Source organism: Halomonas sp. HG01 (assembly GCF_000968715.2).
GTDB lineage: Bacteria > Pseudomonadota > Gammaproteobacteria > Pseudomonadales > Halomonadaceae > Halomonas > Halomonas halophila.
Window position 1 is genome coordinate 2,019,479 of sequence record NZ_CP022134.1, and the last position, 56,439, is coordinate 2,075,917.

Annotated in this window: 52 protein-coding genes, 2 pseudogenes and 1 riboswitch (2 of these 55 only partly in view); of the genes and pseudogenes, 35 read left to right on the forward strand and 19 right to left on the reverse strand. The window is 66.6% G+C overall.

The features are described from left to right. On the forward strand, positions 1-1,640 hold the 3' portion of the coding sequence (locus tag UN84_RS09590; RefSeq protein ID WP_046078000.1) for a xanthine dehydrogenase family protein molybdopterin-binding subunit. It extends 625 nt beyond the left edge of the window; the window shows 1,640 of its 2,265 coding nt (coding positions 626-2,265); the start codon falls outside the window, past its left edge; the stop codon is at positions 1,638-1,640. 2 nt (positions 1,641-1,642) lie between these two features. After that, positions 1,643-2,614 carry an XdhC family protein gene (locus UN84_RS09595; protein WP_046077999.1) on the forward strand — a complete coding sequence of 324 codons (972 nt, stop codon included), beginning with the start codon at positions 1,643-1,645 and terminating at the stop codon, positions 2,612-2,614. 98 nt (positions 2,615-2,712) lie between these two features. Here the strand turns inward: UN84_RS09595 and UN84_RS09600 are convergent, their stop codons facing one another. From UN84_RS09600 to UN84_RS09610, 3 genes are all read right to left on the reverse strand, one after another. After that, positions 2,713-2,991 carry a hypothetical protein gene (locus UN84_RS09600; protein ID WP_046077998.1) on the reverse strand — a complete coding sequence of 93 codons (279 nt, stop codon included), beginning with the start codon at positions 2,989-2,991 and terminating at the stop codon, positions 2,713-2,715. 247 nt (positions 2,992-3,238) lie between these two features. After that, a complete protein-coding gene (locus UN84_RS09605; RefSeq protein ID WP_046077997.1) occupies positions 3,239-4,096 on the reverse strand; it encodes a class I SAM-dependent methyltransferase in 858 nt (285 codons plus the stop codon). A gap of 283 nt (positions 4,097-4,379) precedes the next feature. Then, the gene (locus UN84_RS09610) at positions 4,380-6,176 is read right to left on the reverse strand and encodes an NAD(P)/FAD-dependent oxidoreductase (protein WP_046077996.1); all 1,797 of its coding nucleotides are present in this window, start codon (positions 6,174-6,176) and stop codon (positions 4,380-4,382) included. Positions 6,177-6,561: 385 nt separating this feature from the next. Here UN84_RS09610 and UN84_RS09615 point away from each other — a divergent pair, with 385 nt between their 5' ends. From UN84_RS09615 to UN84_RS17415, 7 genes and pseudogenes are all read left to right on the forward strand, one after another. Then, a complete protein-coding gene (locus UN84_RS09615; protein WP_082090807.1) occupies positions 6,562-8,523 on the forward strand; it encodes a sigma-54-dependent Fis family transcriptional regulator in 1,962 nt (653 codons plus the stop codon). A 304-nt stretch (positions 8,524-8,827) separates the two neighbouring features. Next, the gene (locus UN84_RS09620) at positions 8,828-9,997 is read left to right on the forward strand and encodes an isovaleryl-CoA dehydrogenase (protein ID WP_046077994.1); all 1,170 of its coding nucleotides are present in this window, start codon (positions 8,828-8,830) and stop codon (positions 9,995-9,997) included. A gap of 102 nt (positions 9,998-10,099) precedes the next feature. Continuing rightward, positions 10,100-11,707 (forward strand): carboxyl transferase domain-containing protein, encoded by a 1,608-nt coding sequence (locus UN84_RS09625; RefSeq protein WP_046077993.1) that lies wholly within the window; start codon positions 10,100-10,102, stop codon positions 11,705-11,707. Between the two features lie 153 nt (positions 11,708-11,860). After that, on the forward strand, positions 11,861-12,685 hold the full coding sequence (locus tag UN84_RS09630; RefSeq protein ID WP_046077992.1) for an enoyl-CoA hydratase-related protein: 825 nt from the start codon (positions 11,861-11,863) through the stop codon (positions 12,683-12,685). Next, positions 12,682-14,745 (forward strand): acetyl-CoA carboxylase biotin carboxylase subunit, encoded by a 2,064-nt coding sequence (locus tag UN84_RS09635; RefSeq protein WP_046077991.1) that lies wholly within the window; start codon positions 12,682-12,684, stop codon positions 14,743-14,745. Before UN84_RS09630 ends, UN84_RS09635 begins: the two co-directional genes overlap by 4 nt. A gap of 3 nt (positions 14,746-14,748) precedes the next feature. Next, entirely contained in the window at positions 14,749-15,648 is a 900-nt protein-coding gene (locus UN84_RS09640) for a hydroxymethylglutaryl-CoA lyase (RefSeq protein WP_046077990.1), read from the forward strand. 25 nt (positions 15,649-15,673) lie between these two features. Beyond that, a pseudogene (locus UN84_RS17415) lies at positions 15,674-15,772 on the forward strand (hydroxymethylglutaryl-CoA lyase); the annotation flags it as partial. Between the two features lie 126 nt (positions 15,773-15,898). Here UN84_RS17415 and UN84_RS09650 read toward each other — a convergent pair. Next, a complete protein-coding gene (locus UN84_RS09650; protein WP_046077989.1) occupies positions 15,899-18,382 on the reverse strand; it encodes a YbcC family protein in 2,484 nt (827 codons plus the stop codon). Beyond that, the gene (locus tag UN84_RS09655; RefSeq protein ID WP_046077988.1) at positions 18,379-19,959 is read right to left on the reverse strand and encodes an NADH-quinone oxidoreductase subunit L; all 1,581 of its coding nucleotides are present in this window, start codon (positions 19,957-19,959) and stop codon (positions 18,379-18,381) included. Before UN84_RS09655 ends, UN84_RS09650 begins: the two co-directional genes overlap by 4 nt. Before the next feature lie 100 nt (positions 19,960-20,059). Between UN84_RS09655 and UN84_RS09660 the strand changes: the two genes are divergently transcribed. Further along, entirely contained in the window at positions 20,060-20,959 is a 900-nt protein-coding gene (locus tag UN84_RS09660; RefSeq protein WP_035595638.1) for a LysR family transcriptional regulator, read from the forward strand. A gap of 115 nt (positions 20,960-21,074) precedes the next feature. On the opposite strand, the gene UN84_RS09665 is transcribed toward UN84_RS09660, so the two are convergent. The 8 genes from UN84_RS09665 to UN84_RS09700 all read right to left on the reverse strand — a co-directional run bounded on the left by UN84_RS09665 (position 21,075) and on the right by UN84_RS09700 (position 28,711). Then, positions 21,075-23,285, reverse strand: a complete 2,211-nt coding sequence (locus UN84_RS09665; RefSeq protein WP_046077987.1) for an OsmC domain/YcaO domain-containing protein — start codon at positions 23,283-23,285, stop codon at positions 21,075-21,077. Positions 23,286-23,530: 245 nt separating this feature from the next. Then, entirely contained in the window at positions 23,531-24,466 is a 936-nt protein-coding gene (locus tag UN84_RS09670) for a hypothetical protein (RefSeq protein WP_152662824.1), read from the reverse strand. Positions 24,467-24,618: 152 nt separating this feature from the next. Continuing rightward, entirely contained in the window at positions 24,619-25,044 is a 426-nt protein-coding gene (locus tag UN84_RS09675; protein ID WP_152662823.1) for a hypothetical protein, read from the reverse strand. 45 nt (positions 25,045-25,089) lie between these two features. Beyond that, on the reverse strand, positions 25,090-25,893 hold the full coding sequence (locus tag UN84_RS09680) for a hypothetical protein (RefSeq protein WP_152662822.1): 804 nt from the start codon (positions 25,891-25,893) through the stop codon (positions 25,090-25,092). Positions 25,894-25,973: 80 nt separating this feature from the next. Beyond that, entirely contained in the window at positions 25,974-26,330 is a 357-nt protein-coding gene (locus UN84_RS09685) for a hypothetical protein (RefSeq protein WP_152662821.1), read from the reverse strand. Positions 26,331-26,420: 90 nt separating this feature from the next. Next, positions 26,421-27,274 (reverse strand): IS5 family transposase gene (locus tag UN84_RS09690; protein WP_152662820.1). Its coding sequence is split into 2 segments (ribosomal slippage): positions 26,421-26,920 and positions 26,920-27,274, totalling 855 coding nucleotides; the frame shifts between segments, so codons are not numbered across the junction. A 60-nt stretch (positions 27,275-27,334) separates the two neighbouring features. Beyond that, positions 27,335-27,958, reverse strand: coding sequence for a hypothetical protein (locus UN84_RS09695; RefSeq protein WP_152662819.1), 624 nt, complete (start codon positions 27,956-27,958; stop codon positions 27,335-27,337). A 54-nt stretch (positions 27,959-28,012) separates the two neighbouring features. Beyond that, positions 28,013-28,711: a hypothetical protein gene (locus UN84_RS09700; RefSeq protein WP_152662818.1), complete on the reverse strand. Its 699-nt coding sequence runs from the start codon at positions 28,709-28,711 to the stop codon at positions 28,013-28,015. Positions 28,712-28,824: 113 nt separating this feature from the next. On the opposite strand from UN84_RS09700, the pseudogene UN84_RS09705 reads away from it, so the two are divergent. Next, positions 28,825-29,136: pseudogene (locus UN84_RS09705) on the forward strand (IS481 family transposase); the annotation flags it as partial. Positions 29,137-29,928: 792 nt separating this feature from the next. On the opposite strand, the gene UN84_RS09710 reads toward UN84_RS09705, so the two are convergent. Next, on the reverse strand, positions 29,929-31,143 hold the full coding sequence (locus UN84_RS09710; protein WP_046077947.1) for an ABC transporter substrate-binding protein: 1,215 nt from the start codon (positions 31,141-31,143) through the stop codon (positions 29,929-29,931). A gap of 229 nt (positions 31,144-31,372) precedes the next feature. On the opposite strand from UN84_RS09710, the gene UN84_RS09715 reads away from it, so the two are divergent. The 3 genes from UN84_RS09715 to UN84_RS09725 all read left to right on the forward strand — a co-directional run bounded on the left by UN84_RS09715 (position 31,373) and on the right by UN84_RS09725 (position 34,762). Next, positions 31,373-32,119 (forward strand): dienelactone hydrolase family protein, encoded by a 747-nt coding sequence (locus tag UN84_RS09715; protein ID WP_046077873.1) that lies wholly within the window; start codon positions 31,373-31,375, stop codon positions 32,117-32,119. A gap of 107 nt (positions 32,120-32,226) precedes the next feature. Then, positions 32,227-33,483: a dicarboxylate/amino acid:cation symporter gene (locus UN84_RS09720; RefSeq protein ID WP_035595784.1), complete on the forward strand. Its 1,257-nt coding sequence runs from the start codon at positions 32,227-32,229 to the stop codon at positions 33,481-33,483. 226 nt (positions 33,484-33,709) lie between these two features. Then, positions 33,710-34,762, forward strand: coding sequence for a C45 family autoproteolytic acyltransferase/hydolase (locus tag UN84_RS09725; protein WP_046077874.1), 1,053 nt, complete (start codon positions 33,710-33,712; stop codon positions 34,760-34,762). A 20-nt stretch (positions 34,763-34,782) separates the two neighbouring features. Here the strand turns inward: UN84_RS09725 and UN84_RS09730 are convergent, their stop codons facing one another. Continuing rightward, entirely contained in the window at positions 34,783-35,040 is a 258-nt protein-coding gene (locus UN84_RS09730; protein WP_046077875.1) for a hypothetical protein, read from the reverse strand. A 193-nt stretch (positions 35,041-35,233) separates the two neighbouring features. Between UN84_RS09730 and UN84_RS09735 the strand changes: the two genes are divergently transcribed. Then, a complete protein-coding gene (locus tag UN84_RS09735) occupies positions 35,234-36,775 on the forward strand; it encodes an alkaline phosphatase D family protein (RefSeq protein WP_046077876.1) in 1,542 nt (513 codons plus the stop codon). 58 nt (positions 36,776-36,833) lie between these two features. On the opposite strand, the gene UN84_RS09740 is transcribed toward UN84_RS09735, so the two are convergent. Then, positions 36,834-37,436 carry a DUF4202 domain-containing protein gene (locus UN84_RS09740; protein WP_046077877.1) on the reverse strand — a complete coding sequence of 201 codons (603 nt, stop codon included), beginning with the start codon at positions 37,434-37,436 and terminating at the stop codon, positions 36,834-36,836. Between the two features lie 177 nt (positions 37,437-37,613). On the opposite strand from UN84_RS09740, the gene UN84_RS09745 reads away from it, so the two are divergent. Together UN84_RS09745 and UN84_RS09750 are read left to right on the forward strand one after the other, a co-directional pair. Further along, the gene (locus UN84_RS09745) at positions 37,614-38,540 is read left to right on the forward strand and encodes a glycerophosphodiester phosphodiesterase (protein WP_046077878.1); all 927 of its coding nucleotides are present in this window, start codon (positions 37,614-37,616) and stop codon (positions 38,538-38,540) included. Between the two features lie 442 nt (positions 38,541-38,982). Beyond that, positions 38,983-39,987, forward strand: coding sequence for an aldo/keto reductase (locus UN84_RS09750; RefSeq protein WP_046077879.1), 1,005 nt, complete (start codon positions 38,983-38,985; stop codon positions 39,985-39,987). A 100-nt stretch (positions 39,988-40,087) separates the two neighbouring features. On the opposite strand, the gene UN84_RS09755 is transcribed toward UN84_RS09750, so the two are convergent. Then, a complete protein-coding gene (locus UN84_RS09755) occupies positions 40,088-40,639 on the reverse strand; it encodes an outer membrane protein (protein ID WP_046077880.1) in 552 nt (183 codons plus the stop codon). 241 nt (positions 40,640-40,880) lie between these two features. On the opposite strand from UN84_RS09755, the gene UN84_RS09760 reads away from it, so the two are divergent. The 7 genes from UN84_RS09760 to UN84_RS09790 all read left to right on the forward strand — a co-directional run bounded on the left by UN84_RS09760 (position 40,881) and on the right by UN84_RS09790 (position 46,211). Next, positions 40,881-41,030 (forward strand): hypothetical protein, encoded by a 150-nt coding sequence (locus UN84_RS09760; RefSeq protein ID WP_173834991.1) that lies wholly within the window; start codon positions 40,881-40,883, stop codon positions 41,028-41,030. After that, positions 41,030-41,764 carry a metal ABC transporter ATP-binding protein gene (locus UN84_RS09765; RefSeq protein WP_046077881.1) on the forward strand — a complete coding sequence of 245 codons (735 nt, stop codon included), beginning with the start codon at positions 41,030-41,032 and terminating at the stop codon, positions 41,762-41,764. The genes UN84_RS09760 and UN84_RS09765 overlap by 1 nt, the downstream gene beginning before the upstream one ends. After that, a complete protein-coding gene (locus tag UN84_RS09770; RefSeq protein ID WP_046077882.1) occupies positions 41,748-42,641 on the forward strand; it encodes a metal ABC transporter permease in 894 nt (297 codons plus the stop codon). Before UN84_RS09765 ends, UN84_RS09770 begins: the two co-directional genes overlap by 17 nt. Before the next feature lie 40 nt (positions 42,642-42,681). Further along, the gene (locus UN84_RS09775) at positions 42,682-43,809 is read left to right on the forward strand and encodes a metal ABC transporter solute-binding protein, Zn/Mn family (protein ID WP_046077883.1); all 1,128 of its coding nucleotides are present in this window, start codon (positions 42,682-42,684) and stop codon (positions 43,807-43,809) included. Positions 43,810-43,917: 108 nt separating this feature from the next. Then, the gene (locus UN84_RS09780) at positions 43,918-44,820 is read left to right on the forward strand and encodes a LysR family transcriptional regulator (RefSeq protein ID WP_046077884.1); all 903 of its coding nucleotides are present in this window, start codon (positions 43,918-43,920) and stop codon (positions 44,818-44,820) included. A 131-nt stretch (positions 44,821-44,951) separates the two neighbouring features. After that, positions 44,952-45,377 (forward strand): DoxX family protein, encoded by a 426-nt coding sequence (locus tag UN84_RS09785; RefSeq protein WP_046077885.1) that lies wholly within the window; start codon positions 44,952-44,954, stop codon positions 45,375-45,377. A gap of 81 nt (positions 45,378-45,458) precedes the next feature. Further along, positions 45,459-46,211, forward strand: coding sequence for a DODA-type extradiol aromatic ring-opening family dioxygenase (locus tag UN84_RS09790; protein ID WP_046077886.1), 753 nt, complete (start codon positions 45,459-45,461; stop codon positions 46,209-46,211). A 75-nt stretch (positions 46,212-46,286) separates the two neighbouring features. Here the strand turns inward: UN84_RS09790 and UN84_RS09795 are convergent, their stop codons facing one another. After that, positions 46,287-47,243 carry an ABC transporter substrate-binding protein gene (locus UN84_RS09795; protein WP_046077887.1) on the reverse strand — a complete coding sequence of 319 codons (957 nt, stop codon included), beginning with the start codon at positions 47,241-47,243 and terminating at the stop codon, positions 46,287-46,289. 110 nt (positions 47,244-47,353) lie between these two features. Further along, a complete protein-coding gene (gloA, locus tag UN84_RS09800) occupies positions 47,354-47,887 on the reverse strand; it encodes a lactoylglutathione lyase (RefSeq protein ID WP_046077888.1) in 534 nt (177 codons plus the stop codon). A 268-nt stretch (positions 47,888-48,155) separates the two neighbouring features. Between gloA and UN84_RS09805 the strand changes: the two genes are divergently transcribed. The 11 genes from UN84_RS09805 to thiM form a co-directional block, all read left to right on the forward strand. Then, positions 48,156-48,500 (forward strand): DUF6482 family protein, encoded by a 345-nt coding sequence (locus UN84_RS09805; RefSeq protein ID WP_035595751.1) that lies wholly within the window; start codon positions 48,156-48,158, stop codon positions 48,498-48,500. Positions 48,501-48,572: 72 nt separating this feature from the next. After that, entirely contained in the window at positions 48,573-49,088 is a 516-nt protein-coding gene (locus UN84_RS09810) for a C40 family peptidase (protein WP_046077889.1), read from the forward strand. An 83-nt stretch (positions 49,089-49,171) separates the two neighbouring features. Beyond that, positions 49,172-49,807 carry a peroxiredoxin gene (locus UN84_RS09815; RefSeq protein ID WP_046077890.1) on the forward strand — a complete coding sequence of 212 codons (636 nt, stop codon included), beginning with the start codon at positions 49,172-49,174 and terminating at the stop codon, positions 49,805-49,807. Between the two features lie 127 nt (positions 49,808-49,934). After that, positions 49,935-50,570: a thermostable hemolysin gene (locus UN84_RS09820; RefSeq protein ID WP_052719245.1), complete on the forward strand. Its 636-nt coding sequence runs from the start codon at positions 49,935-49,937 to the stop codon at positions 50,568-50,570. Then, on the forward strand, positions 50,554-52,056 hold the full coding sequence (locus UN84_RS09825) for an AMP-binding protein (RefSeq protein ID WP_046077891.1): 1,503 nt from the start codon (positions 50,554-50,556) through the stop codon (positions 52,054-52,056). The genes UN84_RS09820 and UN84_RS09825 overlap by 17 nt, the downstream gene beginning before the upstream one ends. A gap of 4 nt (positions 52,057-52,060) precedes the next feature. Further along, a complete protein-coding gene (locus tag UN84_RS09830) occupies positions 52,061-52,753 on the forward strand; it encodes a TenA family transcriptional regulator (protein WP_046077892.1) in 693 nt (230 codons plus the stop codon). Next, on the forward strand, positions 52,740-53,558 hold the full coding sequence (locus UN84_RS09835; protein WP_046077893.1) for an SDR family oxidoreductase: 819 nt from the start codon (positions 52,740-52,742) through the stop codon (positions 53,556-53,558). The genes UN84_RS09830 and UN84_RS09835 overlap by 14 nt, the downstream gene beginning before the upstream one ends. 71 nt (positions 53,559-53,629) lie before the next feature. Next, positions 53,630-54,325, forward strand: coding sequence for a response regulator transcription factor (locus tag UN84_RS09840; RefSeq protein WP_035599536.1), 696 nt, complete (start codon positions 53,630-53,632; stop codon positions 54,323-54,325). After that, the gene (locus tag UN84_RS09845; protein WP_046077894.1) at positions 54,322-55,683 is read left to right on the forward strand and encodes an ATP-binding protein; all 1,362 of its coding nucleotides are present in this window, start codon (positions 54,322-54,324) and stop codon (positions 55,681-55,683) included. The genes UN84_RS09840 and UN84_RS09845 overlap by 4 nt, the downstream gene beginning before the upstream one ends. A gap of 110 nt (positions 55,684-55,793) precedes the next feature. Continuing rightward, the gene (locus UN84_RS09850) at positions 55,794-56,084 is read left to right on the forward strand and encodes a hypothetical protein (RefSeq protein WP_046077895.1); all 291 of its coding nucleotides are present in this window, start codon (positions 55,794-55,796) and stop codon (positions 56,082-56,084) included. A 48-nt stretch (positions 56,085-56,132) separates the two neighbouring features. Further along, positions 56,133-56,235, forward strand: a riboswitch (TPP riboswitch). 32 nt (positions 56,236-56,267) lie between these two features. Then, positions 56,268-56,439, forward strand: the start of a protein-coding gene (gene thiM, locus UN84_RS09855) for a hydroxyethylthiazole kinase (RefSeq protein ID WP_046077896.1). The gene runs 647 nt beyond the window's last position; 172 of the gene's 819 nt are visible here — the first part of the coding sequence; the start codon lies at positions 56,268-56,270; its stop codon lies off the right edge, out of view.

Here is a 56,439-nt window from a genome sequence, read left to right on the forward strand (position 1 = left end):
AGTTCACGCTGATCGGCAAGCAGCGGCTGATGCGCCAGGACAGCCCGGCCAAGACCGACGGCAGCGCCCGCTTCACCCAGGACGTCCAGCTCGACGGCATGCTGATCGCCGTGCCGGCGCATCCGCCGCGCTTCGGCAGCCGGCTGACCGGCGTCGACGACGCCGAGGCGCTCAAGGTGCCGGGCGTGGTGGCCAGCGTACGCTTCCCCTCCCCGACCCGCGACGGCGACCTGATCGCGGTGCTGGCCACCAACACCTGGGCCGCCATCAAGGGCCGCGACGCCCTGACCCTCGAATGGGACGACAGCCAGGCGTTCACCATGGGCAGCGAGGCGCTCGAGGCCGACTACCGCGAGCGTGCCAGCCAACCCGGCGACACGGTCACCGACCGAGGCGACGCCAGCGCGGCACTCAACGAGGCCGACCAGGTCATCGAGGCCGACTACGTGGTGCCCTACCTGGCCCACGCCGCCATGGAGCCGCTCAACTGCGTGGTCGATCTCAAGGACGATCACGTCAATATCCTCAACGGCGAGCAGTGGCAGACCCTCGATCAGCAACAGGTCGCCAAGCTGCTCGATCTGCCCCCGGAACAGGTACGCATCCAGCAGCTGTTCGCCGGCGGCAGCTTCGGCCGCCGCGCCAACCCGGTCAGCGACTACGTGCTGGAGGCGGTGGCGATCGCCCTGGCCGCCCGTGACCAGGGCCAGGCCGTGCCGATCAAGATGGTCTGGACCCGCGAGGACGACACCCGCGGCGGCCACTATCGCCCCTTCAACTATCACCGCGCCCGCCTCGCCCTGGACGCCGACGGCAACCTGACCGCCTGGCACCAGCGCCTGGTCGGCCAGTCGATCATGACCGGCACGCCGATGGAATCGATGATGGTCAAGGACGGCATCGACCCCACCTCGGTGGAGGGCGTCGCCGAACTGGCCTACGGCGTGCCCTCGCTCAACGTCGAGCTGCACACGCCGAGCGATATCGGCGTGCCGGTGCAGTGGTGGCGCTCCGTGGGCCACACTCACACCGGCTTCTCCACCGAGAGCCTGATCGACGAGGCCGCCGTGGCGGCCGGCCAGGACCCTTACCGGTACCGCCGCGAGCGGCTCCATGAGCGCCCGCGCTGGCAGGGCGTGCTCGACCTGGCGGCCGAGAAGGCCGGCTGGTCGACGCCGCTGGAAGGCGGCGCCGAGGGCGTGAAGCGTGGCCGCGGCATCGCCGTCCACGAGTCCTTCGCCAGCTACGTCGCCCAGGTCGCCGAGGTCTCGGTCGACGCCGACGGCCAGCTCAAGGTCGACCGGGTGGTGTGCGCGGTGGACTGCGGGCTGGCGATCAACCCGGACATGGTCCGCGCCCAGATGGAAGGCGGCATCGGCTTCGCCCTGGCGGCGGCGCTGCACAGCGAGCTGACCCTCGACGACGGCCAGGTGCAGCAGTCGAACTTCCATGACTTCCAGGTGCTGCGCCTGAACGAGATGCCCGAGATCGAGGTGCATATCGTGCCGTCCGCCGAGGCGCCGACCGGCGTCGGCGAGCCCGGCGTGCCGCCGCTGGCACCGGCCGTGACCAACGCCATCTTCGCCGCCACCGGCCAGCGCATTCGTCGGCTGCCGATCGCCAACCAGCTGAAGGGCTGACCATGCGCGCACTGGATGTGGACGTGGTCGAGGCCGCGCGGCGCTGGCACGCCGAGGGTCATGACCTGTGGTGGTGCACGGTGCTCTCGACCTTCGGCTCAGCACCGCGCGAACCGGGCGCCCTGCTGGTCGCCCGGGCCGACGGCCGCCATGTGGGCTCGCTGTCCGGCGGCTGCGTGGAGGAGGATTTCCTGGAACGGCTCGCGGCGGGCGACTTCCGCGCGCCGGCCCAGGTCATCGCCTACGGCAACGGCCCCGACGCGCTGCACGGCAGCCGGGTGAGCCTGCCCTGCGAGGGGAGGCTCGAGGTGCTGATCGAGCACTGGCCGGCCGGCGCCGCGTCGGTGGCGGTGGCCGACGAGCTCGAGGCCTACGGCGAGGCGCTGCAGGGCGGCCAGCTGCTGGAGCGCCGCGTGGCCCTCGACGGCGGCGAGAGCCACTGGCAGCTGGCGGCGGCCATGGGGCCGGGCGTGACGCGCGAGGCAGAAGCGGTAAGCATCCACGTCGGCCCCGCCGCGCGGCTGCTGGTCGCCGGCCTCTCGCCGGTCAGCCAGTTCTGCGTACAGTTCGGCCTGGCGCTGGGCTTCGAGGTGGTGGTGTGCGATCCGCGCCCCGAGGCCTGGGAAGGCATCGAGCTCGGCGATGCCCACGGCCACCGCGAGCTGCCGAGCGAGTTCCTGCGCCGCGAGGGGGCGCACCGCATGACGGCGGTGGTCGCCGTCACCCACGACCCGCGTCTGGACGACCTGACCATGCTCGAGGCCGTGCGCGGTGACGCCTTCTACATCGGCGTCATGGGCTCCCGGCGCACCTCGGAGAAGCGTGCCGAGCGTCTCAGGCGCAGCGGCGGCATCGACGAGGCGGCCCTCGAACGCATTCACATGCCGATCGGCCTGGATCTCGGCAGCAAGACGCCGGCCGAGATCGCCCTGGCGACGGTGAGCGACATCGTGCGGGTAATGCGCGGGAAGTGACGGGCATTAAGTCCAACGAGCGCTCATCAACGAACGAGGCCCCGCTTGGCGGGGCCTTGTTCGTTCCGGCAAGAAGCCAGCGTGGCGGCGAGCACCTATCAGCTGGTGGCTTCCCGGGCCAGCGACAGAGCGTCGCCGGAAACATCGATGTGAGTCTCGTCGCTGTGGCTCGGCAGGCTGGCGCGAGCCTCCTTCATGGCCCTGCTGTCGCCATTGGCCTGGTCGACATCGACCTGCACGTTCGAGGCCTGATGACTCGGCGCCGAGAGCGGCTGCTGGTTGAGTTGCAGGGCACGCTCGGAGGCGTTGTCGTGAGCCTGGGCGGCCAGCGGCAGTGCGGCGATCAGCAGGGCGGAAAGGGTCAGTTTGGTGTTCATGATGGGCCTCCTTCGGGCGCGGGATGAGGTGAAAGTTGGCGTGTCTCGATGACTTGTTAGAAAGCTTACAGTTCAATATTTACGAACAAAAGCGGCTTAAATCGAAATATATTTTCGATTTAATAGAATGAAATAACGAGTGGCAGGTGCCGGCCCAGCGGGTCACATGAACGCAGAGAGGCACGGGCGGTTAACCCGTGCCTCTCTGGGTGGTGAACGGCGACGCGCCACCGCGCCATCGGAAGGTTCAGCCGTGGGACTTGCGGGCGACGATCGTCCAGGAACTCGACCCCATCACGATCCTGCCGCCCTGCTCGAAGGGCGTCAGCGCCTTGCGCAGCGCCGCCTCGATGTCGGGACGCTGCCGCTCGGCCTCCTCGCCGGCCTCGCGGAACACCTCTCCCGCCGGACCCAGCGCCAGCTGGAAACGCACCGCCTCCTCCACCGAGTCGCCCACCTCGACCGGGCCGTCGTTGCGGCCGAAACCGATGTCGGTAAAGCCGGCGATCTCGAGCTGCTGGCGGACCGTGTCGGGATCGGCCATCGAGAAGGGCCCGGGGCCACAGCTGCGCGCGTTGTCACCGGGAGGCGGCAGGAAGTCGAGCACCACCTCCTTCGGCAGCCCCAACCAGGGATTGTCGGCGATATCGCGCCAGACGATGAATACCAACTCCCCGCCGGGCTTCAGGGCCTGGAAGACGTTGCGCATGGCGGGGACCGGATGCTCGAAGAACATCATGCCGAAGCGCGAGAAGCACAGGTCGAAGTGCGCGGCGAAGGCGTAGTGCTCGACGTCGGCGGCCTCGAAGCGCACGTTGCGAACACCGGCTTCCTCGGCGCGACGCCGTGCGTCCTCGAGAAAGGCGTCGACGCAGTCGATGCCCAGCACCTCGCCCTCGGGGCCGGTCATTCGCGCAAGCTGAATGGCGGTATCGCCCCAGCCGCAACCCACGTCGAGAATGCGCGAGCCGGGGGACAGCTCCAGCTCCTCGAGGGCCACCCGGCTGTGGTAGCTGAGGCCATTCATCAGGATGTGCTGGTAGCGGTTGAACTTGTCGGCCAGCGTATCGTTCCAGAAGGCGACGTAGTCGCTGGGCGAGGACATTCCGGCCGACGGCGGGGATGGGGAGGATGAGGAGGGAAAAGCGGAAGGAGTGCTCATGACGGTCTCCCTTGGCGTGCCGGGTGGCACGTCCGAAGAACAGGAACCGCATGCCGGCAGGAGACCGTCCCTATCGCCCCTGTCGGCATCGCGGGGCTCGTTCTCTTAGTTCTAGCAGGTGCGCGTTATATGAGCAGGCTCGGCGGTCGGCCCCGAGGCGAACGCCCGGTGACACACGCAAGCGCCCTCCCGGAATCGGGAGGACGCGGAGACCGTGCGCCGACGTTCAGCTCAGGTGGTGAACTTCCTGCAGGCCATAGACGGGCGTGGGGATGCCCTCCAGCCGGGCCTTGAGCTGCAGTGCCAGGTACTGGGAGTAGTGGCGGGACTGGTGCAGGTTGCCGCCGTGGAACCACAGCGCCTGCTGCTGGGTCGGCTTCCACATGTTGCGCAGTTCGCCCTCCCAGGGGCCCGGATCCTTGGGCGTGTCGGAGCCCATGCCCCAGCACTTGCCGACCTTGTCGGCGACGTCCTGGGAGATGATCCGCGCCGCCCAGCCGTTCATCGAGCCGTAGCCGGTGGCGTAGACGATCAGGTCCGCGGGCAGCTCCGAGCCGTCGGTCAGGGTCACCGAGTGCGGGTTGATGCGCTCGATGCTCACACCGCTGCGCAGCTTGATGTCGCCGTTGGCCACCAGATCACAGGCGCCCACGTCGATGTAGTAGCCGGAGCCGCGACGCAGATACTTCAGGAACAGGCCGGAGTCGTCGGCGCCGAAGTCGAGCAGGAAGCCGGCCGCCTCGAGCCGGCGATAGAAGTCGGCGTCACGCTCGCGGATGGCGTCGAAGGCCGGACGCTGGAAGTCCGGCAGCACCTTGTAGGGAATCGAGGCGAAGATCAGGTCGGCCTTGTGGTGATCGATGCCGTTCTGCAGCGCCTGTTCGGAGTACAGCGGCCCCAGCGCCTCCTCCATCAGCGAGTCGGACTTCACCACGTGGGTGGAGGAGCGCTGCAGCATGGTCACGTCGGCGTCGTGCTCCCACAGCGCCGCACAGATGTCATGGGCGGAGTTGTTGGAGCCCACCACCACGACCTTCTTGCCGCGATAGGCATCCGGCCCCGGGTGCTGGCTGGAATGCTGCTGCTCGCCCTCGAAGGTCTCGGCACCGGGGAACTGCGGCACGTTGGGCATGCCGGACATGCCGGTGGCCAGCACCAGCTGCTTCGGCCGCAGGGTCACCCGCTCGCCGTCGCGATTGACCTCGACCACCCACTCGCCGCTGGCCTCGTCGAAGCGCGCGCTCTCGCACTCGGTGGAACTCCAGTAGTTGAGCTCCATCACCTTGGTGTACATCTCCAGCCAGTCGCCGACCTTGTCCTTGGGCGCGAACACCGGCCAGTTGTCCGGGAAGGGAATATAGGGCATGTGGTCGTACCACACCGGGTCGTGCAGGCACAGCGACTTGTAGCGGTTGCGCCAGGAATCCCCCGCCCGCGGATTCTTCTCGATCACGATGGTCGGCACGTTCATCTGCCGCAGGCGCGCCGCCAGGCCGATACCGCCCTGGCCGCCGCCGATGATCACGCAGTAGGGCTGACGCTGGTAGCCGAGCTCGGCCTCCTCGCGCTGGCGGGCCTCCAGCCAGGTCTCGCGCTGCTTGTTGGCACCGTGTTCGGCACCCTTGGGACGCTTGAGGCCGCTGGTCTCGGGAAAGTCCTTGAGTTCGCGCATGGCGGTCAGCAGCGTCCAGCAGCGGCCGTCCTTCAGGCGCAGCAGGCCCTTGCCCCGCGCCTCGGCGGTCTCGAAGGTGAACCAGGCCTCGACGACGCCAGCGGCCTCGCTGGCCTCGCCGTCCAGCTGCCAGTTCGAGGGCGCGACGCGATCCAGCGTCGCGTCGAGCATCGACTGGATCTCGTCCGGGCCTTCCAGCGTCTTGAGGTTCCAGGTGAAGGCGATCAGGTCGCGCCAGTAGCATTCCTCGCTGAACAGCGAGAGAACCCGCGCGATATCGCGTTGCTTCAGGGCGGCATCGAAGTCATCGAGCCATTGCCGGGCGATCTGAGTGGGCGTGCGTGCGGTCATGGCGTATCTCCGCTTGTTATTGGTGATGTGTGATCGTTATCGGGTCACGCCCCCAGTCACTGGCAGCATTCGTGCCAGATCGTCGGGCATCGACAACAAACCACTGATAAAGAAGATAAAACCTCAACCATCACGCGCCGGATCGATAGGCCAGTGCACGGCGCAATGTCACAGCTGTACCCCGTACGCCGTGACAGCCCGCGTTACACCTGTCACCCCCGACCAAGGGCGAAGTCCGTGCCGATTGACGCCCGCGCGCAGCGGCATAGGCTGAACGGAGCGCATCGACACATCACAACAACATCACAAGAGCCGCCATCAGGCGGCCCGAGCGGAGGCAGCCTTGGCTCTGCAACCCGAGAAACGCCAGCACATCCGGACCCTGATGCGGCTGGGCGAAGGCCGCGACGCCTGCCCTGCCGAACACCGCGACGTCATCCGCCGCTCCTGGCAGCGCTGCCTGGGCGAGTATCGGCTCGATCCCTGCCACCCGCGGCCGGTGCGCGTGCTCACCCAGCAGGCGCTGCGCGATCACCAGGAATCGGTCGACGAACTGCTGCACGTGGCCCGCGCCGGGGTCGATCGCCTCTACGGCCAGGTCGCCCGGCTCGGCTACGCGCTGTTGCTCACCGACCAGCGCGGCATCACCGTGGCCTTTCGCGGCCAGTCCGAGCAGGACCGGGCCCTGCGCCGCGCCGGGCTCTACCTGGGCGCCGACTGGAACGAACGCCACGCCGGCACCTGCGCGGTGGGCACCTGCCTGCATGACGGCCAGGCCATCACCTGCCACCAGGGCGAGCACTTCGACGCCACCCACATCGACCTGACCTGCACGGCGGCGCCGATCACCGATCCCCAGGGGCGGGTGATGGCGGTGCTGGACATCTCCGCGCTGCAGTCGCCGCGCTCCCACGAGAGCCAGACCTTCGCCCTGTCGCTGGTCAACCTGCACGCGCGGATGATCGAGGACGCCTACTTCCTGCACCGCTACCGGGACAGCCTGATCCTGCGCTTCGACAGCGCCCGGGAATTCGTGCATCTCAACGGCCGCGGGCTGATCGCCATCGAGGAGGACGGCAGCCTGATCGCCGCCAATCACGAAGGCCGCGCCCTGATCGACGCCCACCTGCGCCGCTGGCCGCCCTGGTCGGCGGCCTGCCTGCCCGGCGCCACCCAGCTGTTCGACGCCGAGCTCGGCGACCTCTTGGGCATTCCGGCCGCGGGCGAGGACCAGATCCGCGCGTTTCGCGCCCGGGCCAACGACGCGACCTGCTTCGTTACCCTGCTCGAGCCGCGCGGCCGCCCGCGGAAGGCCACCACCACGGCGGCCCCGCGCGATGCCTCGGTGCCGGCGCTGGATCGACTCGCCGGCGATGACCCGGCGATGCACCGCCTGCTCAAGCTGGCCCGGCGGCTGCGGAACGAGACCGTGAGCGTGCTGATTCACGGCGAGACGGGCACCGGCAAGGAGGTGCTGGCCCGCGCCCTGCACGACAGCGGCCCACGGGCCCAGGCCCCCTTCGTGGCGGTGAACTGCGCGGCCATTCCCGAAGCGCTGATCGAGAGCGAGCTGTTCGGCTATCTGCCCGGCGCCTTCACCGGCGGGCGGCCCAAGGGCATGCGCGGGCTGATCCAGCAGGCCGACGGCGGCACCCTGTTCCTCGACGAGATCGGCGACATGCCGCTGACGCTGCAGACCCGCCTGCTGCGCGTGCTGGCCGAGCGCGAGGTGATGCCGCTGGGCGCCGAGACGCCGGTGAAGGTCGACATCCGCGTGGTCACCGCCACCCACCGCGACGTGACCGAGCTGATCCGAGCCGGCGACTTCCGCGAGGACCTCTACTACCGCCTCAACGGCGCCGAGCTGCACCTGCCCGCGCTGCGCGAACGCGCCGACCGGCACTACGTGATCCGCCGCGTCCACGACGAGCTCCAGGCCGAACGCGGCCAGTCGCATCACCTGCGCGCCGACGCCATGAGCGCGCTGCTGGCCCACGACTGGCCGGGCAATATCCGCCAGCTCAGAAACGCGCTGGCCTTCGCCATGGCCACCGCGGAAGGCGACGAGATCACCCTTCACGACCTGCCCGAGACCTGCCACGGCGCCGCCGGGCCCACCACCCTCACGGCACCGGCGTCGCTTGGCTCGGCACCCGGTTCGGCCTCTCCTTCAACGTCGGCCGGCGCCCCACCCTCGGCAGACGGCCAGGCGCTGCTCGAGCTGCTCAGGCGCTCGGCCTGGAACATCAGCCAGGTCGCCCGCCAGCTCGGCGTCTCACGCCCCACCGTCTACCGCCGCATGCGTCGCCACGGCCTGGTGGCGCCGAATCACCAGCCCGTCTCGTAAGGCACCAGGGCGACGGCGGCCGCCCTGCTTCTGCCGCCTCCTGCTTGCGCGCCCCTCTCACTCTTCACTCTCACGCTGATCTCTTCCTGATGCCGTCCGGCTTCTATGCTCAAGACACGGCTCTTCACGATCACGGCTCTTCACGATCACGGCTCTTCACTATCGCAATCCTGCACGATCACGACCTTGGTCTAGGCCTCAAAGACTGCACTTTACGTTAACGTCAACCAACCCTAGGCTGGACCACAACAGCCGAGCACTCGAACGCTCCCGGACCGACCAACAACGAACGGAGATCGCCGCCATGCACGCCCCCTACACGCCCCTCGACTTCGGCCTCGACGACGAGCTCAACATGCTGCGCGATCACGTCAACGCCTTCGCCCGCGACGAGATCGCCCCGCGCGCCGCCGAGATCGACGCGAACAACGCATTTCCCGCCGACCTGTGGCGGAAGTTCGGCGACATGGGCCTGCTCGGCATCACCGTGCCCGAGGAGGACGGCGGCGCCGGCATGGGCTATCTCGCCCACTGCATCGCCATGGAGGAGATTTCCCGCGCCAGCGCCTCGGTGGGGCTCTCCTTTGGCGCCCACTCCAACCTGTGCGTGAACCAGCTCAAGCTCAACGGCAATGCCGAGCAGAAGGCGAAGTACCTGCCGAAGCTGATCAGCGGCGAGCACGTGGGGGCGCTGGCCATGTCCGAGCCGGGCGCCGGCTCCGACGTGGTCTCCATGAAGCTGCGCGCCCGCCAGGAGGGCGACCGCTTCATCCTCGACGGCAACAAGATGTGGATCACCAACGGCCCCGACGCCGACGTGCTGGTGGTCTACGCCAAGACCGATCCCGACGCCGGCTCCAAGGGCATCACCGCCTTCATCATCGAGAAGGACATGCCCGGCTTCTCCACCGCCCAGAAGCTCGACAAGCTCGGCATGCGCGGCTCCAACACCTGCGAGCTGGTGTTCCAGGGCTGCGAGGTGCCGGCCGAGAACGTGCTCGGCGAGGTCAACAAGGGCGCGCGGGTGCTGATGAGCGGGCTCGACTTCGAGCGCACCGTGCTGGCCGCCGGCCCCATCGGCATCATGCAGGCCGCCATGGACGTGGTGGTGCCCTATATCCACGAGCGCAAGCAGTTCGACCAGGCCATCGGCGAGTTCCAGCTGGTGCAGGGCAAGGTGGCCGACATGCTCACCACCCTGAACGCCTGCCGCGCCTACCTCTACGCCGTGGCCGGCGCCTGCGACCGCGGCCACACCTCGCGCAAGGACGCCGCCGGCGTGATCCTCTACTGCGCCGAGAAGGCCACCCAGGTGGCGCTGGACGCCATCCAGCTGCTCGGCGGCAACGGCTACATCAACGAATACCCCACCGGGCGGCTGCTGCGCGACGCCAAGCTCTACGAGATCGGTGCCGGCACCAGCGAGATTCGCCGCATGTTGATCGGCCGCGAAGTCTTCAACGAGTCAAAATAAGCCAGAAGCGGGAAGCTTGAAGCTGGAAGGACTGCCACTTCTCTCTCGGGGTTTCTTCCAGCTTCCGGCTTCGAGCTTTCCGCTTTTATCCCGGAGGGATAAATGAGCGTTCTTACGACCCAGATCAATCCGCGCAGCGAGGGCTTCCAGGCCAACGACGCGGCGATGCGCGCCGAGGTCGGCAAGCTGCGCGAGCTGACCGCCGCCATCGCCCAGGGCGGCGGCGAGAAAGCGCGAAAGCGCCACGAGTCGCGCGGCAAGCTGTTCGTGCGCGATCGCATCGACCACCTGCTCGACGAGGGCTCGCCGTTCCTCGAGCTCTCGGCGCTGGCCGCTCACGAGGTCTACGACGACCCGGTCCCCGCCGCTGGCGTGGTCACCGGCATCGGCCGCGTCTCGGGCGTGGAGTGCGTGATCGTCGCCAACGACGCCACGGTCAAGGGCGGCACCTACTTCCCGCTGTCGGTGAAGAAGCACCTGCGCGCCCAGGAGGTCGCCCGCAAGCACCGCCTGCCGTGTCTCTACCTGGTGGACTCCGGCGGCGCCTTCCTGCCGCGCCAGGACGAGGTGTTCCCCGACCGCGACCACTTCGGCCGCATCTTCTACAACCAGGCCACGCTGTCCGCCGAGGGCATCCCGCAGATCGCCGTGGTGATGGGCTCCTGCACCGCCGGCGGCGCCTATGTGCCGGCCATGGCCGACGAGTCGATCATCGTCCGCGATCAGGGCACCATCTTCCTCGGCGGCCCGCCGCTGGTGAAGGCCGCCACCGGCGAGTCGATCAGCGCCGAGGACCTGGGCGGCGCCGACGTGCACGCCCGCATCAGCGGCGTGGCGGACCACTATGCCGAGAACGACGCCCACGCCCTGCAGCTGGCCCGGCGCTGCGTGGCCCGGCTCAACTGGCAGAAGCGCGGTCAATTGGCCATGCAGGCCTCGAAGCCGCCGCGCCTCAACCCCGAGGAGCTCTACGGCATCGTCGGCACCGACCTGAAGAAGCCCTTCGACGCCCGCGAGGTGATCGCGCGGCTGGTCGACGACTCGGCCTTCGACGAGTTCAAGCGCGACTACGGAGACACCCTGGTCACCGGCTTCGCGCACCTGCACGGCCATCCGGTGGGCATCGTCGCCAACAACGGCGTGCTGTTCTCGGAGAGCGCGCTCAAGGGCGCGCACTTCATCGAGCTCTGCGCCCAGCGCAAGATCCCGCTGATCTTCCTGCAGAACATCACCGGTTTCATGGTCGGCTCGAAGTACGAGCACGAGGGCATCGCCAAGCACGGCGCCAAGCTGGTCACCGCTGTGGCCTGCGCCAGGGTGCCCAAGTTCACCGTGCTGATCGGCGGCAGCTTCGGCGCCGGCAACTACGGCATGTGCGGCCGCGCCTATGAGCCCAACCTGCTGTTCATGTGGCCCAACGCGCGCATCTCGGTGATGGGCGGCGAGCAGGCCGCCGGCGTGCTGGCCCAGGTCAAACGAGAGCAGTTCGAGCGCGACGGCAGCGAGTGGAGCGCCGACGACGAGGCCGCCTTCAAGCAGCCGATCCGCGACCAGTACGAGCACCAGGGCCATCCCACCTACGCCAGCGCCCGGCTGTGGGACGACGGCGTCATCGATCCGGCCCAGACCCGCGACGTGCTGGGTCTGTCGCTGGCCGCCGCCATGAACGCCGAGGTCGAGGAGACCCGGTTCGGCGTGTTCAGGATGTAGGCGCTTCGCGCCGGCGACGAGCCACGGGCGGCGGGCCACGAGCTGTCCCGAAGCCCGAAGCCCGAAGCCCGAAGCCCGAAGCCCGAAGCCCGAAGCCCGAAGCCCGAAGCCCGAAGCCCGAAGCCCGAAGCCCGAAGCAAGCAGGGTACCGATATGACGACACAGACATATTCAAGACTCGAGATCGACGACCGCGGCGTGGCCCGGCTGACGCTCGACCGCCCCGAGGTCCACAACGCCTTCGACGATCACCTGATCGGCGAGCTCAACGACCACCTGCGCCGCGCCGGCGAGCTCGCCCACCGCGGCGAGGTGCGCCTGCTGGTGCTGGCCTCGAAAGGCAAGAACTTCTCCGCCGGCGCCGATCTGCACTGGATGAAGCGCATGGCCGACTACGACTTCGAGGACAACCTGGTCGACGCCCGCGAGCTCTCGGCGCTGATGCACGGCCTCGACACCCTGCCCTGCCCGACCGTGTGCCGCGTGCAGGGCGCGGCCTTCGGCGGCGCCGTCGGCCTGGCCGCCTGCTGCGACATCGTCGTCGCCTCCGAGAAGGCCCGCTTCTGCCTCTCCGAGGTCCGGATCGGCCTGTCGCCGGCGGTGATCAGCCCCTACGTGCAACGTGCGCTCGGCGAGCGGCAGCTGCGCCGCTACGCCCTGACCGCCGAGGTCATCGACGCGACCACCGCCCAGAAGCTCGACCTGGCCCACTGCGTGGTCGAGCCCGACGCCCTGGACGCCGCCGTCGATGCCATGATCGACACCCTGCTGGCCACCTCGCCCCAGGCCAGCCGCGCCACCAAGGCGCTGCTGGCCGAGGTCGCCCGCGACCCCGACAGTAACGCCACCCGCGACCACACCTGCCGCATCATCAGCGAGCTGCGGGTGAGCCACGAGGGCCAGGAAGGGCTCTCGAGCTTCTTCGACAAACGCCGCCCCGCCTGGGCCCCGGATTCCGACACGGAGCGCCATTCATGAGCCCCACGCCCCCTTCCGCCCCGCGCTTCGACACCCTGCTGGTCGCCAACCGCGGCGAGATCGCCTGCCGCGTGATGCGCACCGCGCGGCGCATGGGGCTGCGCACGGTGGCGGTCTACTCCGACGCTGACGCCAACGCCCGCCACGTGCGCGAGGCCGACGAGGCCGTGCGCCTGGGCCCGGCCGCCGCCCGCGAGAGCTACCTGAACGTGGAGGCGGTGATCGAGGCCGCGCGGCGCACCGGCGCCGGCGCCATCCACCCCGGCTACGGCTTCCTCTCCGAGAACGGCGCCTTCGTCGAGGCGCTGGAGGCCGCCGGCATCGTCTTCGTCGGCCCGCCTGCCCCGGCCATCGCCGCCATGGGCGACAAGTCCGCCGCCAAGGCACGCATGCAGGACGCCGGCGTGCCGCTGGTGCCCGGCTACCACGGCGAGGGCCAGGACGACGCCCTGCTACGCGAGGAGGCCGGGCGCATCGGCTATCCGGTGCTGCTCAAGGCCAGCGCCGGCGGCGGCGGCAAGGGCATGCGCGTGGTCGAGAACGACGGCGAATTCCAGGCCGCCCTGGACGGCTGCCGCCGCGAGTCGAAGGCCGCCTTCGGCGACGACCGCATGCTGATCGAGAAGTACCTGGTGCAGCCGCGCCACGTGGAGGTCCAGGTGTTCTGCGACAGTCACGGCAACGGGGTCTACCTGTTCGAGCGCGACTGCAGCGTGCAGCGCCGCCACCAGAAGGTGCTCGAGGAGGCGCCCGCCCCGGGCATGACCGAGGCGCTGCGCCGCGAGATGGGCGAGGCCGCCGTGCGCGCCGCCCGCGAGATCGGCTACTTGGGCGCCGGGACGGTGGAGTTCCTCCTTGATGTAGACGGGTCGTTCTACTTCATGGAGATGAACACCCGCCTGCAGGTGGAACACCCGGTCACCGAGATGATCACCGGCCAGGACCTGGTCGAGTGGCAGCTGCGCGTGGCCATGGGCGAGCGGCTGCCGCTGGCCCAGGACGAGCTGACCATCACCGGCCACAGCTTCGAGGCGCGCCTCTATGCCGAGGACCCGGCACAGGACTTCCTGCCCGCCACCGGCACCTTGGGCCGCTTCACCCTGGACCTCGCCGGCGCCGGCCTCGAGGCCGACAAGGTGCGGCTCGATAGCGGCGTGGAGAGCGGCGATGCCGTGTCGATGCACTACGACCCCATGCTCGCCAAGCTGATCGTCCACGGCGACGACCGCGCCCAGGCGCTGGCCACCCTCAACCGCGCGCTGGCGGCGCTGGACGTGCGCGGCGTGGTCACCAACCGCGCCTTCCTCCAGCGGCTGGCCGGCCATCCGGCCTTCCGCGCCGCCGAGCTCGACACCCGCTTCATCGAGCGTCACGAGGCCACGCTGTTCGCCGCCCATGAGACCGCGCCGGAGGAATACGCCGCCGCGGCGCTGATCGGCCTGCACCAGCTGGCCCGTGAGTGCGAGAGCGACTCGCCCTGGGACCGCCACGACGGCTTCCGCCTCAACGCGCCCCACACCATCCGCATCGCCCTCTGCGCGCCCGAGCATGCGGCGGACGAGGACGACGCCGAGAGCGTGACGGTGGTCGAGGGCCGGCGCGAGCGAGAATCCGCCCCCTGGCAGCTGAGCCTGAACGGCCAGAAGTTCGAGGCCAGCCTCGAGCCGCTGGAAGGCGACGCCGTGGCGGTGACCATCGACGGCCATCGCCGCCGGCTCCAGGCGCGCCTCGTGGGCGAAGGTGGGGAGCGCAATGTCGTGGTGATGGTCGACCCGATGCGCGAGACCCGCCTTTATTGGCGGCGCATCGACGCCATCGACCACGGCCAGCGCGAGGCCGAGTCCACCCTCACCGCGCCCATGCACGGCACCGTGGTGGCGCTGCTGGCCGAGGCCGGCGCCCGGGTGGAGAAAGGCATGCCGCTGATGGTGATGGAGGCCATGAAAATGGAGCACACCCTGGCCGCCCCCGCCGACGGCCACGTGGAACGCTTCCACTTCGCCGCCGGCGACACCGTCGGCCAGGGCGACGTGCTGCTGGAATTCGCGCCGGAGGAGTAACCCATGACATTCCCCACTCACGTTCGCCTGGTCGAGGTCGGCCCCCGCGACGGGCTGCAGAACGAGCCCGAGGCGATCGACACCGGCACCAAGCTGGCCCTGATCGACCGCCTGGGCGCGGCGGGCCTCACTCACATCGAGGCGGCGAGCTTCGTCTCCCCCAAGTGGGTGCCGCAGATGGCCGACCACCGCGAGGTGATGCACGGCCTGCGCCGCCACGAGGGCGTGACCTACTCCGCCCTCACGCCCAATCTCAAGGGCCTGGAGGCCGCGCTGGAATGCGGTGTCGACGAGGTCGCGGTATTCGGCGCCGCCTCCGAGGCCTTCTCGCGGAAGAACATCAACTGCTCGGTGGCGGAATCGCTCGAGCGCTTCGCCCCGGTGCTGGAGCGCGCCCGCGAAGCCAACGTCCGCGTGCGCGGCTACGTCTCCTGCGTGCTCGGCTGCCCCTACGAGGGCGAGATCGCCCCCGCCAGGGTGGCCGAGGTCGCCAGGGCGCTGCATGAGATGGGCTGCTACGAGGTCTCGCTGGGCGACACCATCGGCACCGGCACCCCGCTCAAGGCCAAACGCATGCTGGAAGCCGTGGCCAGAGACGTGCCGATGGAGCGGCTCGGCGCCCACTTCCATGACACCTACGGCCAGGCGCTGGCCAACCTCTACGCCGTGCTCGAGGAAGGCATCGCGGTGATCGACAGCTCGGTGGCCGGGCTCGGCGGCTGCCCGTATGCGAAGGGCGCTTCCGGCAACGTGGCCAGCGAAGACGTGGTCTACCTGCTCGACGGCCTCGGCATCGCACACGGCGTCGACCTGGAGAAGCTCGCCGCCGCCGGCAGCTGGATCACCCGCGCCATCGGCCGGCCCAATCGCTCGAAGGCCGGCGTGGCATTGAGCAGCCGCTAGGCGGCTGCCCTCTTTCCATAGCCACCAAGGCGCCTCGGGCAACGTGGCCAGCGAGGACGTGGTCTATCTGCTCGACGGCCTCGGCATCGCGCACGGCGTCGACCTGGAGAAGCTCGCCGTCAGCCCCACACCAGAACGCAGAAGCCCCGAACCGGCTGACCGGCTCGGGGCTTTATTCTGGCGCAGGCCTCACCACGGTCCGGCAGCGGGACGCCGAAGAACGCGGGCAGCGCTTTGGCGCGCGAGCCCGCTAGGACTCGCGCCACTCCCCCTTCCGGTATGCCAGGATCTCGCCGCTCCGGTCATCCAGCGAGAACAGGTGGAGCCAGCCGTTATCCACCAGCGACCCGAGCATCGGGTGACGCTCGACGATCGAGGCGATGGCCTCCGGAGGCGCCGCGAGGTAGGCGCTCAGACGCAAAGGCTCGTGGCGCCAGCGCTCGCCGTCGTGCAGCGACTGCAGTGGCAGGCCGATGCGCAGGTCGCCGCCGTTGCCCTCGAAGACGCCGATGTGCCCGCCGACCACGTTGTGCAGTACCTTGTTGCCGCTGCCGAACTTGCGATTGTCGGTGACGGAGGCGTTGTACTGCATGTTGATCCAGTGGGCGACCACCATGGGCGCGGTCATGATCAGCTCCAGCCGCGAGAAGTCGCTATCCGAGCGCCAGTCGTAGTCGTGCAGGAAGCTGCGCCCGCCGAGGTCGAGCGGCGCGGTGAGCCGCCGCGGCGCGGCGATGAAGCTGGCGTTGTTGGCCAGGCCCCACTCCGGGCGCGTCTGCGACCAGTCGGCGCCGCGGCGATCGAGGGTCTCCTCGAGCTCCGGTGCGTCGGCCGACAGGCCGAGCCTCGGAGCACGCTCGCGCCGGGCCTGGGCGCCGGCCCGTTCGAGCCAGGCACGCTCCTCCTCGCTCAGCGCGAAGGCATCCGTCTCCCCTTCCGGCAACTCGATGCGATCGGTGATGGTGTGATGCAGCGCCGGCACGAAGCGGGTCGTCTCCGGGATCACGAGGCCGCCCTCGGCCAGCGTCTCGCGCAGCGCGGGATCGTTGAGCAGCCTTGCCAGGGCTCTCACCGAGACCTCCCCCGACTGCCCGCCGCAGGCCCCGCACTCGAGCCCCGCGGCATGCGGGTTGTTGCTGCTGTGGCTGCCGTGCCCCACCAGCAGCACCCGAGGAGCGAGGTGCTCGGTGAGCCCCATGGCCCCCAGCACGGTCCGCGCGAGCGCCGCCTTGTCGGCCAGGGTCAACGCCTCGCCGCTGTCGCGCCAGTGCCAGCCGAGCGCGTCCATGGCCAGCGGCTCGCGCTTGGCCTTGGCCTCGAGCGAGCGGCGCAGCAGCTTGCCGGCATAGAGCAGGCCGCCCGCTTCCACCGCGGTGAAGCTGGCACTCGCCGTGCGGCTCCATTCCTGCAGGCGCGCCTTCCAGTTCAGCCGCTTCGCCGAACGAGCCTCGCCCTCGCAGGAACCGCTCCTGAGAGTCACCCGGGGCGCCAGCAGACCCGGCAGATGGGGCTGGGCCAGCGCGGTGCCATCCTGCTGGTGTTCCAGGGGCAGGCCGAAGAAGCCGGCGAAGCCCAGGGTCTGGATGGCCGGGCTCTGGCTTTCCAGCGCGCGGCGCAGCGGCTCGGAGCGCACGTCGATGCAGAACACCGCCTGCAGACGAGGCTCGCTCGGCGACGGGGCCGAGGCACGCACCGCCCCGCCCAGGGCACGGTGGAGCGGCTGCTGGTAGGCCAGCTCGCCGGCGAGCTGCCACACCCACAGGGGCCGCTGGGCGCGCCGATGGCGCTCGACCCGCTGCGGCATCTCCACCAGTTCCGCGTGCCAAAGACGGGTCAGGCGGTCGCCCTGATCGGGATGCTCCGCCCGGATGTAACGCCACAGCGCCAGCTCCCACGCCAGGCGCATCGCCAGCAGGCTGCGCATGTCCGAGGCGGGCCCCGCACTCTCTTCCTCCGGCGTGGCCAGCGCCTGCTGCCAGTCCTGGTAGGAGACCCAGGCGGCCCAGCCGTTGATGTCGAGCAGCAGCGCCTGGGCGTAGCTCTCGAGACGTTCGGCGTCCACCTCCAGCTCGGCGACGGCGGCCTGAAAGAGTCCATCCTCGGTGTCCGGCAGGGTCTTGAAGTAGCGCCGCAGCGTCGGCTCGCCCATCAGGATGGCGATGCCGCGATCCTTCAGAGTCATCTCCCGCCAGTGCTGATAGAGCCGCTTGCCGCGGGGCGCCTGCAGACGCTCGGCGTTGAGCGGCCCATCCTCCTGGAAGTAGGCGGCACAGAACTGGCTGATCTGCTGGGTGATCTCGTCACGCCAGGCCATCTTGTGCTGGCGGTCGCGACGGGCATCGATCAGGTCGCTGATGTTGTGCCAGTGGGGCAGCCGGCCGAGTTCCTCGACGACGTCCAGCAGGTTGCGGTAGCCGCCACGGTAGTCGAGCCGCTCGGCCGCTTCCTCCAGGTGTTCCGACGTGATCTCGCCACGTTGCCAGGCACCCAGGTAATGGCTCGGCGGCATCAGGCAGTGGACGTTGCCCAGCGCCGAGAGCCGCGCCGACACGGTCGCGGCGTCCTCACCGCGCTGGGTCCAGTAGGGGCTCACCGCAATCAGCCGATCCAGCGGCCAGCTCGGGGCGATGCGTGCGCAGGCGCGATCCAGCGCCGCGTCCTGTTCGTCGGTCAGCGGCGCGACGTCGTTGGCGTCGGCCGGGCGCGCGATCCGGGGATGTTCGAGACTCGTCATTGGGCACTCCCTCGAAAGGCTGTGTGCAGCTGCTTGGCCCTGATTCGGCCGGGCAGGTCGTGGGGCCAGAGCCTGAGGGTGTTCCGGGTGACCCACTCGTCCAGGTAGAAACCGGCATAGCAGTAGCGGTTGAGCGTCTGCGACGCCGGGTAGTGAAGCCCATGGCGCTTCAGCCAGTAGCCCGCGAAGAGCAGCACGAACAGCACACTCACCCACAGGTCGCCCCAGAGCGAGACGCGGTGGCCGGTCTCGGGCAGGAAGGCGGCGAACAGCGTCTTGAGCCCGACGTAGGCGAGCACCACCAGCGCGGCCAGGCCGACAAAACCGACGACGGAGCCCGCGGTACGCTCGCTGTTGCGCTCGGCCAGCAGCACGGTCAGGGCGAGGGCGAGCAGCACCCAGGGGCTGTTGGCGTCGAAGGCCGCCGCCTCGGTCAGGCGGCGGGCCAGCGCCACCACCGCCGCCACCAGCGACACGCTGATCAGGCCGGCCACCAGCCACTGGCTTGGCGTGGGGCTGCGCCCGGGGGCCTGGCGGCGCAGCAGATCCTGTTCGACCGCCTCGCCCGAACTCAGGAAGGCGTAGGCCTTGTAGCAGGAGTGCGCCAGCAGGTGCAGCATCGCCAGCTCCGTCAGCCCCAGGGCGATCTCGACCAGCATCAGGCCCATCTGGGCACTGGTGGACCAGGCCAGGCGCACCTTGATGCTGACGCGGGTCATCATGACCAGCGCCGCCAGCACGCTGCCGAGGCCGGCCACCGTCAGGACCAGCGCCTGGGCCGGGGCCGACCGCAGCAGCAGCGGCGAGAACAGCAGCAGCAGGTAACCGCCGAGGTTGATCACGCCGCCGTGCAGCGTGGCCGACACCGGCGTGGGCGCCTCGACCACCTGAATCAGCCAGCCGTGCAGCGGCAGCTGGGCGCACTTGATCAGCGCCGCCATCGCGAGCAGGCAGGCCGCCGCCTGTTCGCCCAGGGTCAGGGCGCCGTCGGCCGAGGCATAGTCGCTCACGATGACGCTGATCCGCCCGGTGTCATGGTGCAGGTAGAGCAACAGGAAGGCCGTCATGGCACAGAGCTCGGCGGCGCGGGCGAAGAGGAACTTCTTGTGCGCCGCCAGCGCCGCGCGGGGGCGGTCGGGATAGAACATCAGCAGCTGATGCATCGCCAGGCTGATGCCCAGCCAGGCGAACAGGAACGCGAGGAGATGGTCACTGAGCACCGCCACGCTCACCGCGGCAAACACCGCCTGAACGAGCGCGACGAAGCGCCTCTGGCGCGGCTCGCCCTGCAGGTAGGTGGCGCTGTAGCGCACCACCACGAAGGCGATGAAGTTGGCCAGCAGCAGCATGACCAGCTGCAACATGCCGCTATGCCACCAGCCGGCCACCGCCGGAAGCCCCGATGCCAGCCCCAGCACCAGCAACGATGCCGACAGCAGCAGGCCGCTCGTGGTCGTGATCCGGCCGATGCGCCAGGCACGCCCGCGGGGCCCGCGGGCGCTCGTCACTGCCCCCAGCGCCAGGATGGCCGGCACCAGGGTGAGCAGGAAGGTGAAGAACAGCGCATTTCCGTGCATGGAAGGCCTCCGGTGATCCATGGAGCAAGCAGTATCCGGCGAGCCACTTTTTAATTAAAATAGATATTTATTGATCTATCGTTCTATAAAAAAGAACCCAATGAGCCGACTCAACTACCATCACCTCTACTACTTCTGGCGCGTGGCCCGCGAAGGCAAGCTCACGCGGGTGGCGGAAACGCTGCACCTGTCGCAGAGCGCCCTCTCGGCACAGATCCGCAAGCTGGAAGACAGGATGGGCAAGCCGCTCTTCGAGCGACGCCACCGCGCCCTGGTGCTGACCGAGGCAGGGCGACGGGTGTTCAACTATGCCGAGGTGATCTTCACCAAGGGCGAGGAGCTGGAGTCGCTGATCAGCCGCGGTATCGAGCCGGAGTATCAGCGCCTGCGCATCGGCACGCTCTCCACCATGTCGCGCAACTTCATCGAGGGCTTCATCGCTCCCCTGCTCAACCAGAGCGGCCAGCGCGTCCACTTCAGCCTGCACGCCCGCGACATGGCCAACCTGCTCGATGGCCTGGCCCGCCACGAGCTCGACGTGGTGCTCACCAATACCCAGATGCCGCCATCTGATTCCCCGGACGCCTCCTGGCAGAGCCAGCTGCTGGCCCGGCAGCCGCTGTCAATCATCGGCCCGCCCGACTCGACGCCCGGCCGGCCCTTCCCCGAAGGCTTCGACGACATGCGCTGGGTGCTCCCCGGCGAGCATCACGAGATTCGTCGTGCCTTCGATGGCCACTGCAGCCTGTACCAATATCGGCCGAAAATCCTCGCCGAGGCCGACGACATGGCCATGTTGCGCCTGCTGGCACGGGACAGCGGCGCGCTGAGCGTGATGCCCGAGGTGGTGGTCAAGGACGAGCTACAGCAGGGGCGACTGACCCGCCTGGAGCAACTGCCCAACGTCTACGAGAACTTCTATGCCATCACCCTGCCCCGGGAGTTCATGCCGGGCATCGTCTCGGAGCTGCTGGCACGGCCTTTGAAGGACATGGCATAGGTCGGTCGCCCTGTAGCCCCAACGAAAAGCCCCGAGCCGGTCTCCCGGCTCGGGGCTTTGCTGTAACCATGCGCCACTTCAACACGCTCTACGGCATGCTGACGTGGCCGACGACTCAGGCGCTGGCCTTCTCGGCGGCCAGGGCGGCGCGATGCGCGTGCAGCTTCTTGTAGCTCTCGATCAGGCGCTGGTGACGCTCCAGGCCCTCGAGCTGCATGCCGACCGGCTCCAGGCCCGGGAAGCGGACCGTGCCGTTCACCGCGCCCACCACGGTCTGCATGGTCGCTTCGCCGAACATGCGCTTGAAGTTGTAGAGGAAGTCGTCGAGCTCCAGCTCGTCGTCCAGGGCGATCTCCAGCACCGCGTTCACGGCCTGGTAGAACAGCCCGCGCTCGACGGTGTTGTCGTTGAACTGCAGGAACATCTGCACCCGGTCCAGCGCGTCCTCGAACTGGCCCAGCGCCAGGTTGGCCATCAGCTTGAGTTCGAGGATGGTCAGCTGGCCCCAGACGGTGTTCTCGTCGAACTCGATGCCGATCAGGGTGGTGATGGTCTCGTGGTCGTCGATCTGGGTCTCTTCCAGGCGCTCCAGCAGCTCGGCCAGACGCTCGTCATCGAGGTCGTGCAGGTGCAGGATGTCCTCGCGGAACAGCAGCGCCTTGTTGGTGTTGTCCCAGATCAGGTCCTCGACCGGATAGACCTCGGAGTAGCCCGGCACCAGGATCCGGCACACCGGCGCGCCCAGGTCCTCGTGCACGGCCTGGTAGGCCTCCAGCTCGAGCTCCTCGAGGATGCCGAACAGGCCCGCGGCCTCCTCTTCCGTACTGTTGGAGCCGCTGCCGGAGAAGTCCCACTCGACGAACGCGACGTCGGCCTTGGAGCTGAAGAAGCGCCAGGACACCACGCCCGAGGAGTCGATGAAGTGCTCGACGAAGTTGTTGGGCTCGGAGACCGCCAGCGAGTTGAAGGTGGGCGGCATGAAGTCGTTCAGGCCCTCGAAGCTGCGGCCCTGCATCAGCTCGGTCAGGCTGCGCTCCAGCGCCACCTCGAAGCTCGGATGCGCGCCGAAGGAGGCGAACACGCCGCCGGTCTTCGGGTTCATCAGGGTCACACACATCACCGGGAACTGGCCGCCGAGGGAGGCGTCCTTGACCAGCACCGGGAAGCCCTGGGCCTCCAGCGCCTCGACGCCCTCGAGGATGTGCGGGTACTTCTGCATCACCTCCAGCGGCACGTCGGGCAGCGTGATCTCCTCCTCGATGATCTGGCGCTTCACCGCCCGCTCGAAGATCTCCGACAGGCACTGCACCTGGGCCTCCGGCAGGGTGTTGCCGGCGCTCATGCCGTTGCTGAGGAACAGGTTCTCGACCAGATTCGACGGGAAGTAGACCGTCTCGCCGTCCGACTGGCGAACGTAGGGCAGCGAGACGATGCCGCGCTCGGCGTTGCCGGAGTTGGTGTCGATCAGGTTGGAGCCGGCCAGCTCGCCCTCCGGGTCGTAGATCGCCCGGCAGTGATCGTCGAGGATGCCGTCCGGCAGCGAGTCGTGCGGCCCCGGCTGGAACCACTTCTCGTCCGGATAGTGGACGAAGTCGTGATGGGCGAGGTCCTGGCCGAAGAACTGGTCGTTGTAGAAGAAGTTGCAGCTCAGGCGCTCGATGAACTCGCCCAGCGCCGAGGCCAGTGCGCTCTCCTTGGTGGAACCCTTGCCGTTGGTGAAGCACATGTTGGAGTGGGCATCGCGGATGTGCAGCGACCACACGTGGGGCACGATGTTGCGCCAGGAGGCGATCTCGACCTTCATGCCGAGGCGCTCGAAGATCGCCGTCATGTTGGCGATGGTCTGCTCCAGCGGCAGGTCCTTGCCCTCGATCCAGGTGCTCTCGCCCTCTTCCGGCTTGGCCATCAGCAGGGCCTGGGCGTCCTCGTCCAGGTTCTCGACCGTCTCGATCTGGAACTCGGGGCCGGTCTGCACCACCTTCTTGACCGTGCAGCGCTCGATGGAGCGCAGGATGCCCTGGCGGTCCTTCTCGGAGAGGTCCTCCGGCAGCTCGACCTGGATCTTGAAGATCTGCTTGTAGCGGTTCTCCGGGTCGACGATGTTGTTCTGCGACAGGCGGATATTCTCGGTGGGAATATCACGCGCATTGCAGTAGACCTTGACGAAATAGGCCGCGCACATGGCCGACGACGCCAGGAAGTAGTCGAAGGGACCGGGGGCCGAGCCGTCGCCCTTGTAGCGGATCGGCTGGTCGGAGATGACGGTGAAATCGTCGAACTTGGCCTCCAGCCGGAGGTTGTCGAGATAGTTGACCTTGATTTCCATTGACAAAGCACCGGATTCGTTTATGGGGCGACCGTAGCGCGTAGCCGGCCATTATCCAGCTTTTGGCGGGCTTCGTCTTGGGCGGGTGGTCAAAAATTCGCCGCGAGCGGGGCCACGGGATGCCTGCTGGGCCAGAGGGCATGGCGGGGCGAGGTGTCATGGTTATGAGGAAATTTGTAACGCCTCAATAACCGGCGCAGCTTTGCTGCGTCCGGCGCCTGAAAGGCGCGTAGTTGATTGACTTGTTAGCTTTCAACATGAATAACCTTCATGTTAGGGATGTTCGAAAACTTGCAGAGGTTTGTTAAAGCATCTCGTTTGATTCGAGTTGCCAAGCCTAAAATCATCAGCTTTTCACCTTCTTCTAGTTGGTTTGGCACTAACAATGAATAAGAAGTGCTGTGTAACAGAGAGCTAGTATAATCGTATATAAAATTGTACATCTCTATTAGCCCAACGTCTTCAGCTTTAACCTTCCAGCTTCGAGTATCTTTAAGTTCTTTCTCAACCCGACTCAGCTGTCCCCTAAAATCGAATAAGCTCATGGCTTCGCCATCTTTGAGAAGAGACTTCTTCACTTCTAGCCACTCATTGGCTATTTGTTCTTCCCTCTCTCTGTGCTGAGAGAGGAATGAATTGATATACGTTTTATGAAATCCAGCACCGTTAAACTCATCCATATCTAAGAATATTGAAATCTCCTGATCAAGATCATCATAAAGTTTATCTATGGCAATCTTCGTTTCCATAAACTGATCTGGGCTTGATGCTCGTTGCTCAAGTGCGGCCTCCTCAGCTGACAACTTTTCGAGTCTGCGAAAATCTTTCAGTGCGTATTCTTCGAGGCTCTTTGATTTTTCAAGTTGGTGTTTGTAAATCGAGTATCTTAACTTGTACTTAAATGACTCTTCGGCAACAAGAATTCTTGTGTTTATACAGGTTTCAAATAGAAATCGAAGATTCGAGATCATTAAAAGTGTTGAATTATTCTGTCTCTCTATTTCATTGAAACAGCGAATTAGCGAATCTAGGACACTAAGGGTTAACTCTTTTACTAGAGGTTTATTATTAAACAACCCTGCAAGCGTTCTTATTTGCTCAATGGTCTCTTGGTTTCCGTCTGCTACCTTTTTTCGCCTTTGCTCAACATATCGATCTAGTCCGGGCGCATAATTAAACACAATACTTTCCTTGAATAGCTAACGCCGCAATCAGCGGCAGACTAGTTGTTGATTGTTTTGTGCGATAATGGCGAAGCCATGCACAAAACGAGCGACGGCTAGGCTGTCCAAGCCACGAAGTGGCTGATGCTGGATTGCCTTGTTAACTGTTGCTACAAGATAACCCATTCGCCATCCTCTTGAATGCCGCACGGCCACCTACCCTTTCTATAAATTTCTAGAATCTCAGACCATTTACCTTTCTGGCCAGAGGCATATTCTTTAGCAGCGAGTCTCACACAATAGAGAGCAGCCCCCTTGAAAGTCTCAGTATAATTGTGTGGGCTATCTAGTAATAGTGAATTTTCTGGACCTACTTTCCTTAACGAGATCAAAGCTGCTTTATAGGATATTGAGGCTAGAGATTTTTCCAATTCCTTAGATTTATCCAGGATATCGATGGGAAACGGATTATTCTGATCACGACTACTTGGAAGCCACTCCCAGTTATATGTGGTATTTAAAACTGAGGATATATGGTCAGCTTTAGATAACCACTCTATCTTCTCAATTGCTTGGATGAAGTCTGAACTTTTCATGACAGTTAACGCCGCATTCAGCGGCTTGTCCGCTGCAATGCTTTGTTAGCCGCCGCGATTGTATATAGTCATAAAACTAAAAGAATCAGGCTCAATTTCTTCCTTAAGAAGCTGTTTCTTTTCCATAACATATTTTTTTAACCATCTAAGCTTTTCGACAACTCTAGGATCTGTTGAAAATATCTCTAAATCTGCTTCAATTTTACCTATTACTGTGTTCTTTACAGCCTCAATAGTAAGAGTCTCAGCTCCGGCAATGAACTGCCCACTTCTTTGTAAAACGTTGAAAGGGTTAACAAAGTATGCCTCTCCTTCAACCTCTGACACAAAAGGAACTTCAGTATACATTGAGATCAAATCAGGATCTTTCGTTGAAAGGTCATGCTCCCATTCAAATACATTCTTTCCTAAATCCTGATCGAACTGAAGCCTTGGAAAAATAGCTTCTTTAGATTCAATTTCATAAGCGCGCTCTACAGCGGGACCGAAGAAACCTAATTCATCAATAAACACATCTCCAAATGCAACACCACCTCTTGCAATAAATCCTTTACTCATTAATCTAAGAATTGTTAGTGAAACATTGTATGCAGCAATATATGAAAGGTTTACATTGTTTTTTCTTTCATTTTCAATGCCATCTTTATAGTAGAAGAAGAAATACGCACAATCTGAGAATCCGAATACCTTTCTATCATATATAACATGCGGTATTTCCTTCTGGCGCTGTTCATGAATAGTTACCTCCTCATGAAAAAGCCGATGAAGCTCATGCTTCGTCGAGAAGTCGGTGATATTTTTATATCCAATCACATCGACAAAAATGGCAACCATTTTTTTATAAGACATAAATATTCCATATTGCTGGCTAACGCCAAGCTAAGCGGCGCAGCTTTGCTGCGTCCTTGCTTGAGCGCCTTGTTAAGCGTTTAGTCTCCGATAGTAAGTTGAAATGGGGCATCACCTGAAAATTCGACACCAACTACAGCCTCTGGTTCAGACTCCGTGTCAAAGTAAACACTCCACTCGCTATCAGAGTTTATAAACGCATTTGGATTATTAAAAATTTGAGCCTCAAGCTTATATTCTGCTCGAACACTCTTAATATATTGCAGCGCAACTTCAATTTTACCGGCCCAATCTTTACATACAGCCTGAGCAAGCATGATCTGTTTGTCCGATATGCTCTCAGTTTCGATGCTTAGTATTGCACCATCCATTGATTCGGGATTGCTTTCCCAGTAGCCACCTTCATCTTGGAATTTACCGACTTGATCTATTTCCATGATTTCTCTGATTCGTTTTGACGCTTAACGACGAGCGCAGCGGCGTGCTTTAGCACGTCCGACTGACGCGGATTGTTAAGCTCTTCGCACCTAAGTTTTGTCCGAAAAGTCTGCTCGCAGGCAACGGTCTATGCACGCCAGGCATACCATGGCCCTGAAGCTGCTGGCTAATTTGTCGTAGCGGGTGCAGACCCGGCGCAGCTCTTTGATCCACCCGAAACAGCGCTCGATGATGTTTCGATCTCGATAACGGGGCTTGTCGAAGCCTCGCTGGGCGCCAGGACGCGGTTTTCGCTTCATCTTGCGCCGGGCAATGATCGGTTTCATGCGGTGCCGGTCGCAGTAGCGGCGAAGAGGGTCGCTGTCATAGCCCTTGTCGGCCACGATGTAGCGACAGCGCTTACGTGGTCTGCCCCGGCTTCCAGGCAGATGAACGTGTTCCATGGCGGGGATGAAGTGGCCTGTATCCGAGTCCTGCCCAGGCGAGAGCGTGAAGGTCAGCGGCCATCCATGCCGATCACAGACCATGTGAATTTTGGTCGTCAGGCCGCCTCGGCTGCGGCCCAAGGCATGGTCTACGGGCTCTTGGTATCCCCCTTTTTGCCGCCTCCAGAGGCGGCACGGGTGGCACGGATCGACGTCGAATCGATCATCCAGGTGTCCAGATCCATCAGACCATCCTCTCGCAAGCGGAGCTGGAGACACGCCAGGATGGTTTCGAAGGTGCCGTCATCGCGCCACTGGCGGAACCGGTCATAGACGGTCTTCCAAGGGCCGTAGCGTTCTGGCAGATCGCGCCACTTGGCGCCCGAGCAGAGGATCCAGAAGATGCCGTTCAGCACCTGGCGGTCATCGCGGCGGGGGCGCCCCGTTCTCTGCGGCGGCGACACGATGTCCTCGATGATGGCCCAGCCGTTGTCGGAGATCTCGTAGCGTCCTGCCATGGGTCACCTATGCTGCTGTGGCATAGGTGACATTAGCAAATTCGAGTTTTCGGACAAAGCCTAAGCGCTTGTAAGTTGAACAGAAAATTTCACAATGTAGTCAATATACATTTCTACAATAAATGGGCATTTTGCTAGGATTATTAACCTTTCAGTTTCTGATGGCATATTCCCATGCGCTCTAAGGTTTCTGTCCTCTCTTAAGAGAGTCAAATGATGTGGCTTAAATTTAACAGGAATGTCTTTTTTGTTTCGTTCGATGCAGTCAATCATCGAAACAAGTCGTTCCATATCCTTTCGTGTGACGCTTAGCTTGCTCTGCTCTTTTGCTAACGACAAATACTTCTTCAGAGTATTTTCAAAAATCCTACCTAACTCAAACAATCCGACATCCACATCTTTATCATTTAACTTGTCGGTAGCTTTAATGATATTGCTCACAGCCTCGGCATCAGAACAGTTTTCGAGAGGTGACAGATCTAAGTAAGGTATTGTCGGAGCAGCAACCTCCTCATCATCCATTTCGCAAAAATACTTGCCACCTTTTTTGTACTGTTTTATGTCAGTCATTTCGCTAAGGTATGCATAAAAAGTTGGCCTAAGGCAATCGACCTTCTTAGCCACCTCTTCATACAACTTAATTTTCTGTATTTTTTTCCCTTGACGCTCCTTCATAATAGCCATGACTTCCTCTTGCACCTTCTCTCTCAGCAAAGTCCTAGGCTTTTTCGTCGATAATTATGTAAGGCGAATATCATTACAAATCAGTAAATTGCTTTTACCTGATTTATCTACCACTTCGATTTCTTGACAGGACTTGATAGCTTTACGGATAGTTGCTTCAGAAGCGCTGGTTTTATCTTTTATGGCCCGAACAAGATCGGAATTCCTTATCGTCTCGTTAGCTATAAACAATTCTTCGATGGCATCCTTAATATTACTATTTATCGACTCTCCTTTAATTCTAACTCTAGAAGCGGATTTACCACCCCATGAACTCAGAGAGTACTCACCTTCCCCAGTTCTGATAAATTGAGGCTTGTCATATAAGTAGGTGACAATTGATTGCCGAGTTACGCCTGGCCTTTTAGAAGAAACATATCCGAATATATCATCAATTTTTTGTGGTTTGTTCTTCTTATGAAAAAACAACTCCATCAATTCTGTTATTGACTTGGTTGATATATCATCCCAATCCGAAAGCGCCCAAAAACCACTTTTTCCAATAGCAACAAACCTTTTATCTGACGCCATCTGGTTCGTCATCGCCCTATCGTTTGAAAACTTTTCAGCCCCCGATTCTGATAATCGAAAGTTAATTTCTCTGAGGATATCATTGAAGTGCTTTGGTTCACGGCTCCTTTCTAAAACCCTAAATGCTTTCTCTGCAAGGCTTGGTAAGCAAGAAAATCGTACTTCGATGGTATCTTCATCCACGATCTGAAAATCAGGACATACTTGTAGGGTCCCGGATGATCAAATGAGCTATAGGAGTTATCCTCTGCTGGCAGCCAGAGAACTTCTAAAGCAATTCATTCGGGAGCAGGTTCATGGACATCAAGCTGCATAAGCAGGCCACCACGACACCGAAGATCCGTGCTGAAATCCAGGCGGCACCGTCCAGCATCACGGATAGCGAGCTGGCCCGCCAGTATGGTGTCTCCCACGCGACCATCCGCCGCTGGCGGTACCGCAACGATGTCCATGACCGACCGCACACGCGTCACAACCTACTCGCCACCCTCTCGTCTGAGCAGGAGGAGGTGCTGATCGCCGCTCGTGAATTCCTGCGCCTCGGTCTGGATGATCTGCTCGTCGTGGCACGTGAGTTCCTGAACCCTCGACTGTCCCGCTCAGGCCTGCNATTAGCTTGAGTTTCCTCAAGTTATCCCCCACTACCGGGCAGATTCCTATGCATTACTCACCCGTCCGCCGCTCGACGCCTCCTAGCAAGCTAGGATCGTTTCCGCTCGACTTGCATGTGTTAGGCCTGCCGCCAGCGTTCAATCTGAGCCATGATCAAACTCTTCAGTTAAAAGCTTGATAGTTCCTAAGGTGGAACCAAACCTGGTTCAAGATTCAAACGTCTCTTTGACGAGTCGCTTGTCTTGATATCTAGTGACTGGTCACCGACATCCCGACAAGCGCCCACATGAATTATCTGATCGATTGTTAAAGAGCAGCTCGACTCAATAAGGAGAAGAGCATCTTGCGTTCCCGGCCGCTTGACCAGTGCCTCGCAAGGAAGGCGTATTCTACGTGATCGGTGCGTCGTGTCAACCGGTGATCTTCAAGCTCTCGAGAGAGCGAAGCGGGTGACCGACCATCGCGACAACAGCGTGAAGCGACATCCGATCGAGTGGCATGCATTTTACCGATTCCGCTGACCCTGTCAATCGAGCGATTTCGACAATCGCCGAAAAACCTCAAGAAAAACAAGCGCTTTTGCCACTCATTACCGCCTGCAACGTTGCCCGTCGCCGGCAGCGGATGCGTATCCTACGGGCTATCACCGGGGTAGTGCAAGGACTTTCTGATCTGACCTCCCGAACGGATCGTACCTCGCCCCGTGTCGTGGCGAAGCGGCCGCAGCCAAAAACGCCCCGCCCTCTGAAGACGAGGGCGGGGCGTTCGTTGGAACGGTACGGTCGCGCTTATTCCTCGGCGTCGACGTAGCCCTGGATGGTGAAGGTGCCGTCCTCGACCAGCATCTCCTGCACGACGCCCGGCACGTCGCCGTTGGCATCGAACTCGTGGGTACCGGAGGCGCCTTCATAGTTGATCTCGGTGCCGGCAGCGATCAGCTCCTTGGCCTTCTCCCATTCACCGGGCAGGATCACCTCGCCCGGGGCGCTGGCGACGCTGCGCAGCGCCTCGTTCAGACCCTCGCGGTCGGCACTGCCATTTTCCTCGATGGCCAGACCCAGCAGAAAGGCAGCGTCGTAGGCCTGGGCGGCAAACACCGCACTGGGATCGATGCCGGCCGCGTTGGCCTGCTGGTTGAACATGGCCGTGCCCGGCAGCTCCGGGCTGCCCGGACGAGTGGCGATCATGCCGTTGAGCACGTCGGCGCCGATGGCCTCGACCAGGCTGTCGCCGACCATGCCGTCACCGCCCACGTACTGGGTGAACATGCCGCTCTCGTAGGCCTGGCGGACCACGGTCTGGCCGGAGGTATCGGCGTAGGCCAGCACCACCAGTGTCTGGGCACCGGTGGCGGCCAGCGAGCCGAGCTCGGAGCGGTAGTCGGCGCGGTTATCCTCGTGGGCGAGGTTCTCCAGCACCATGCCGCCACCGTTCTCGTAGGCGGCCACGAAGGCATCGGCCAGGCCGCGGCCGTAGTCATTGTTGACGTAGGTGACCGCGACTTCCTGGATGCCCTTGTCGAGCAGCAGCTTGGCCAGCATCTCGCCCTGGAAGGCGTCGGAGGGCACGGTGCGGAAGACCAGGTCGTTGTCATCCAGCTCGGTGACCGCCGGCGCGGTGGACGCCGGGGAAACCATGGTCACGCCGCCCGGGATGGCGGCATTGTTGGCCGCGGCCACGGTGGCGCCGGTGCACAGGGCGCCGACGATGGCGGTGACCTGCTCGGTGTTGACCATGCGGTCGGCCGCGTTGGAGGCCGCCGAGGCGTCGGAGCAGGTGGTATCGCCGGTCGGCATGACGATGTCCTGGCCATCCAGCAGACCACCCTGCTCGTTGATCTGCTGTACCGCCAGATTGGCGCCATCGAAGATCGGCGGCGTCAGGCTCTCGATGCCGCCGGTGAAGCCGCCGAGGAAGCCGATCTTGACCTCGGCCTGGGCCATGCCGGAGAGGGCCAGGGTGGTCGCGGCCACCGCCGATGCTAGAACGCGTTTCTTCATGATTGTTGGTCTCGCTCTGGTTGCTCGAATCATCCGCTGCGCGAATCACACCCCCTCAATCTGGAAGGCCTCCGCCTAAAACACAACCCGTGGCTGCCAACGCTGGAAACCGCCAAGCCGCCTGCAACATCTTGATTGGCAAGCCTCCCTTCCCGCGTTTCAGCGATCGAACGAGCGCTTCAACGCTGGCCGCCTATACTGAGGATCCATTCCTCCATCGCCGAGCCCCACGATGCGACCGCTGACGTTTCTGACCCTGGCCGCGCTGGCCAGCACCGCCCAGGCCGACGGCCGGGAAATCGACTATCGCGTGAACGACGAAGCCTTCACCGGCTACTTCGCCCCGGCCGACGACGAACCCCGCGGCACGGTGTTGATCGTCCATGACTGGGACGGCCTGACCGACTACGAGCGCCGGCGCGCCGAGATGCTTGCCGAACAGGGCTATGACGCCTTCGCCCTCGACCTCTACGGCCAGGGCAACCGCCCGGTGGAAACCGACGCCAAGAAGGCCGAGACGGCGAAGCTCTACCAGGACCGCGAGCGCATGCGCGAGCTGACCCTGGCCGGGCTGGCCGAGGCCCGCGCCCAGGGCGCGGCAACGCCGACCGTGGTGATGGGCTACTGCTTCGGCGGCGCCGTGGCGCTGGAGCTCGCGCGAAGCGGCGCGGCCGAGGACGTGCACGGCTACGCCACCTTCCACGGCGGCCTGGCGACCCCCGAGGGCCAGGGCTATGGGCCGGACACCCCGCCGATCCTGATCGCCCACGGCGGCGCCGACGAGGCCATCCCGCTGGAAGACGTGACATCGCTGGCCCGTCAGCTGGAAGGCGCGGGCGTCGACTACGAGATCGGCATCTACGCGGGCGCGCCCCACGCCTTCACCGTCCTCGATACCGACCGCTATCGGCAGCGCGCCGACGAGCGCTCATGGTCGGCCTTCATGGCACTGCTGGACGAGGTGCTGCCACAGCAGTGAATCACTGCCGCACTTACGTAAGTTTTTAAATACTCCTTTCTGTAGAATCGCGCTCCGGCATGATTTCCCGCTACTAAAAGCCGATAAAACAGAAAGGAGCCATTCCCTTGACCGATTCCACGACGACCACCGGCGGCGGCCTCTGGCGGCGCATCCCGCTGTGGCAGAAGATCCTCGCCGGCCTGGCGCTCGGCGTCCTGACCGGCGCCCTGCTCGGCGACGATGCCAGCCTCTTCAAGCCGCTCGGCGATATCTTCATCAACGCCATCAAGATGCTGATCGTGCCGCTGGTGTTCTCGACCCTGGTGGTCGGCATCACCGCCATGCGCGACCCGCAGAAGATGGGCCGCATCGGCGCGCGCACCATCGCTCTCTACCTGCTGACCACGGCCTTCGCCATCGCCATCGGCCTGTTCGCCTCCTGGCTGTTCCAGCCCGGCACCGGCCTGGAGATGAGCTTCGACGGCGGCGTCGAGGCCAAGGAGGCGCCCAGCCTGCGCGAGATCCTGGTCGGCCTGGTGCCGCAGAACCCGATCGATGCCCTGGCCAGCGGCAACATCCTGCAGATCATCGTCTTCGCCATCGGGCTCGGCATCTCGCTGACCCTGATCGGCGACAAGGGCGAGCCGGTGGTGCGCGTGTTCGAAGGCTTCGCCGAGGCCATGGTCAAGCTGACCAACATCGTCATGGCCTTCGCGCCGATCGGCGTGTTCGGCCTGATCGCCCATGTGGCCGGCAGCTACGGCCTCGAGGTGCTGCTGCCGCTGGCCAAGGTGATCGGCGTGGCCTACCTGGCCAGCGCCCTGCACGTGCTGCTGGTCTACTCCGGCCTGCTGGCGCTGATCGGCAGGCTGAATCCGCTGCGCTACCTGCAGGGCATCCTCGACGCCCTGGTGGTGGCCTACTCCTCGGCCTCGTCGTCCGGCACCCTGCCGGTATCGCTGCGCTGCGCGCGCAACAACCTCGGCGTCTCCGAGGGCGTGTCCGGCTTCGTGCTGCCGGTGGGCGCCACCATCAACATGGACGGCACCGCCATCTATCAGGGCGTGGTCGCGGTGTTCATCGCCCAGCTGATCGGTTTCGACCTGAGCCTGGCCGACTACGGCATGATCATCGTCACCGGCACCCTGGCCTCGATCGGCACCGCCGGCGTGCCCGGCGCCGGTCTGGTGATGCTGTCCATCGTCATGGCCCAGATCGGCCTGCCGCTGGAGGCCATCGCGGTGATCGCCGGCATCGACCGCCTGCTCGACATGGCGCGCACCAGCGTCAACGTGGCCGGCGACCTGATGGTCACCACCCTGGTCGGCAAGAGCGAAGGCGAGCTGGACGAAAGCGTCTACAACGCCCCGCGCAAGAGCTGATACCGCCCCGCTGCCCAGCATGAAACGGGGCGCCGGGGACAGGTCATAGAGGGGGTTTTTGCCATGGATGGCAAAAGTAGCGCCCATGGACGGGTTCACAGCGCCCCTCGTCGACCTGTCGACGGATCAGTCCCGTACCACATAGATGCCGGGCGAGGCTTCCGCCCGGCGCCCCTTCCGATCCTGCTAGGCTGAGCGCATTCCCTCTCTCGCTCTGGAGGTCTGCATGCTCAGCGTCTTTTCCGGCTCCCGCGCCGAGATCGGCGAGGCCAACGGCCGCACCCACGCCGCCCTGATCACCTCGAGCATCGAGGTCTACGATCGGCTGTTCCACGACTTCGTCGGCCTGCGCTGGGCCGAGGCCCGCCGCGTCGCCGAACGCTTCGTGCCGATGATCGAACGCGGCTTCCCCGAGATTCTCGACGAGATGGCCGGCATCGCCCGCGGCGCCGGACTCGATGTCGAGGACATCCTCACCCTCAACTGCCGCAGCGAGATCTCGCTGACCCAGGCCAGCGGCGGCTGCACCGCGCTCTCGATCAACCGCGACGGCACCCAGTGGCTGGCCCAGAACTGGGACTGGCGCAGCGACCAGCTGCACAACGTGGTGGCGATGGAGCTGCGCCCGACGGGCGCCCCGGCGCTGGTCAGCGTCGGCGAGGCGGGCATGGTGGCCAAGATCGGCCTGAACGAGAACGGGGTGGGCGTGTGCCTCAACGCCATTCGCTCGCGGACCCTGGGCGAGGGGCTGCCGATCCACGTGGCGCTGCGCAAGATCCTCGAGGCCGAGTCGTTCGACGCGGCGACCCGGGTGGTCACCCACGACCGGGTCTGCTCGCCGGCCCACTTCCTGATCGCCAGCGGCGACGGCCGCTCCGCCGGCTTCGAGGTGCATCCCGGCCTGCCCGGCGTGCTGGAGCCCCGCGGCGGCGCGGTCACCCATACCAACCACCTCTACGCCGAGACCGCCACCTGCCAGGTGGAGGACTTCCCGCGGCCGGACTCCGACACCCGGCTCACGCGCATCGACGCACTGCTGCGCGAACGGCTGCCGCTGGGCGCGGCGGTCGATGCCGAGGCGCTGTTCGCGATGCTCGCCGACCACGACAACGCCCCGCTCTCGATCTGCCGCCACTTCAACCCCGACCAGCCGGCCGAGGAACGCATGGAGACACTGTTCGCGGTGGTCATGAACCTGCGCCAGCGGCGCCTGGTGCTGCGCCACGGTAAGCCCTGCGAGGGCGAGGACACGCTGACGGTGACGCTCGGCGACGCCTGAGTGCCGGCTCGGCCGCTCGCTCAGCTTCGGCGCCAGGCGCCCAGGCGAGGCATGCCATCCAGCTCGCCCTTGAGATAGCGCTCGGTGGTCTGCAGGAAGCGGCGCAGATGCTCGGCGATGGCCTCATCGCGACGCAGCGCCTCCAGCTCGGCCTCATCCTCTTCTTCGCCCGACGCCACGCACGGCTGCCAGGCCATGCGTACGGAACAGGCGCTGACATCGCAGATCTGCAGGCTGGGGCTGGTACCGCGAGACGCCGCCCGGATGTGATAGGCCATGTCACCCTCCCGATAGGGCCAGTTAATGATAACGATTATCAAGTGCAAATATGGGGAGGGAGGGGCCGATCTGTCAAGCGAGGGCAACGATGGCATGACGCAGGTCAAGGTCACCGCGACGTCACACGGCTGCCAAGCCAGCGTCATCGACCGCCGCCATCCTAGGGGATTCACCCCTGAGGAGAGACGGATCATGCGCATGACGCGACGCGGCGTACTCAAGCTCGGCCTGGCCGGCGGCGCCACGCTGGGCACCGGCCTGGTCGCCCCCGGCATCGTGCTGGCCGAAGCCCGGCGCCCGGTCGTCGACGGCGGCGTGATGAGCGGCGACATGCTCGCCGACCGCGCCATGCTGTGGTCGCGGGTCGACCGCCCGGCCCGGATGCTGCTCGAGATCGCCGACAACCCCGAGTTCCGCGCCGCCCGCCAGCTTCACGGCCCCGAAGCGCTGCCGACCGGCGGCCTCACCGCGAAGCTGGACGCCACCGGGCTCGGCGGCATGGACGAGGTGCACTACCGGGTGCGCTTCGCCGCCCTGGGCGACCACCGTGCGATCAGCGAACCGGTCACCGGCCGGCTGCGCCTGCCGCCGCAGACGCCACGCGACGTGCGCTTCGTGTGGTCCGGCGACACCGTGGGCCAAGGCTGGGGCATCGACGAGTCGCGCGGCGGCATGACCACCTACGCCACCATGCTCGACCAGCGCCCCGACTTCTTCATCCACTCCGGCGACACCGTCTACGCCGACGGCCCGCTGCAGGAGAGCGTCGAACTCGCCGACGGCAGCCTGTGGCGCAACCGGGTGACGCCGGAGAAGCTCAAGGTGGCCGAGACCCTGCAGGAATTCCGCGGCCAGCACGCCTACAACCTGCTGGACGCCAACGTGCGGCGCTTCAACGCCGAGGTGCCGATGCTGGCCCAGTGGGACGATCACGAGACCACCAACAACTGGTATCCCGGCGAGCTGCTGGAAGACGACCGCTACACCGAGAAGAACGCCTCGCTGCTCGCCGCCCGAGGCCGCCAGGCCTTCCTCGAGCACATGCCGCTGCGTCAGCGCCCCGAGGCGCCCGGGCGCATCTACCGCCGCTTCGCCTACGGCCCGGGCCTGGAAGTGTTCATGCTCGACATGCGCACCTTCCGCGGCGCCAACGACCGCAACCGTCAGGAGCGCGGCGCCGACCTGCTCGGTGCGGAACAGCTGCGCTGGCTGCTGAGTTCGCTGCGCGATTCCACCGCCACCTGGAAGATCGTCGCCTCCGACATGCCCATCGGCCTGGTGGTGCGCGACGACGATCGCTTCGAGGCCGTGGCCAACGACGAGCCCGGCCAGCCGCTGGGCCGCGAGCAGGAGATCGCCCGGCTGCTCAAGGCGATCCGCGACGAGGCGATCCACAACGTGGTGTGGCTGACCGCCGATGTGCACTACACGGCGGCGCACCACTACTCGCCGGAGCGCGCGAGCTTTCAGGACTTCGCCCCGTTCTGGGAGTTCGTCAGCGGCCCGCTGCACGCCGGCACCTTCGGCCCCGGCGAGCTCGACGCCACCTTCGGCCCCGAGGTGGTGTTCCAGAAGGCGCCGCCGGAAGGCCAGGCCAACCTGCCGCCCTCCGACGGCTACCAGTTCTTCGGTCAGGTCGACCTGGACGGCGAGAGCGAGACGCTGACCGTGACCCTGAAGGACGCGGCGGGCCAGTCGCTGCATCGCCAGGTGCTGGAGCCCCAACGGGCCTGAGCCCTGCGCCGGCGCCGGTCATGCCGGCGGCGGCGCGCCCGTGACGACGGGCCGGCGCTCAACCCGCCAGCGCTTCCTCCACCAGCCGGCGCGCCTCGTCGCTCATCGGCAGCCCCAGGGCCAGCTCGTGGGCCCGGGGCGACATCTTCTTCCAGGTCTTCTGCACGATACGGATCAGGTGGTCGTGATCGACCTGCTTCGAGAAATCGGCGAAGTAGTTCTCCAGGAACACCAGGCAGGCGCAGTCCTCCACCGCCTGGGTGCCCGCGTCGCGCCCCAGGCTCTGCTTGCGGATCATCGCCGCCACCCGCTCGGCGTCCTCCTCCGCGTAGCCGGCCTCGCGCATCGCCCGGGCGGTCGTCTCGCCGGCGCGCTTGCCCTGGTCGCGGCGCCAGGTCAGATAGCCCACCCGGCCCTCGGGATAGTCGCCCCGCGGCACCTGCCAGCGCTGCAGGTGCTGGTTGTGCACCGCCAGGCGCACCAGCTCGTCCGGCGCCTCGTCGAGCGCGTTCAGCCAGTCGCTCATGCGCCCGGCGTGCCACAGCTCCAGCGGCAGCGTTTCCCCCGCCACCTCCACCCGGCGCGGGTCCTGTGCGTGCAGGGCATCCAGCGCGGCCTGGGTCCGCTCATAGGGGGACGAACAGGGGGACGAATCGCTCATGGTGTCTCCTCGTGGTGATGGCAGGGTGATGAAAGCGTGATGGAACGGCCGCGAAGCGGTCATCTTCCCATGGAAGCATGTCGAGGCAGCGTTGACAGCCCGCACGTCGAACGGCCGTTTGCTCACTCGGGCCAGGCGCGCTACGTTGTTGTACGATCATTCAATAAAAGGATTCCCATGAAGATCGCCATCCGCCTTCCCCTCGCCACCGCCCTGGCCCTCGGCCTCGCCGCCCCGCTCGCGGCCCAGGCCGATGCCCTCCAGCAGCAGCTCGACGACCTGCAGGACTTCCAGATCATCGCCCACCGCGGGGCCAGCGGCCACGCGCCGGAGCACACCTGGCCGGCCTACCAGCAGGCCCGCGAGATGGGCGCCGACTACCTCGAGCTGGACCTGCACATGAGCGCCGACGGCGAGCTGATGGTGATCCACGACGACACCCTGGACCGCACCACCGACGGCAGCGGCCCGGTGAAGGACCACAGCCTGGCCGAGCTCAAGGCGCTGGACGCCGGCAGCTGGTTCAACGCCGCCCACCCCGAGCGGGCCGACGACGCCTATGCCGGCGCCGAGCTGCTGACCCTCGACGAGGTGATCGACCGCTACGGCAGCGACGTGCGCTACTACATCGAGACCAAGTCGCCGGAGCGCTACCCGGAGCTGCAACGTGCGCTGGTCGAGACCCTCGAGGCCGAGGGGCTGGTGGCCTCCGGCTCGGTGGTGATTCAGTCGTTCAGCCAGGACAGCCTCGAGCAGGTCCACGCGCTCAACGCCGACATCCCGCTGGTGCAGCTGGTGTGGTACTCCCCCGCCGAGGACGGCAGCGGCCTGACCGAATGGACCGGGGTGACCCCGCCGCCCGCCGAGATCAGCGACGCCGACTTCCAGGCCATCGCCGACTACGCCGTGGGCATCGGCCCCAACGTCGTCTACGACGGCGAGGACGTGATCGACGCCGGCTTTGTGGAACAGGCCCACGCCAACGGCCTGCTGGTGCACCCCTACACCATCAACGACCCCGAGCAGATGCAGCGCCTGCTCGACTGGGGCGTGGACGGGATGTTCACCAACTTCCCGGATCGGTTAAGTGGGTTGGTGGAGTAAGGCTGGCAGGAAAGGAAAAGCCGGAGAAGGCTAGAAGTGTTAGTCCTCTCCGGTATAACAGGTATTAGGTGGCCAGCTCGCTTGTTCACTGGAACGTGCCGTCACGTTAATTCGGGTTATACCGCCAACATCCGCCTCTCAAGCCATTGAAAAAAAATAAAATTAATCACCATTAGGCGTCATAACACCTGCCACCGTGCCGACTTCATAACAGGGATACCGTTCCCTGTCGGGATACCGGCGCGCCCATAAGGAAACGACGCAATTAGCTAAGCAGGCTTAAGCAAAATCCGCCACCGTCACCCGCCTCTTGATGCCAACGTTTCAGGTTGCTTTGCACGGCTCGAAGTTGAACGCGCTGGTTGGATCACCCGGGCCTGAGCCGGCATGATGCCCTCTTCCGCTTTGCCCCCTCTTAGCCCCATCCCCACGAGGAGTCTCCATGTCGACCGTCTTCGCTCGCCTCAAGGAAGTCGCTTCGCCCCGCATCGGCCTGGGCGCCATGAACCTCTCCCACGGTTACGGCAGCCCGATGCCGGAGCCCGAGGCGGTGCGCGCCCTGCAGGCGGCCGTCGACATGGGCTATCGCCACGTCGATACCGCGACCCTCTACGGGGCCACGGCCAACGAGTCGCTGGTGGGCAAGGCGCTGGCGAGCCGGCGAGACGAGATCCTGCTGGCCAGCAAGTGCGGCATGGCCATCGATCCCGAGCAGGGCAAGAAAGTGATCGACGGCCGCCCGGCGACGCTGCGCCGGCAGTGCGAGGCGAGCCTGGCGCGGCTGGGCACCGACCATCTGGACCTGTACTACCTGCATCGCTGGGACAAATCGGTGCCGATCGAGGAGAGCGTGGGCGAGCTGGGGCGTCTGGTGGAGGAAGGCAAGATCGGCGGCGTCGGCCTGTCCGAGGTATCCGCCGCCACCCTGCGCCGTGCCCGGGCCGAGCATCCCATCGCCGCGGTGCAGTCGGAGTACTCGCTGTGGACGCGCAACCCGGAGATCGGGCTGATCGCCGCGTGCCGAGAGTCGAACACCGCGCTGGTGGCGTTCAGCCCGCTGGGCCGGGGCTTCCTGTCGGGGACGGTGGAAGATCCTGCCCGCCTGGAGGAGAGCGACATGCGCCGCAGCATGCCGCGCTTCAGCGCCGAGCATTTCCCGCACAACCTGCGCCTGCTGGACGACCTCAAGGCCGTGGCACGAGAGCAGGACACGACACCCGGCCAGCTGGCCCTGGCCTGGCTGCTGGCCAAGGGCGACGACATCATTCCGATTCCCGGCTCGCGCTCCATCGCGCATATGCGCGAGAACCTGGCGGCGGAATCGCTGCACCTGGACGCCGCGACCATCGCTCGGCTGGACGCCATGCTGACGCCCGACCAGGTGAGGGGCGGCCGCTACGGCGCGGCCGCGCAGGCGGATGTCGACACCGAGGAATTCGGCGCCTGACTCCGCCTTCCTTGCCCCCAGGCCGGGGCAGAGACGCCGGGAACAAAAACACGGGGCACGCCATCGGCGTGCCCCGCGTCATTCAGCAGCGACCACGCCATCAGAAGGTGTAGACCACCCCGGCGGTCACCATGTCGATATCGCCGATCTCGTCGGTGTCGAGGCGTTCGACCTCGAGGCGGCCGGTGAGGTCGAGCAGCTCGACGCGTGCGCCCAGGCCGTAGACCGGGGCGGTGCCGGAGTCGTCGCGGGTCAGGCCGCGACCGCGACGCTCGGCGTCCCAGTCGGCCATGCCGGCCTTGGCGTAGACGCCCAGCGGGCCGAAGCTCAGCCCGGCCACGCCCATCGCCTCGAAGGCCTCCACCTCCAGCGTGCCGGAGCGGCCGTCGACATCGCCGTGCAGGCTGTCGCCGTTGACATAGCCGAGCTCGGCGCCCAGATCGAGGAATGGCAGCCAGCCGAAATTGTAGCCGGCGGTCAGCTTGTACATGCCGGCTTCGTCGTCGAAGTCGTTATCACCGTGCATCTGGCCCAGGCCGCCGCCCAGGTAGAGGCCGGTGGCGCCGGTGGCGAAGGCGGGTGCGGCGGTCACGGCCAGGCCGGTGGCCAGGGTGGCGGCAAGCAGGGAGCGCAGGGGCGTCTTGCGGGTCATGACGATTCCTTCCGAGCACAGGGTGTGAGCGCGCAGTGTAGCGCGCCGGCCGCCGGCGGGTCAGGTCGCTGGTGGTGCGGTGCCCGCCGCCCGTGGCCGGCCCGGCGCCTCGTCGCGGTGCTAGGATCAGGGGCCCGGCGCCGCACATGCGTCGATGCCGCGCCAGTCGCGGGAGACGGCGCTGGCGAGCGCCCGTATTGTTATGTTATAACGCATGCCACTTTCGCGGAGATGTATCACCATGGCGCATCGATCCCATCGCCATCGCCCCGAAGGGCCCTGCCATTTCTCGCTGATGTCGCTGTCCGCCCCGCGCCGGCTGCTGTTGGTCGCCGCCCCGCTGGCGATCCTGTGGCTGGCGGTGGTCTGGGCCACGGGAGGCTTCGCCTGATGGCACGCCTGCAACTGCACGACCTTCAGCTCGCCCGCGGCGGCCAGACGGTGCTCGAGCACCTCGACGGCCGCTTCCAGGACGGCGCGGTGACCGCGCTGATCGGCGCCAACGGCGCCGGCAAGAGCACCCTGATCGCCGCCATCATGGGCATGCTGACGCCGGTATCCGGCAGCGTCGAAAGCCAGGTGCCCAAGGAGCGCCGCGCCTGGCTGCCCCAGCAGCTGGCCCTCGACCTGTCCTTCCCGATGAGCGTGGAAGAGCTGATCATGAGCGGCACCTGGCCCAGCCACGGCGCCTTCAAGGGCTACTGCGGCCCGCACTATCGCCGCGGCCGCGAGATCATGGCGCGCCTGGGCATCTCGCACCTGGCACACCGCCAGCTCGGCGAGCTCTCCGGCGGCCAGCGCCAGCGCGCGCTGATCGGCCGCACCCTGATGCAGGAGGCCGAGCTGCTGCTGCTCGACGAGCCCTTCGCCAACGTCGACGCCGAGACCGTCGAGGTGCTGATGGACGTGCTGCGCGACATGGCCGCCAAGGGCGCCACCCTGATCGTGGTGCTGCACGACATGGAACAGCTCTCGCGCCTGGCCGACGACGTGCTGATGCTCTCCGGCGGCCATGGCCGCTGGGTCAGCCCCGAGGCGCTGCTCGAGTATAACGCCGGCCAGCCCGCCCGCGCCCCGCGCCTGCCCTTCGATTTTCCCGAGGTTTCCCATGCTGGCCCTGCTTGATGCCTGGCTCGCCGCCCCCTTCGATTACGGCTTCATGAAGCGCGCCCTGGTGGCGGGCATGGCGCTGTCGCTGGCCGCCCCGCCGCTGGGCGTGTTCCTGATGCTGCGCGGCATGAGCCTGATCGGTGACGCCATGTCCCACGCCATCCTCCCCGGCGTGGCGCTGGGTTTCCTGTTCGCCGGCTTCTCGCTGCCGATGATGAGCCTCGGCGGCATCCTCTCGGGGCTGCTGGTGGCGGTGCTGGCCGGCAGCGTGTCGCAGATGACCGGCCACCGCGAGGACTCAGCGATGGCCAGCTTCTTCCTGATCTCGCTGGCCGCGGGGGTGATGATGGTGTCGCTGGGCGGCAGCAGCGTCGACCTGACCCACGTGCTGTTCGGCTCGATCCTGGCCGTGGACTCCACCGCGCTGCTGCTGATCGCCGGCATCGCCAGCCTGATCGTGGTGTCGCTGGCGGTGATCTTCCGCGCCCTGGTGGTGGAATGCCTGGACCCGCTGTTCCTGCGCGGCCAGGGCGTGCGCGGCGGCCTGGTGCACGGCGTCTTCCTGGGACTGGTGGTGCTCAACCTCACCGCCGGCTTCCAGACGCTGGGCACCCTGATGGCGGTGGGCCTGATGATGCTGCCGGCCACCACCGCGCGCTTCTGGAGCAATCGCCTGGAGGGCCTGATCGTCATCGCCATCGGCGTGGCCATGGTGGCCAGCGCCGGCGGCCTGCTGCTGTCGTATCACCTGAGCCTGCCTTCCGGCCCGGCGATCATCCTGATGGCCGGCGTGGCCTACGTGTTCTCGGCGCTGTTCGGGCGCCAGCACAGCCTCACCGCCCGCTATCGGCGCCGCGCCGCGCCGCTGAACGCGCCGACCGCCGACCACTGACGCCTCACCCGTCATTCCTTTCCTGTCTCGGAGCCCACTGATGACCTTCGCCAAGCCCTCTGCCCTCGCCGCCGGCGCCGCCGCCCTGCTGACCCTGCCCGCCGCCCAGGCCAAGGAGCCCGTGCAGGTGCTCGCCAGCTTCAGCGTGCTCGCCGACATGGTCGAGCAGATCGGCGGCGACCACGTCGAGGTCACCTCGCTGGTCGGCGCCGACAGCGACGCCCACGTCTTCACACCGCGCCCCACCGACGCCCGTGCCCTGGCCGAGGCCGACCTGGTGGTGCTCAACGGCCTGCAGTTCGAGGGCTGGATGTCGCGGCTGGTCGAGGCCAGCGACTACGCGGGGCCGACCGTGGTGGCCACCGACGGCATCGAGCAGGCGCTCGGCGAGGCCGCCCACGCGGACGAGGTGGAGCACGGCCATGACGACGGTCACAAAGAACATGGCCACGACGAGCATGACCACGAAGAGCCCGGCCACGACGATCACGGCCACGACGAGCATGACCACGAAGAGCCCGGCCACGACGATCACGGCCACGACGAGCATTACCACGAAGAGCCCGGCCACGACGATCACGGCCACGCCGGCCATGCCCACGCTCACGAGGGCATGAACCCGCACACCTGGCTGGATCTGGGCCTCGGCGAGCTCTACGTGAACAACATCCGCGACGGCCTGATCGCCGTCGATCCGGCCCACGAGGCCGACTACCGCGATCGCGCGACGGACTATCAGCAGCGCATCGATGCCCTGGACGCCGAGGTCCACGCCCTGATGGACGAGCTGCCCGAGCACACCGCGGTGATCACCGGCCACCAGTCCTTCAACCACTTCTCGCGCGCCTACGGCGTCGACTTCCTGTCGCCGGCCGGACTCTCCACCGAGGCCGAACCCAGCGCCGCGCGCATGGCCGAGCTGATCGAGGTGATCAACGACCAGGGCGTTCAGGCGCTGTTCCAGGAGAACATGACCAGCCCGGCGATCATCGAGCAGCTGGCCGAGGAAACCGGCCTGCCGATCGCCGGCACCCTCTACTCCGGCGCCCTGGCGGCCGAAGGCGAGGCCAGCACCTGGCTGGGCATGATGCGCCATAACGCCTGGCTGCTGCACGACGCCCTGGCCACCGAGGACGCGGCCCACGAGCACGCCGACCACGACCACTGAGCCGCCTCCCAGGCTCGCTCCACGCGGCGCCGCCCTCGGGTGGCGCCGTCGTCGTTTCAGGGGCGGGCGTGCGAAGATAGCCCCGTCGGCCACGCCAGGGAGCGCCCCATGAACCTGCTGGATGCCATGACCGCCTTCGTGCGGATCGCCGAGCTCGGCAGCTACACCCGCGCCGCCGAGGCGCTGGACCTGTCGCGCACCCGCGTCTCGCGGCAGGTGATGGAACTCGAGGATCACCTCGGCGTGCGCCTGCTCCAACGCACCACCCGCCGGCTGCACCTGACCGAGGCCGGCGAGCGCTACCTGCTGCGCGCCCAGGGCATCCTGCAGTCGCTGGAGGAGGCCGAGGCGGAGGTCGGCAGCGGCGCCAGCGAGATGCGCGGCCGGCTGCGCCTCAACGGGCCGATGAGCTTCGGCACCCGCCACCTGGCGCCGCTGGTGGCCCGCTTCATGGTCGAGCATCCCGCCCTGGAGGTGCGCCTCGACCTCAACGACCGCCGGGTCGACCTGCTCGAGGAGGGCTACGATCTGGCGATCCGCATCGGCCACCTGCCCGACTCCACTCACGTCGCCCGCCGCCTCACCCGCTGCAAGCTGGTGCTGTGCGCCTCGCCGGGCTACCTGGCCGAACACGGCACCCCGCGCCGTCTGGCGGACCTGGAGCGGCACCGCTGCCTGCGCTACCGCCCCGGCGGCCGGGGCGGGGAATGGCAGTTCGTCGACAGCCGCTTCCGGGTCAACGGGCCGCTGGAGAGCAACAACGGCGACGTGCTGACTCACGCCGCCGAGGCCGGGCTCGGCATCGCGCAGCAGCCGAGCTTCCTGGTCACCGACAGCATCCGCGAGGGCCGCCTGGTGCCGCTCGAGCTCGAGGAGGCCGCGCCGGTCCTGGACGTGAACGGCCTCTACCCGGCCCGCCGCCACCTGCCGGCCAAGGTCGACCGCTTCCTGGCCCTGCTCGCCGATGCCTGGGGCGATCCCCCCTGCTGGGAACACGAGCTGGGTCTCTGATCGCCGGATTTCCCTCCGACATTGTTGCCAAATAGGCAATAGTAATGTGTCTTAGCAGCGGATTATCGCGCCATCGCCCGCGTTTAGAGTGTCCGTCCATCACGACAACATCCCGCTGACGGAGAGACACCATGACGACCCACACCGCCGCCCAGCCGAACGCCCTCGACCGCCTCCAGCCGGCGGCCATCACCCTGCTGCGCCTGTCGCTGGGCGTCATGGCGCTGGCCCACGGCCTGCTCAAGGTGCTGGTGTTCACGGTGCCCGGCACCGTCGGCTACTTCGAGTCGCTGGGCCTGCCGGGCGAGTTCGCCTACCTGACGATCCTGGCCGAGATCGGCGGCGGCGCCGCCCTGCTGCTGGGCGTCTACACTCGCTGGGTCGCCCTGGCCATGATCCCGACCCTGCTCGGCGCCACCTGGGTACATTCCGGCAACGGCTGGATGTTCTCCAACGAGGGCGGCGGCTGGGAGTTCCCGCTGTTCTGGGCCATCGCCCTGCTGGCACAGACCGGCCTCGGCGGAGGGCGCTTGGTGCTCAGCCGCCGCTTCGCCTGAGCCGCGTTTCGACAGCACCGAGACGCCGCCCGCCGGGCGGCGTCGAGCCCTTCTCCCGCTCCCGATCAGGAGGCCGTGCTCATGTTACCCAGCCTGTTCATCTCCCACGGATCGCCGATGCTGGCGCTGACGCGCACACCGGCCCACGAGTTCCTGCGCGAGCTGGGCAGCCACCTGAAACCCGCCGCCGTGGTGATCGTGTCGGCCCACTGGGCCAGCCGACGCCTGATGGTCAGCGTCAGCGAGCGGCCCGAGACCATCCACGACTTCGGCGGCTTTCCGCGCGCGCTGTTCGAGTGCCAGTACCCGGCCCCGGGCGAGCCCGAGCTGGCCAGGCGCCTGGCCCGCGAGCTCAACGCCGTGCCGGTGGAGCGCGGCCTGGATCACGGCGCCTGGGTGCCACTGTCGCTGATGTTTCCCGCGGCCGACGTGCCGGTGGTCTCGCTGTCGCTGCCCACCATCTGGTCCAACGCCGAGCTGGTGGCGCTCGGGGATCGGCTCAAGGCGCTCTTGAGAAAACCGGAGGGTGAGGAGAACATGCTGGTGATCGGCTCCGGCAGCCTGACCCACGACCTGCGCTCGACCCAGGCGCTGGACGCGCCGATGCCGGGCTGGGTCGGCGGGTTCGCCGACTGGACCCACGAGCGCCTCACCGCCGGCGACCGCGAGGCCCTGCTCGACTGGCAGGCCGCGCCCCAAGCGCGGGCCAACCATCCCTCGCCCGAGCACTTCCAGCCGCTGCTGGTGGCCATGGGCGCCGGTGGGCCCGCCGAGCGGCTGCACCACAGCATCGAGCACGGGGTACTGGCGATGGACCTCTACGCCTTCGCCTGAAGCGATCGGTCCCCTGAACGCAGCGAGGCCGCCCCGAAGGGCGGCCTCTTGCGTCGTGCGATGGCGCATCGCGCATCAGGCGTCCGGAATCTCCAGTGCCTGCTGCACCGCCGGCCAGGCAGGCTCGCCGTCGCGGGTGGTCACGCCGCCGAGGAAGACCTTGACCCGGGCCGGATGCTCGCGCAGCCATTCCAGGGCCACGGCGTCCGGCTCACGCTCCTGATAGCTGAAGCCGAGGATCATCTCGCTCTGGTCGTCGGCGCTGAAGCTCAGCTGGTCGAGGAGCCTGGAAGCGTTGGGATTGGACTCGGCGAACGCCGGCGTCACCAGGGTCTTCACGTCGCTGGCGCCTTCGTCCGGGCCCCACATGTTCTCGGGATCGTCGAGGTACTGAACGTCGTATTCGATGTTCATCCAGTGCGGCGTCCAGGCGGCGAAGAGGATCCATTCCTCGCGATCGATGGCGCTCTTCACCGCGCTCAGCATGCCCGGCGTGGAGGTCTCGGAGAGACGCCAGTCGCCCAGGCCGTAGGTGTCGTTGTCCACCGCCCCGTTGAGGATCTCGCTCATGCCGGAACCGGCCTCGATGGAGTAGATCGCGCTGTCGAGCTGGTCGGCATACTCCGGATCGTCGAGCTGTTCGGCCGAGGTCAGGCCGGCCTCGTAGACGTAGGTCGGCACCGCGAAACCGAGACGTGCACCGTCCACGTTGTTGCCCAGGTCGACGATCGACTCACGCTCGAGGGCGGCCTCGTACATGCTCTGCTGGCCCGGCAGCCAGGCGGCGAGGAAGGCGTCCAGTTCGTTCTGGGCCAGCGCCTCGTAGGTGATGGTGGAGCCGAGCTCGGCCGACTGGGGCGCGTAGCCCAAAGTCTCGAGCAGGGTGGACGCCAGCGCGGTCTTGACGGTCACGCCGGGCCAGGCGGGGACGGAGAAGCGAACCTGTTCCGGTTCGGCGGCCTGGGAAACGCCGCTCACGGCCAGCAGGGAGCCGGCGAGCACGAGAGAGAGGGGACGACGGGACAGGGACATAGGGACTCCTTGGCGGGATGCGCCATGGTGAAACACGTCGCAGACCCTAATGCCCCTGGGCTATATCGACAAGCCAGGCCGTCAACGCTCGCCGACGACCCGGGCCCGATTCAGTCGCCCTTGCCAATCATCTTCGCGGCCTCGACCACCTCGATCCAGTAGCCGTCCACGTCCTTGACGAAGACCACGTCCTTCATCTTGCCCTGGTCGGGGCGCTTGATGAATTCGACCTCGTTGGCGTCGAACCAGGCCACCGCGGCGTCCAGGTCCGGCACCGTGAAGCAGATGTGGCCGAAGCCCTGGGGCTCGGCGTTGCCGTCGTGATAGGCGAAGTCGGGCTGGTGCTCGGTGCCCCAGTTGTGGGTCAGCTCCAGCAGGCCCTTCTGGGAGAAGGTCCAGACGGTGCGCTCGTCGGTGTCTTCCGGCACCTGATCGCCGTCCTCGAGCTTGGCGAGGAAGTAGAGCGAGAACTGCATCTCCTCGAAGTCGAGGCGGCGCAGCACGCACATGCCGAAGACCCGGGAGTAGAAGGCCAGCGCAGCCTCCGGGTCCTTGACCCGCAGCATGGTGTGGTTGAGGCGGAAGCCATCGGTGTCACCGGTGGCGGTCTTCACGCCGGGATGTTGCTCGCCGTTGAAGCTCATGGGATCTCCTGGTCAGGGCTCGAACGTCGTCGAATCGATGCGATGCCTCAGGTATGGAGGCAAGATGGCGACTTTTCCACCCCGAACGTCATGCTACCGCGAAGATTTTCCGATACGGAGATTGTACAAATACTGATTTCCACGCCAAACACTCCGGCCACGCCTGCTGCGCCTGTTCTCGTATCCTGACATGCAGGATCGCCACTGGCGAGGGGCGTCTCCCGATTCTACATTGTCTGTACAACCCACCACGCGTCAGGAGTCCGAGATGGCCAACATCGACCAGAGCCTGGGAGACCACATCACCCTCAAGGAGCTCGCCCATGCCCTCGGCCACGGCTTCTCGCCGATCGTCGAGGTGGAGTCCATGGACGGCATCTACACGGTGCGCTTCCACCACGCCAACGGCATCTCCACCCTCTCCGACAAGCAGGGCAAGACCCTCACCTTCCTCGGCACCGGCGAGATCCGCGACCTGCTGGGCGATCTGGGCCTGAGCCACGGCGTGCTGACCTGGGCCGACCAGTGCGGCGACGAGATGATCGGCGTGCCCGGCCATGCCATGACCCCGGACGAGATGCTGACCCACGGCACCAGAATCGCCTTCCGCTGATGTTCACAGCCGCGGGCTGGACGGCTAGGCTGGGAACAACGAGAGGGAATACGAACGCCCCGAGAGATGCCCATGTCAGCGACGCCAGCCTCATCCACCCCGGCGCCCTGCGTCGAGATACGCCTCGAGCGACTGATGCCGCTGGTGATGCTGGCGCTGCTGACACTCGCCGGCTGCGCCGGCCCCCAGCTCGCCACCCGCGACGCCGAGGGGCTGTCGATGGATCGGGCGATGATCCTGTCCGAAGCCCGCCAGTCGCTGGGAACGCCCTATCGCTTCGGCGGCACCGATGCCAGCGGGCTGGACTGTTCGGGGCTGGTGCAGCGGGTCTATTCGCGGGCGGGTATCCCCGTGCCACGCACCTCGCGCCGCCAGTTCGAGCAGCTGCCACCGATCGACGAGGCGCGCCCCGGCGACCTGCTGTTCTTCGATACCGCCGGCGGCGGGGATGCCAGCCACGTCGGCATCTACCTGGGTGACGACGAGATGATTCACGCCCCCGGCCGCGGTCGACGGGTCAGCGTGACCTCGCTGGCGCTGGACTACTGGCAGGAACGCTTCCTGGGCGCCGCCGCTCCGGCGCCCTGAGGGCTCGCCCTCTCCGATTTCCCGGCATCGCGCCGCGATGCCACCCGACGCATCGAACTTCGAACACGATTCAGGAGGCCAGCATGGCACTGCGACTCGGCGACATCGCCCCGGACTTCACCCAGGAAAGCACCGAAGGCCCGATCCACTTCCACGAATGGGCCGGCGACAGCTGGGTGATCCTGTTCTCCCATCCCAAGGACTTCACCCCGGTGTGCACCACCGAGCTCGGCGAGGTCTCGCGGCTCAAGCCGGAGTTCGAGAAGCGCAACACCAAGGCCATCGGCCTGTCGGTGGACCCGCTGGAGGATCACAAGGCCTGGGTCGGCGACATCCAGGAAACCCAGGGCTGCGCCCTGAACTTCCCGCTGCTGGCCGACGCCGACCGCAAGGTCAGCGATCTCTACGACATGATCCATCCCAACGCCAACGACACCCTGACGGTGCGCAGCGTCTTCATCATCGACCCGAACAAGAAGATCCGCCTGATGCTGACCTATCCGGCCAGCACCGGTCGCCACTTCGACGAGATCCTGCGCGTGCTCGACAGCCTCCAGCTGACCGACTCGCACAAGCTGGCCACCCCGGTGAACTGGCAGCCGGGCGGCGACTGCATCATCGTGCCGGCGCTCAGCAACGAGGAAGCCGCCAAGCTGTTCCCCGAGGGCTGGGACGAGCAGAAACCCTACCTGCGTCTGGTCAAGCAGCCCGGCAAGTAAGCCAGCGCTCGCCTCGCTTCCTCGACGCCGGCCCCAGGGCCGGCGTTTTCGTATGCGTCTGGCGATATTAAGGGCCGGTTAAGTATTAAATCCCAGACTGTCGGGGAATCGTCACGGAGACACCCCGATGTCCTTGACCGTCATACGCCCTACCCCCGAGTCGCCGATCGAGTGGCGTGAAGCCTGCCACTGGTCGGAGCGCCACCGACTGGAGCAGCTGGTCAGCCACTGCTTCGCCACCCAGCACGATGCCCGCATCACCCAGTACCTGCCGCGCCTGTTCGGCCTGTGGCAGCAGGAGCGGCCCGTGGCCGCGGTGGGCGTGCGGCGCGCCGACGAGGGCCGGCTGTTCCAGGAGGGCTATCTCGACGCCTCCGCCGAGGCCAGCCTGACCCAGGCCCTGGGCACACCGATCGCCCGCGGCGGCATCGCCGAGATCGGCAACCTGGTGAGCACCCGGCGCGGGCTGCAGCGGGTGCTGTTTCCCTACCTGATCGACCAGCTGGCCGAGGAAGGCCTGCACTGGGTGCTGTTCACGGCCATCCCGGCGGTGATCAACGGCATCCGCCGGCTGGGCATCGAGCTGATGCCGCTGCGCTTGGCCGATCCGGCCTGGCTGGGCCAGGAGCGCGAGGCCTGGGGCCACTACTACGATCAGCACCCCTGGGTGATGGCCGGCGACCTGCGCCTGGCCCGCGAGCGGCTGCGCGCCGCCGGCCTGCTCTCGACGCGACGGGAGGGCGACCATGTCCGACCGGCGTGAACGCTTCCTCGACCGCCTGGCCGCCCACGCCGAGCGCGCCCCCGAGGCCACGGCGCTGTGGGACGGCACGCAGCGGCTGAGCTACGGCGAGCTGGCCGCCGCCATCGACGCGCGGCGCGCTCGGTTGGCGGCGGTCGGCGCGACCCGCGTGGGCCTGGCGCTGGACAACGGCGTCGAATGGGCACTGTGGGACCTGGCGCTGCTGACCGATTCCCGCGTCGCGGTGCCGGTGCCGGCCTTCTTCGGCGACGCCCAGCGTAGCCACCTGGTCGAGCGGGCCGGCCTCGATGCCTGGATCGGCCCCGGCGGCGAGGCGCTGGGCTTCGGTACGCCCGACCCGGGCGGCGTCGCCACACGCCCGGTTCCGGCCCCGCCGGCCCTGCATCCCGGCACCACCCGCATCACCTTCACCTCCGGCACCAGCGACGCGCCCAAGGGCGTGTGCCTGGACACCGAGGCGGTGCTGGCGGTGGCAACGAGCCTTGCCGAGGCGGTCGCCCCGGTGGAGATCGAGCGTCATCTGGCGATGCTGCCGCTGGCCACCCTGCTCGAGAACCTCGGCGGGCTCTATCTGCCGCTGTGGCTCGGCGCCGGGGTGGCGCTGCCCGGCGCCGCCGAGCTCGGCTGGCAGGGTGCCAGCGGCTTCGACGCCGGGGCCGCGCTGGCCGCCATCGAGCGCTACCGGCCGCACAGCCTGATCCTGGTGCCCCAGCAGCTCCAGGCGCTGGTGGACGCCGCCCCCCGCGCGCCCGAAGGGCTGCGCCTGGTGGCGGTGGGCGGCGCCCGGGTCGCCGCGCCGCTGCTCGAGCGCGCCCTGGCCGCCGGCTGGCCGGTGGCCGAGGGCTACGGCCTCTCGGAGTGCGCCTCGGTGGTGTGCCTCTACCGGCCCGGCGAGGCGCCCTGCGGCGTCGGCCGCCCGCTGCCCCACGCCCAGGTGCGGCTGCGCGCCGACGGCGAGGTCGAGGTGAGCGGCGCCACCATGCTCGGCTATCTGGGCGAGCCGCCGGTCGCCGGCTGGCACGCCACCGGCGATCTGGGCCGCTGGGAGGGCAACGCCCTGGTGCTGGAGGGCCGCCGCCGCGAGGTCTTCATCACCGCCTATGGGCGCAACGTCGATCCCCAGTGGGTCGAGGGCGTGCTCGCCACCCGGCCGGGCATCGCCCAGGCCCTGGTCCACGGCGAGGCCCTGGCCCACAACCGGGCGCTGATCGTGCCGGCCGCCGCGAACCTGCCCGACGCCGCCATCGAGGCCGAGATCGCCGCCGCCAACACCACCCTGCCCGACTACGCGCGGGTGAGCGAATGGCGCCGCTGCGCGCCCTTTACCCCCCACAACGACCAGCTGACGGCCAACGGCCGCCTGCGCCGCGAGGCCATCCTGGCCGCCTACCGGGACTGGCTGACCCGCCCCGGCGCGGACGACACCACGACCGACGCATCGCGCCCGACCTATCGAGTTCGCCCCATCACGACCACCGAGGAGTGACCCCATGAGTGCCTATCAACGCCTGCAGGACGCCACCCGCGCCGAGCGCGAATGGCTGCTCGACACGCCCATGATGACCCGCGCCATGCAGGGCGAGGTCGGGCGCGACGAGTACCTGGCCTTCCTCGGCCAGGCCTACCACCACGTGCGCTTCACGGTGCCGCTGATGATGGCCTGCGGCGCCCGCCTGCCCGACCGGCTGGGCTGGCTGCGCGGCGCCCTGGTGGAGTACGTCGAGGAGGAATACGGCCACGAGCAGTGGATCCTCGACGACATCCGCGCCGCCGGCGGCGACCCCGAGGCGGCGGCCGCCGCCTCGCCCGACCCGGCCACGACGCTGATGGTGGCCTACGTGCGCGACCGGATCGAGCACGGCAATCCGGTGGTCTTCTTCGGCATGGTCCAGGTGCTCGAGGGCACCAGCACCGCGGTGGCCACCCGCGCCGCCGAACAGCTCCAGGCGAGCCTCGGTCTGCCCGACAACGCCGTGCGCTACCTGAGCTCCCACGGCAGCCTCGATATCGGCCACCTGGCCTTCTTCGAGACGCTGATCGACCGCCTGGAGGAGGACGACCTGAACGCGGTGATCGAGGGCGCGCGCATGGTCTATCGCCTCTACGGCGCCATGTTCCGGGGCGTCACCGCCCGTTGCACGGGGGGCGAAGCCGCCCGGGAGCTGACCGATGCGCTGGTCTGAACCGCACTATCTCACCCAGGGCTGGCCAGGCCAGCGGGTGCTGATCACCGGCGCCAGCGGCGGCATCGGCCAGGCGCTGGTCGACGAACTCGCCGCCGCCGGCGCCCAGCTGCTGGTCACCGGCCGCGACGCCGAGGCCCTGGAGCGGCTGTGCCGACGGCATCCCGGCCAGATCACGACCCAGGCCGCCGACCTCACCCGCACCGAGGATCGCGCCCGGCTGGTGGCGGCCGCCGAACGGCTGGAGTGCACCATGCTGATCAACGCCGCCGGCGCCAACCGCGCCGAGCTGTTCAAGGACGCCGACGACGAGGCCATCGAGCGCCTGGTGACGGTCAACCTGACCGCCACCCTGCAGCTGACCCGCGCCCTGCTGCCCCGGCTATGCCGCGCCGAGCAGGGCCTGGTGGTCAACGTCGGCTCGGCCTTCGGCCATATCGGCTACCCCGGCCAGGCCGCCTACTGCGCCACCAAGTTCGCGCTCTACGGCTTCACCCAGACGCTGCGCCGCGAACTGTCGGACTCGCCGATCGCGGTGCACTACATCGCCCCGCGGGCCACCCGCACCGCCATGAACGCCCCGGCCATGGAGGAGATGAACCGGGCGCTGGGCAACGCCATGGACGATCCGGAGACGGTGGCCGTCCAGATCCGCCGCGCCATCGAACGCGGTCGCAAGGAGACCCGGCTGGGCCGCGCCGAGCCGATCTTCGCCCGGCTCAACGCCCTGTGGCCGGGGCTGATCGATCGCGCCCTGCGCCGCCAGCTGCCCACCATCCGCCGCTTCATCACCCCGCCATCCTGAGCCGCCAGGGTCGACAGGCGCGGCCTTCGAGGCGAGTATCGGCATGACCGGAGCACCGACAAGGAAGGCCCATGCGCATACTGCTGGTGGAAGACGATCCCAGCCTGGCGTCGGGCATTCGCCTGGCGCTGAAACCCGAGCACTACACCGTCGACATCCTCGGCGACGGTATCGAGGCCCTCAACGCCCTGCGCGACGAGGAGCCCTTCGATGCCGTCATCCTCGACCTGGGCCTGCCCCGGCTCGACGGCATCGACCTGCTCACGCGGCTGCGCCGCGGCGGCCATCGCGTGCCGGTGCTGGTGCTGACCGCCCGCGACGGCATCGAGCAGCGCATCCAGGGCCTGGATGCCGGGGCCGACGACTACCTGACCAAACCCTTCGAGGTCGACGAGCTCAAGGCACGGCTGCGCGCCCTGCTGCGCCGTAGCCAGGGCCTGGTCAGCAGCGAGCTGCGCCACCGCGGCGTGGTGCTCGACCCGGAGAACCGCCGCGTCACCTACCAGGGCCAGCCGGTCACGCTGTCGCGCCGCGAGTTCACCCTGCTGCAGGAATTCCTCAGCCACCCGGGCCACGCCTTCACCCGCGACACCCTGGCCCGCCTGCTCTACGGCTGGGACGAGGACGTGGAGAGCAACGCCATCGAGGTCCACGTTCACCACCTGCGCAAGAAGCTGGCCCCGGAGTTGATCCGCACCCTGCGCGGCATCGGCTACATCATGGACAAGGCCCCGGCGGACGAGGCACCCGGGAACAGGATCCCATGAGCTCCATCCGCCGCCGCACCCTGGGCATCGCGCTGCTAGTGGTCGCGCTGTGCATGCTGGCGATCGGCGTGACCAGCTATCGCGACGCCGCCCGCGAAGTGGCGGCGCTGTTCGACGCCCGCCTGGCCCAGCAGGCCCGGCTGCTGGAAGGCCTGGTGCGCACGCCGCTGCCCGAGGCCCGGCGCGAGGCGCTGCTGGCGAGCCTCGACGACGCCCTGCGCCGCAACACGCCGGGCACCGACGGCGGCCACCGCTACGAGGGCGAGGTGGCCTTCCAGGTCTGGCGCGACGAGCGGCTGCTGCTGCGCTCCGCCGGCGCGCCGACCGCGCCGTTCACCGAGCGTCGTGCCGGCTACGGCGACGCGACCCTGGACGGACGCGAGTGGCGCGTCTTCGTCCTCGGCGGCGACGACCTGCGGGTGCTGGTCGGCGAGCGCGGCGACGTGCGCGGCGAGCTGGTCCGGGGCATCGCCCTGCGCACCCTGGTACCGGACCTCGTGGGCCTGCCGGCACTGGCGGTACTGCTGTGGTGGGCGATCGGCTGGGGGCTGCGGCCGCTGTCACGGCTGGCCGCCCAGATCGAAGCCCGCGACCCCCAGCGCCTGAACCCACTGCCCGACGACCCACTGCCCCGCGAGCTGGCCACCATCGTCGGCGCCCTCAACGGCCTGCTGGCGCGGATCCGCACCCTGCGGGCCCGCGAGAAGCGCTTCATCGCCGATGCCGCCCACGAGCTGCGCACCCCGCTGACGGTGCTCGACCTGCACGCCCAGAACGCCCTGGCCACCGAGGATCCGGCGGATCGGCGCGAGGCGCTGACCCTGTTGCGCGACGGCCTGGCCCGCGCCACCCGGCTGGTCGGCCAGCTGCTGACCCTGGCACGCCTGGACCCGGAGCAGGAAGGCGCCCCGGATCAGCGCATCGACCTGCTGCACGAGGTGCGCGAGTCGCTGGCCGAGCTGATGCCGCTGGCCACCGACCACGACCAGAGCCTGCACCTGGAGGCCGACGAGGCGGCAGACTGGGCGCTGACCACCGAGCCCGGCGCCGTCACCACCCTGATCAAGAACCTGGTCGGCAACGCCATCCGTCACTCCCCCGCCGGCAGCCGCATCGACGTGGCACTGACGGCGGAAGAGCGAGTGCTGGTGCTGCGGGTGGACGACAGCGGTCCCGGCATCCCCGAGGACGGCCGCCAGCAGGCGCTGGCGCGCTTCCACCGCGGCGGTGCGGGAGCCGGGGCCGGCCTCGGACTGTCCATCGTCGACCGTCTGGTACAGCGCCACGGCGGCCGCCTGACGCTGGGCGACGCCCCCGGCGGCGGGCTGCGCGTGAGCGTGCGGCTGCCCCGCGCCTGACACGGCATCGTCATGTCGCTCCCTTAGCGTTGGTGTAAGCCGACTTTAAGCCAACGCCGTTACGGTGGTGGGCTGAATCGCCCAACGACAACCGGAAAGGAGACATCGACATGCACGCCATGCCCCCGACCTCTCTCGACGCCGCCCTGCGCCGCCCCCTGTGGCTGGCCCTGGGCGGCGTGCTGCTGCTCGTCGTCGAATGGCTGATCAGCCCCTGGGGCGTGGGTAGCCTGCCGCTGGCGTTGGTCGCCCTGGCCGCCGGCGCCGCCTTGCTGCTTCGCCCCCTGAACGCGGCGATGCGCCTCGAACCCGAGGAGGAAGGCAACGGCATGAGCGCCGATCTCCAGAGCGTCTCCCAGGCCAGCCTGCTGACCCTGGCCGTGCTCCAGCTGGCCGCCTGAGGCGACGCCCGCCGGCTTTACATGCATCGGACGAAGGGCGATAGTGAGGCCCGACGACAGGGGCGCCGGGGCGATGATCCGCCGCGGCTGAGAGGCACCCTCACTACCTGACCCGGATAATGCCGGCGGAGGGAGTCGTGCCGGCTCCCTCGGTGGCCGCGCCTCCCGTCGCCAGGAGGCCCGATGCATTCCCTCGATCCCGCGCCGCATCTGGCGCGCGTGCGCCGCACCACCCCGCTGGTTCACAACATCACCAACCACGTGGCGATGAACTTCATGGCCAACGCGCTGCTGGCGCTGGGCGCCTCGCCCGCCATGGTCCACGCCCGCGAGGAGGCCGCCGAGTTCGCCGGCC

What these genes read in the sequence shown, in the direction of transcription:
- UN84_RS09675 (WP_152662823.1), bottom strand. Translation starts at nt 25,044, where the DNA reads ATGAAAAGTTCAGACTTCATCCAAGCAATTGAGAAGATAGAGTGGTTA.
- UN84_RS09850 (WP_046077895.1), top strand. Translation starts at nt 55,794, where the DNA reads ATGCACGCCATGCCCCCGACCTCTCTCGACGCCGCCCTGCGCCGCCCC.
- UN84_RS09760 (WP_173834991.1), top strand. Translation starts at nt 40,881, where the DNA reads ATGGCGCATCGATCCCATCGCCATCGCCCCGAAGGGCCCTGCCATTTC.
- UN84_RS09770 (WP_046077882.1), top strand. Translation starts at nt 41,748, where the DNA reads ATGCTGGCCCTGCTTGATGCCTGGCTCGCCGCCCCCTTCGATTACGGC.
- UN84_RS09795 (WP_046077887.1), bottom strand. Translation starts at nt 47,243, where the DNA reads ATGTCCCTGTCCCGTCGTCCCCTCTCTCTCGTGCTCGCCGGCTCCCTG.
- UN84_RS09625 (WP_046077993.1), top strand. Translation starts at nt 10,100, where the DNA reads ATGAGCGTTCTTACGACCCAGATCAATCCGCGCAGCGAGGGCTTCCAG.
- UN84_RS09600 (WP_046077998.1), bottom strand. Translation starts at nt 2,991, where the DNA reads ATGAACACCAAACTGACCCTTTCCGCCCTGCTGATCGCCGCACTGCCG.
- UN84_RS09730 (WP_046077875.1), bottom strand. Translation starts at nt 35,040, where the DNA reads ATGGCCTATCACATCCGGGCGGCGTCTCGCGGTACCAGCCCCAGCCTG.
- UN84_RS09695 (WP_152662819.1), bottom strand. Translation starts at nt 27,958, where the DNA reads ATGGCTATTATGAAGGAGCGTCAAGGGAAAAAAATACAGAAAATTAAG.
- UN84_RS09635 (WP_046077991.1), top strand. Translation starts at nt 12,682, where the DNA reads ATGAGCCCCACGCCCCCTTCCGCCCCGCGCTTCGACACCCTGCTGGTC.
- UN84_RS09650 (WP_046077989.1), bottom strand. Translation starts at nt 18,382, where the DNA reads ATGACGAGTCTCGAACATCCCCGGATCGCGCGCCCGGCCGACGCCAAC.
- UN84_RS09835 (WP_046077893.1), top strand. Translation starts at nt 52,740, where the DNA reads ATGCGCTGGTCTGAACCGCACTATCTCACCCAGGGCTGGCCAGGCCAG.
- UN84_RS09685 (WP_152662821.1), bottom strand. Translation starts at nt 26,330, where the DNA reads ATGGAAATAGATCAAGTCGGTAAATTCCAAGATGAAGGTGGCTACTGG.
- UN84_RS09725 (WP_046077874.1), top strand. Translation starts at nt 33,710, where the DNA reads ATGCTCAGCGTCTTTTCCGGCTCCCGCGCCGAGATCGGCGAGGCCAAC.
- UN84_RS09805 (WP_035595751.1), top strand. Translation starts at nt 48,156, where the DNA reads ATGGCCAACATCGACCAGAGCCTGGGAGACCACATCACCCTCAAGGAG.
- UN84_RS09815 (WP_046077890.1), top strand. Translation starts at nt 49,172, where the DNA reads ATGGCACTGCGACTCGGCGACATCGCCCCGGACTTCACCCAGGAAAGC.
- UN84_RS09745 (WP_046077878.1), top strand. Translation starts at nt 37,614, where the DNA reads ATGAAGATCGCCATCCGCCTTCCCCTCGCCACCGCCCTGGCCCTCGGC.
- UN84_RS09605 (WP_046077997.1), bottom strand. Translation starts at nt 4,096, where the DNA reads ATGTCCTCGCCCAGCGACTACGTCGCCTTCTGGAACGATACGCTGGCC.
- UN84_RS09825 (WP_046077891.1), top strand. Translation starts at nt 50,554, where the DNA reads ATGTCCGACCGGCGTGAACGCTTCCTCGACCGCCTGGCCGCCCACGCC.
- UN84_RS09750 (WP_046077879.1), top strand. Translation starts at nt 38,983, where the DNA reads ATGTCGACCGTCTTCGCTCGCCTCAAGGAAGTCGCTTCGCCCCGCATC.
- UN84_RS09715 (WP_046077873.1), top strand. Translation starts at nt 31,373, where the DNA reads ATGCGACCGCTGACGTTTCTGACCCTGGCCGCGCTGGCCAGCACCGCC.
- UN84_RS09655 (WP_046077988.1), bottom strand. Translation starts at nt 19,959, where the DNA reads ATGCACGGAAATGCGCTGTTCTTCACCTTCCTGCTCACCCTGGTGCCG.
- UN84_RS09780 (WP_046077884.1), top strand. Translation starts at nt 43,918, where the DNA reads ATGAACCTGCTGGATGCCATGACCGCCTTCGTGCGGATCGCCGAGCTC.
- UN84_RS09640 (WP_046077990.1), top strand. Translation starts at nt 14,749, where the DNA reads ATGACATTCCCCACTCACGTTCGCCTGGTCGAGGTCGGCCCCCGCGAC.
- UN84_RS09740 (WP_046077877.1), bottom strand. Translation starts at nt 37,436, where the DNA reads ATGAGCGATTCGTCCCCCTGTTCGTCCCCCTATGAGCGGACCCAGGCC.
- UN84_RS09810 (WP_046077889.1), top strand. Translation starts at nt 48,573, where the DNA reads ATGTCAGCGACGCCAGCCTCATCCACCCCGGCGCCCTGCGTCGAGATA.
- UN84_RS09595 (WP_046077999.1), top strand. Translation starts at nt 1,643, where the DNA reads ATGCGCGCACTGGATGTGGACGTGGTCGAGGCCGCGCGGCGCTGGCAC.
- UN84_RS09610 (WP_046077996.1), bottom strand. Translation starts at nt 6,176, where the DNA reads ATGACCGCACGCACGCCCACTCAGATCGCCCGGCAATGGCTCGATGAC.
- UN84_RS09755 (WP_046077880.1), bottom strand. Translation starts at nt 40,639, where the DNA reads ATGACCCGCAAGACGCCCCTGCGCTCCCTGCTTGCCGCCACCCTGGCC.
- UN84_RS09820 (WP_052719245.1), top strand. Translation starts at nt 49,935, where the DNA reads ATGTCCTTGACCGTCATACGCCCTACCCCCGAGTCGCCGATCGAGTGG.
- UN84_RS09790 (WP_046077886.1), top strand. Translation starts at nt 45,459, where the DNA reads ATGTTACCCAGCCTGTTCATCTCCCACGGATCGCCGATGCTGGCGCTG.
- UN84_RS09775 (WP_046077883.1), top strand. Translation starts at nt 42,682, where the DNA reads ATGACCTTCGCCAAGCCCTCTGCCCTCGCCGCCGGCGCCGCCGCCCTG.
- UN84_RS09840 (WP_035599536.1), top strand. Translation starts at nt 53,630, where the DNA reads ATGCGCATACTGCTGGTGGAAGACGATCCCAGCCTGGCGTCGGGCATT.
- UN84_RS09660 (WP_035595638.1), top strand. Translation starts at nt 20,060, where the DNA reads ATGAGCCGACTCAACTACCATCACCTCTACTACTTCTGGCGCGTGGCC.
- UN84_RS09735 (WP_046077876.1), top strand. Translation starts at nt 35,234, where the DNA reads ATGCGCATGACGCGACGCGGCGTACTCAAGCTCGGCCTGGCCGGCGGC.
- gloA (WP_046077888.1), bottom strand. Translation starts at nt 47,887, where the DNA reads ATGAGCTTCAACGGCGAGCAACATCCCGGCGTGAAGACCGCCACCGGT.
- UN84_RS09620 (WP_046077994.1), top strand. Translation starts at nt 8,828, where the DNA reads ATGCACGCCCCCTACACGCCCCTCGACTTCGGCCTCGACGACGAGCTC.
- UN84_RS09765 (WP_046077881.1), top strand. Translation starts at nt 41,030, where the DNA reads ATGGCACGCCTGCAACTGCACGACCTTCAGCTCGCCCGCGGCGGCCAG.
- UN84_RS09830 (WP_046077892.1), top strand. Translation starts at nt 52,061, where the DNA reads ATGAGTGCCTATCAACGCCTGCAGGACGCCACCCGCGCCGAGCGCGAA.
- UN84_RS09615 (WP_082090807.1), top strand. Translation starts at nt 6,562, where the DNA reads ATGCGGCTGGGCGAAGGCCGCGACGCCTGCCCTGCCGAACACCGCGAC.
- UN84_RS09630 (WP_046077992.1), top strand. Translation starts at nt 11,861, where the DNA reads ATGACGACACAGACATATTCAAGACTCGAGATCGACGACCGCGGCGTG.
- UN84_RS09665 (WP_046077987.1), bottom strand. Translation starts at nt 23,285, where the DNA reads ATGGAAATCAAGGTCAACTATCTCGACAACCTCCGGCTGGAGGCCAAG.
- UN84_RS09680 (WP_152662822.1), bottom strand. Translation starts at nt 25,893, where the DNA reads ATGTCTTATAAAAAAATGGTTGCCATTTTTGTCGATGTGATTGGATAT.
- UN84_RS09845 (WP_046077894.1), top strand. Translation starts at nt 54,322, where the DNA reads ATGAGCTCCATCCGCCGCCGCACCCTGGGCATCGCGCTGCTAGTGGTC.
- UN84_RS09785 (WP_046077885.1), top strand. Translation starts at nt 44,952, where the DNA reads ATGACGACCCACACCGCCGCCCAGCCGAACGCCCTCGACCGCCTCCAG.